General features: G+C 58.7%; 50 protein-coding genes (2 of these 50 cut by a window edge). 24 read left to right on the forward strand and 26 right to left on the reverse strand.

Annotation, left to right across the window (positions count from 1 at the left end):
• The 7 genes from J4D25_RS02735 to J4D25_RS02765 form a co-directional block, all read right to left on the reverse strand.
• Window positions 1-450, reverse strand: partial view of an amidohydrolase family protein gene (locus J4D25_RS02735; protein ID WP_057715120.1) — the 5' portion only. The gene continues 588 nt to the left of window position 1, outside the view; the window shows 450 of its 1,038 coding nt (coding positions 1-450); its start codon is at window positions 448-450; its stop codon lies off the left edge, out of view.
• Window positions 451-843: 393 nt separating this feature from the next.
• Window positions 844-2,205: a DUF1329 domain-containing protein gene (locus J4D25_RS02740; protein WP_057715121.1), complete on the reverse strand. Its 1,362-nt coding sequence runs from the start codon at window positions 2,203-2,205 to the stop codon at window positions 844-846.
• 27 nt (window positions 2,206-2,232) lie between these two features.
• Window positions 2,233-3,900, reverse strand: coding sequence for a DUF1302 domain-containing protein (locus J4D25_RS02745; RefSeq protein ID WP_057715122.1), 1,668 nt, complete (start codon window positions 3,898-3,900; stop codon window positions 2,233-2,235).
• Window positions 3,901-3,964: 64 nt separating this feature from the next.
• A complete protein-coding gene (locus J4D25_RS02750) occupies window positions 3,965-5,455 on the reverse strand; it encodes an aldehyde dehydrogenase family protein (RefSeq protein ID WP_057715123.1) in 1,491 nt (496 codons plus the stop codon).
• The gene (locus J4D25_RS02755; RefSeq protein WP_057715124.1) at window positions 5,452-7,071 is read right to left on the reverse strand and encodes a GMC family oxidoreductase; all 1,620 of its coding nucleotides are present in this window, start codon (window positions 7,069-7,071) and stop codon (window positions 5,452-5,454) included. The genes J4D25_RS02750 and J4D25_RS02755 overlap by 4 nt, the downstream gene beginning before the upstream one ends.
• A 60-nt stretch (window positions 7,072-7,131) precedes the next feature.
• Complete coding sequence (locus J4D25_RS02760) at window positions 7,132-7,341, reverse strand: ferredoxin (RefSeq protein ID WP_057715125.1); 210 nt, start codon at window positions 7,339-7,341, stop codon at window positions 7,132-7,134.
• Complete coding sequence (locus J4D25_RS02765; protein ID WP_057715126.1) at window positions 7,338-8,618, reverse strand: cytochrome P450; 1,281 nt, start codon at window positions 8,616-8,618, stop codon at window positions 7,338-7,340. The genes J4D25_RS02760 and J4D25_RS02765 overlap by 4 nt, the downstream gene beginning before the upstream one ends.
• A 241-nt stretch (window positions 8,619-8,859) precedes the next feature.
• On the opposite strand from J4D25_RS02765, the gene J4D25_RS02770 reads away from it, so the two are divergent.
• Window positions 8,860-9,483 (forward strand): TetR/AcrR family transcriptional regulator, encoded by a 624-nt coding sequence (locus J4D25_RS02770; protein WP_057715127.1) that lies wholly within the window; start codon window positions 8,860-8,862, stop codon window positions 9,481-9,483.
• 137 nt (window positions 9,484-9,620) lie between these two features.
• Window positions 9,621-10,070 carry a hypothetical protein gene (locus J4D25_RS02775; RefSeq protein WP_020798247.1) on the forward strand — a complete coding sequence of 150 codons (450 nt, stop codon included), beginning with the start codon at window positions 9,621-9,623 and terminating at the stop codon, window positions 10,068-10,070.
• A 167-nt stretch (window positions 10,071-10,237) separates the two neighbouring features.
• On the opposite strand, the gene J4D25_RS02780 is transcribed toward J4D25_RS02775, so the two are convergent.
• Window positions 10,238-11,149, reverse strand: a complete 912-nt coding sequence (locus J4D25_RS02780; RefSeq protein ID WP_057715128.1) for a LysR family transcriptional regulator — start codon at window positions 11,147-11,149, stop codon at window positions 10,238-10,240.
• Between the two features lie 142 nt (window positions 11,150-11,291).
• On the opposite strand from J4D25_RS02780, the gene J4D25_RS02785 reads away from it, so the two are divergent.
• The gene (locus J4D25_RS02785; protein WP_057715129.1) at window positions 11,292-12,197 is read left to right on the forward strand and encodes an AraC family transcriptional regulator; all 906 of its coding nucleotides are present in this window, start codon (window positions 11,292-11,294) and stop codon (window positions 12,195-12,197) included.
• A 39-nt stretch (window positions 12,198-12,236) separates the two neighbouring features.
• On the opposite strand, the gene J4D25_RS02790 is transcribed toward J4D25_RS02785, so the two are convergent.
• From J4D25_RS02790 to J4D25_RS02825, 8 genes are all read right to left on the reverse strand, one after another.
• Entirely contained in the window at window positions 12,237-13,163 is a 927-nt protein-coding gene (locus tag J4D25_RS02790; protein ID WP_057715130.1) for a zinc-binding dehydrogenase, read from the reverse strand.
• Between the two features lie 95 nt (window positions 13,164-13,258).
• The gene (locus tag J4D25_RS02795) at window positions 13,259-14,506 is read right to left on the reverse strand and encodes an MFS transporter (protein ID WP_057715131.1); all 1,248 of its coding nucleotides are present in this window, start codon (window positions 14,504-14,506) and stop codon (window positions 13,259-13,261) included.
• An 11-nt stretch (window positions 14,507-14,517) separates the two neighbouring features.
• A complete protein-coding gene (locus J4D25_RS02800; RefSeq protein ID WP_057715132.1) occupies window positions 14,518-15,339 on the reverse strand; it encodes an SDR family oxidoreductase in 822 nt (273 codons plus the stop codon).
• 59 nt (window positions 15,340-15,398) lie between these two features.
• A complete protein-coding gene (locus tag J4D25_RS02805) occupies window positions 15,399-16,760 on the reverse strand; it encodes a phosphotransferase family protein (RefSeq protein WP_057715133.1) in 1,362 nt (453 codons plus the stop codon).
• A 37-nt stretch (window positions 16,761-16,797) separates the two neighbouring features.
• Window positions 16,798-17,247, reverse strand: coding sequence for a nuclear transport factor 2 family protein (locus tag J4D25_RS02810; RefSeq protein WP_057715134.1), 450 nt, complete (start codon window positions 17,245-17,247; stop codon window positions 16,798-16,800).
• Window positions 17,248-17,280: 33 nt separating this feature from the next.
• Window positions 17,281-18,099 carry an SDR family NAD(P)-dependent oxidoreductase gene (locus tag J4D25_RS02815; protein WP_079246759.1) on the reverse strand — a complete coding sequence of 273 codons (819 nt, stop codon included), beginning with the start codon at window positions 18,097-18,099 and terminating at the stop codon, window positions 17,281-17,283.
• A gap of 66 nt (window positions 18,100-18,165) precedes the next feature.
• Entirely contained in the window at window positions 18,166-19,518 is a 1,353-nt protein-coding gene (locus tag J4D25_RS02820) for a DUF1329 domain-containing protein (protein ID WP_057715135.1), read from the reverse strand.
• A 66-nt stretch (window positions 19,519-19,584) separates the two neighbouring features.
• The gene (locus tag J4D25_RS02825) at window positions 19,585-21,255 is read right to left on the reverse strand and encodes a DUF1302 domain-containing protein (protein ID WP_020798258.1); all 1,671 of its coding nucleotides are present in this window, start codon (window positions 21,253-21,255) and stop codon (window positions 19,585-19,587) included.
• 322 nt (window positions 21,256-21,577) lie between these two features.
• On the opposite strand from J4D25_RS02825, the gene J4D25_RS02830 reads away from it, so the two are divergent.
• Window positions 21,578-25,141 (forward strand): indolepyruvate ferredoxin oxidoreductase family protein, encoded by a 3,564-nt coding sequence (locus tag J4D25_RS02830; RefSeq protein ID WP_057715136.1) that lies wholly within the window; start codon window positions 21,578-21,580, stop codon window positions 25,139-25,141.
• A gap of 61 nt (window positions 25,142-25,202) precedes the next feature.
• On the forward strand, window positions 25,203-25,760 hold the full coding sequence (gene folE, locus J4D25_RS02835) for a GTP cyclohydrolase I FolE (RefSeq protein ID WP_057715137.1): 558 nt from the start codon (window positions 25,203-25,205) through the stop codon (window positions 25,758-25,760).
• A gap of 39 nt (window positions 25,761-25,799) precedes the next feature.
• On the opposite strand, the gene J4D25_RS02840 is transcribed toward folE, so the two are convergent.
• Genes J4D25_RS02840 through J4D25_RS02860 form a run of 5 tightly spaced genes read right to left on the reverse strand, consistent with a single transcriptional unit; the run spans window position 25,800 to window position 31,975 of the window.
• The gene (locus J4D25_RS02840) at window positions 25,800-26,555 is read right to left on the reverse strand and encodes an SDR family NAD(P)-dependent oxidoreductase (RefSeq protein ID WP_057715138.1); all 756 of its coding nucleotides are present in this window, start codon (window positions 26,553-26,555) and stop codon (window positions 25,800-25,802) included.
• 25 nt (window positions 26,556-26,580) lie between these two features.
• Window positions 26,581-27,633: a phosphotransferase family protein gene (locus J4D25_RS02845; protein ID WP_057715139.1), complete on the reverse strand. Its 1,053-nt coding sequence runs from the start codon at window positions 27,631-27,633 to the stop codon at window positions 26,581-26,583.
• Entirely contained in the window at window positions 27,630-28,925 is a 1,296-nt protein-coding gene (locus J4D25_RS02850) for an acyl-CoA dehydrogenase family protein (protein ID WP_057715140.1), read from the reverse strand. Before J4D25_RS02850 ends, J4D25_RS02845 begins: the two co-directional genes overlap by 4 nt.
• Before the next feature lie 24 nt (window positions 28,926-28,949).
• The gene (locus J4D25_RS02855; RefSeq protein ID WP_057715141.1) at window positions 28,950-29,687 is read right to left on the reverse strand and encodes an SDR family NAD(P)-dependent oxidoreductase; all 738 of its coding nucleotides are present in this window, start codon (window positions 29,685-29,687) and stop codon (window positions 28,950-28,952) included.
• Between the two features lie 50 nt (window positions 29,688-29,737).
• Complete coding sequence (locus J4D25_RS02860; RefSeq protein ID WP_057715142.1) at window positions 29,738-31,975, reverse strand: CoA transferase; 2,238 nt, start codon at window positions 31,973-31,975, stop codon at window positions 29,738-29,740.
• Between the two features lie 201 nt (window positions 31,976-32,176).
• On the opposite strand from J4D25_RS02860, the gene J4D25_RS02865 reads away from it, so the two are divergent.
• Complete coding sequence (locus J4D25_RS02865) at window positions 32,177-32,572, forward strand: VOC family protein (protein WP_237749997.1); 396 nt, start codon at window positions 32,177-32,179, stop codon at window positions 32,570-32,572.
• On the opposite strand, the gene J4D25_RS02870 is transcribed toward J4D25_RS02865, so the two are convergent.
• The 3 genes from J4D25_RS02870 to J4D25_RS02880 are packed head-to-tail and all read right to left on the reverse strand — an operon-like array spanning window position 32,569 to window position 35,360.
• Window positions 32,569-33,348, reverse strand: coding sequence for an SDR family oxidoreductase (locus tag J4D25_RS02870; protein ID WP_057715143.1), 780 nt, complete (start codon window positions 33,346-33,348; stop codon window positions 32,569-32,571). The two genes, J4D25_RS02865 and J4D25_RS02870, sit on opposite strands and share 4 nt — an antisense overlap.
• Before the next feature lie 24 nt (window positions 33,349-33,372).
• A complete protein-coding gene (locus J4D25_RS02875; protein WP_020798268.1) occupies window positions 33,373-34,401 on the reverse strand; it encodes an aromatic ring-hydroxylating dioxygenase subunit alpha in 1,029 nt (342 codons plus the stop codon).
• A gap of 17 nt (window positions 34,402-34,418) precedes the next feature.
• Window positions 34,419-35,360 (reverse strand): Rieske 2Fe-2S domain-containing protein, encoded by a 942-nt coding sequence (locus tag J4D25_RS02880; RefSeq protein WP_057715144.1) that lies wholly within the window; start codon window positions 35,358-35,360, stop codon window positions 34,419-34,421.
• A 321-nt stretch (window positions 35,361-35,681) separates the two neighbouring features.
• Between J4D25_RS02880 and J4D25_RS02885 the strand changes: the two genes are divergently transcribed.
• From J4D25_RS02885 to J4D25_RS02895, 3 genes are read left to right on the forward strand one after another with little or no spacing between them, the layout of a single operon-like run.
• On the forward strand, window positions 35,682-36,161 hold the full coding sequence (locus J4D25_RS02885) for a MarR family winged helix-turn-helix transcriptional regulator (RefSeq protein WP_057715145.1): 480 nt from the start codon (window positions 35,682-35,684) through the stop codon (window positions 36,159-36,161).
• Window positions 36,154-37,335: an HlyD family secretion protein gene (locus J4D25_RS02890; protein WP_057715146.1), complete on the forward strand. Its 1,182-nt coding sequence runs from the start codon at window positions 36,154-36,156 to the stop codon at window positions 37,333-37,335. Before J4D25_RS02885 ends, J4D25_RS02890 begins: the two co-directional genes overlap by 8 nt.
• The gene (locus tag J4D25_RS02895) at window positions 37,328-38,854 is read left to right on the forward strand and encodes a DHA2 family efflux MFS transporter permease subunit (RefSeq protein WP_057715147.1); all 1,527 of its coding nucleotides are present in this window, start codon (window positions 37,328-37,330) and stop codon (window positions 38,852-38,854) included. Before J4D25_RS02890 ends, J4D25_RS02895 begins: the two co-directional genes overlap by 8 nt.
• On the opposite strand, the gene J4D25_RS02900 is transcribed toward J4D25_RS02895, so the two are convergent.
• Window positions 38,842-40,494 (reverse strand): methyl-accepting chemotaxis protein, encoded by a 1,653-nt coding sequence (locus J4D25_RS02900; RefSeq protein WP_057715148.1) that lies wholly within the window; start codon window positions 40,492-40,494, stop codon window positions 38,842-38,844. The genes J4D25_RS02895 and J4D25_RS02900 overlap by 13 nt on opposite strands.
• A gap of 157 nt (window positions 40,495-40,651) precedes the next feature.
• On the reverse strand, window positions 40,652-42,259 hold the full coding sequence (locus J4D25_RS02905) for an IclR family transcriptional regulator C-terminal domain-containing protein (protein ID WP_057715149.1): 1,608 nt from the start codon (window positions 42,257-42,259) through the stop codon (window positions 40,652-40,654).
• A 183-nt stretch (window positions 42,260-42,442) separates the two neighbouring features.
• On the opposite strand from J4D25_RS02905, the gene J4D25_RS02910 reads away from it, so the two are divergent.
• The 15 genes from J4D25_RS02910 to J4D25_RS02980 form a co-directional block, all read left to right on the forward strand.
• Window positions 42,443-43,255 (forward strand): demethylmenaquinone methyltransferase, encoded by an 813-nt coding sequence (locus tag J4D25_RS02910; protein ID WP_020798275.1) that lies wholly within the window; start codon window positions 42,443-42,445, stop codon window positions 43,253-43,255.
• Window positions 43,252-43,710, forward strand: a complete 459-nt coding sequence (locus J4D25_RS02915; RefSeq protein ID WP_020798276.1) for a nuclear transport factor 2 family protein — start codon at window positions 43,252-43,254, stop codon at window positions 43,708-43,710. The genes J4D25_RS02910 and J4D25_RS02915 overlap by 4 nt, the downstream gene beginning before the upstream one ends.
• The gene (locus J4D25_RS02920) at window positions 43,707-45,128 is read left to right on the forward strand and encodes an aldehyde dehydrogenase (NADP(+)) (RefSeq protein ID WP_057715150.1); all 1,422 of its coding nucleotides are present in this window, start codon (window positions 43,707-43,709) and stop codon (window positions 45,126-45,128) included. The genes J4D25_RS02915 and J4D25_RS02920 overlap by 4 nt, the downstream gene beginning before the upstream one ends.
• Window positions 45,125-45,436: a Dabb family protein gene (locus J4D25_RS02925; protein WP_057715151.1), complete on the forward strand. Its 312-nt coding sequence runs from the start codon at window positions 45,125-45,127 to the stop codon at window positions 45,434-45,436. The genes J4D25_RS02920 and J4D25_RS02925 overlap by 4 nt, the downstream gene beginning before the upstream one ends.
• A 74-nt stretch (window positions 45,437-45,510) precedes the next feature.
• On the forward strand, window positions 45,511-46,914 hold the full coding sequence (locus tag J4D25_RS02930; protein ID WP_079246760.1) for an MFS transporter: 1,404 nt from the start codon (window positions 45,511-45,513) through the stop codon (window positions 46,912-46,914).
• 47 nt (window positions 46,915-46,961) lie between these two features.
• Window positions 46,962-48,047 carry a mannonate dehydratase gene (locus J4D25_RS02935; protein ID WP_057715152.1) on the forward strand — a complete coding sequence of 362 codons (1,086 nt, stop codon included), beginning with the start codon at window positions 46,962-46,964 and terminating at the stop codon, window positions 48,045-48,047.
• A 151-nt stretch (window positions 48,048-48,198) separates the two neighbouring features.
• A complete protein-coding gene (locus tag J4D25_RS02940) occupies window positions 48,199-49,731 on the forward strand; it encodes a UxaA family hydrolase (RefSeq protein ID WP_020798281.1) in 1,533 nt (510 codons plus the stop codon).
• 187 nt (window positions 49,732-49,918) lie between these two features.
• Window positions 49,919-51,172 (forward strand): OprD family porin, encoded by a 1,254-nt coding sequence (locus tag J4D25_RS02945; protein WP_057715153.1) that lies wholly within the window; start codon window positions 49,919-49,921, stop codon window positions 51,170-51,172.
• 429 nt (window positions 51,173-51,601) lie between these two features.
• On the forward strand, window positions 51,602-52,078 hold the full coding sequence (locus tag J4D25_RS02950) for a hypothetical protein (RefSeq protein WP_057715154.1): 477 nt from the start codon (window positions 51,602-51,604) through the stop codon (window positions 52,076-52,078).
• Window positions 52,079-52,340: 262 nt separating this feature from the next.
• Window positions 52,341-53,030, forward strand: a complete 690-nt coding sequence (pycC, locus tag J4D25_RS02955; protein WP_057715155.1) for a Pycsar phage resistance system uridylate cyclase PycC — start codon at window positions 52,341-52,343, stop codon at window positions 53,028-53,030.
• Between the two features lie 402 nt (window positions 53,031-53,432).
• Window positions 53,433-54,353, forward strand: a complete 921-nt coding sequence (locus J4D25_RS02960; protein ID WP_057715157.1) for a TIR domain-containing protein — start codon at window positions 53,433-53,435, stop codon at window positions 54,351-54,353.
• Between the two features lie 73 nt (window positions 54,354-54,426).
• Window positions 54,427-55,977, forward strand: coding sequence for a Pycsar phage resistance system uridylate cyclase PycC (gene pycC / locus J4D25_RS02965; RefSeq protein ID WP_057715158.1), 1,551 nt, complete (start codon window positions 54,427-54,429; stop codon window positions 55,975-55,977).
• Window positions 55,974-56,753, forward strand: a complete 780-nt coding sequence (locus J4D25_RS02970; protein WP_131726871.1) for an E2 domain-associated cysteine-rich protein — start codon at window positions 55,974-55,976, stop codon at window positions 56,751-56,753. Before pycC (J4D25_RS02965) ends, J4D25_RS02970 begins: the two co-directional genes overlap by 4 nt.
• Before the next feature lie 240 nt (window positions 56,754-56,993).
• Window positions 56,994-57,557, forward strand: coding sequence for a TIR domain-containing protein (locus J4D25_RS02975; RefSeq protein ID WP_057715159.1), 564 nt, complete (start codon window positions 56,994-56,996; stop codon window positions 57,555-57,557).
• A 33-nt stretch (window positions 57,558-57,590) separates the two neighbouring features.
• Window positions 57,591-57,671, forward strand: partial view of a macro domain-containing protein gene (locus tag J4D25_RS02980; RefSeq protein ID WP_241781141.1) — the 5' end (the start) only. Its footprint extends 756 nt past the window's final position; the window shows 81 of its 837 coding nt (coding positions 1-81); it begins with the start codon at window positions 57,591-57,593; the stop codon falls past the right edge of the window.

Below are 57,671 nucleotides of genomic sequence, written 5' to 3' on the forward strand. Positions count from 1 at the left end.
GGCCCCGCCTACGCACACGCCCCTGGCCCCTAACTGAGTCACGGCGCGTTCGATTTCTTTGGCCGCGTTCAGTGGGTCCGCCAGGTTGGCGTGGCACCAGAAATCGAAGTGGTCGGGATCGGCCCGGCAAAATGCCGACAGTTCGTCGTTGCACAGGCGCGCGTATTCGTTGGCGAAATCACCTGCCCAATACATGAAACAGTGGGACGGTGTGGACATCACCAGCTTGTCGACACCCCGTTCGGCCATCAGCTTACGCCGGCTGGCGTGGGTCATGCGCGCGAGGAGGTTGGCCTGCGCCTCAGCGTCAGTAGCGGCTTTGGCCGGTTGCTTGGTACCGAGGGAAAAATGCCCCACGGTCAGCCCCTGCACCTTCATGAACGGCCCCCAGAACTCGTGGCGGTTCAGCATGCCCTCAGTCAGCAAGTGGGCGTGGACATCAATCAGCATGGCATTCTCCTTGTTGTAATAAGCCAGCAGGTCGAACGCCTCATTTGACAGGGCGTTCGGACCGGTTTGAGGGATAACTACACCGCCAATAATATAGACACTTTTTCTATATGTGTTCATTTATTATTGAAGTTAGAGAAGGTTTTTGGGGTGTGCCTTGTGTGGAACGGGCTTTTGCCGATTGGAAGAACCTGTAGGAGCGAACATGCTCGCGATGGAGGCCCAGACAACGCGTTCATCCAGACAGGGCGCGTTATCGTTGACGTCCATCGCGAGCAGGCTCGCTCCTACAGGGGTCGGCTGTCAGGCCGCCTCAAATGGATATGTACGCCAAAAGAATCCAGCAAAAAAAGCGGCCCTCTCAGGCCGCAAATGCGTGTCCATTCGATGCAATCAGCGTTGCGTTTCCTGGGAAACAATCGATTCAGGTTTCATGTCGCGCTCCGACAGCGGTGCGTCGTGTACCCGGTAGCCGCCCTTGAGGCCGTCGTTGAGCAACGACCACATGCCCTTGTTGAAGTCATAACTGACGTTTTTCACTGTGTACGGAAGGTTTTTGTCGTACAACTGAACGCCGCTCTGGAACAGCGCGCGGTACAGCACCCCGCCCTGGTCCCAGGCGTCATACAAACCGGCACCAAAGGTGTCTTCGTCAAGGTAATAGGTGCGCTTGCTGTAGACGTGGCGTTTGCCCGGTTTCAGTGTCGCTTCCACTACCCACACCCTGTGCAGCTCCCAGCGCTCGCAGGCCGGATTGGCGTGGTGTGGCTGGAATTGCTCTTCCTGACCGCAGCTGAAGTAGAACTTGTAGGCGTTGTAGGGAATGTACATTTCCTTGCGGCCGACCAGCTTGTAATCGAAGCGGTCCTGGCTTCCGGAGAACATCTGCAACTCGTCGAACAGATTCACCCCGCCCTGGTTGGGTACCGGCGTGTCATAGGAGAATTCCGGTGCCAGCTTGATGCGGCGCATGCCTGGGGTGTAGCTCCACGCGCGGCGCGGCTGGACTTGCGGGTCGAGGTAGTCGGCGAGGATGATCAGTTGCCCGGCGCTACGAGCCGGGTAGCTGTCCGCCGCCCAGGCGCGGTAGTACAACTGCGGATCTCGATCAGCCTGTTGGACCTGGTAGTACGGGGCCTCCTCCATGGTGGCGGACTCCGCGGTCTTGGTCACCGAACCCCGGGAATCCACCACCCAACTGTTGGACGACGCAGTGGTGGTGTACCCCGTGCCCTTGTAGCGCAGTACCTGGTTCCAGATGACCTCGTTGCCGTTCTGCGGTAGCGGGAACGGCAATCCACCACGGCATGCCGGGTCGACGGCCAGACTGTCCTTGGTGGTGTGGCAATTGCTCGCGTTGCGCGTGGAGGCGTCGAGTATCGCTTGCGGGTACGCCGCGGTGCGGTGGCTCGGGTAGACATCCAGGTAGTAGTCGGGGAATTTGTTGAGCAGCATTTTTTGCCCGCCGCTCAACCGGTCGGCGTATTGCTCCATGTTTTTGGCGTTGATACGCAACAGCGGTTTTTCATCCTTGAACGGGTCGGCCCAGAACCCGCTGTCTGGCTTGAAGTCGGGCGGGCTCTGTCTCAGGCCACCGGTGTATGGGGGAATGCTTCCATCAGCATTACCCGCGATAATCGCGCCAAACGGCGTCAGGGTTTTACCGATTTGCGCAACCTGGTCGGCTGGTGCCGCAGCCTGACTGCAGGTGGCGATGCTCAACAGCGCCACTGCCCATGCAAATTGTCCTTTCATAAACAGGTACTCCGATTCTTGGCGTATTTAGATGGAGGTTTTGAAGGTAAAGGCCAGCCAGCCTCGGTCAGTTCCGCCCACGGCGCCGTTACCACCGACGGTGTCACCGGGAATGTTTTTCGACTGGGCATCGGTGTCGGAGTAACGCAGGCCGAATTCGTAACGCTGCGCATAAGTCATTTGCACACCGGCAGACCAGGTCAGTGCGCCTTCGTTACCACCGCCGGCGCTGGCAGCGTTCCCTGACAAGCCATAATTGACGGTCAGCGGTACGGACATGTCCCAGGACGGGAATATCGACAGGTATTGCGGCGTGTAGTTGACGGCAATGGCGGCGTAATCGCGTGTCGAACAGCCGTCCTCCTTGTCCCCTGAACCGGGTGTGCCAACGCGTGGGTCAACGCAATTGTTGTTGTTTTCACCCAGGTAAAGCTCTTCGTGCTCGGTCACTTTGCGCAAATGGCTATAGGCGAACTCGCCCACCAGCGTGGCGTTCTTGGAGATAAAGTTTCGCGGCACGCCGTACACGGCGTTGACGACAAAGTGGTAGGTATCGCCACGTGGCCCTTCGTTGTCAGTGGGATCGACACCCACCGCGTTCAACGCACCGTTCTGACGATAAGAGATCTCGCTGCCTACCGACACGGTGTCGAGCACTGTGGAAAGACTCAGGCCGACGAGTTTGACGCCCCGTGGGTACACCAGCCGATAACTTGCGGTGGCGGCCGAGACTTCTGGCGCCAGCCAGGGTTGGTAATCATCGAACTGGCGATAGTACGCACCCAACGTCGATTGAATCGCCTCGACATCGTACTTGGCCATTACCCCCCAGTTGGCCGAGTCACGGCCGTATTTGGATCGCTCCCGGTTCAGGGAGAAACCTGGCGCTACCGGCAAGCGATCCGGCCCCTCGAAAAACGGGTCCGCCGCGCCGAAGTAGGTACCGCCGTAGGGAATGCGCGTGTAGTCCCACTCATAGAAATACTGCGCGGCCAGGGTCAGGTTGTCGGTAGCCTGGGCCTTGGCGGATATCTGCCCGATGGGCAAGAACACTTCCTTGGTTTCGATACCCGGACTGGTCACCGCCTTGGCACCATCGAGCGGCGCTTGCGAGTAGGAAATCGCATGGGCACCAAACAGCAAGCCCTCCCCCCAATAGTTGGTATGGCGGCCGACCTTGACGTTGACTGTGGCATCGCCCAGGCGCAGGTTCTTCCAGACAAAGGCGTCGAGTATTTCCCCCGACGGACCTTCGACGTAGCGTTTCACTTCCGAGCTGTAGCGGTCGTTGTAGTAGCTGGTCTGGAAGCCAGGGACGTTACTGTGCACATCATCGTTGTGATACGCCTGGTCATACCAGCCGGCGGCACTGAGTCGCGCGCCCCAATCCTTTTTGTAGGAAAAGTCGACTTCAGTCAGCAGGTCGAGACGGTTGGTGACGATGTCGTTCTTGTCGAACTTACCGTCCGATTCATCGTAGTTGGGGTTGTTCATGATGCGCCGGTCCTGCCCCTCCGTACGCATCCCCAGGGTGTAGCGCGCGGTATTATCCCAACGCAGATGAAAGTCCGGGTTGGTCAGTTCGATGGGCACCGCCATCGCCGTTCCACCGTAGCCGAACGCCAATTCCCCCACTGCCAGCAGTACCATCGCCCGCTGGGCTCGCATGCGCCCCTTTTTACTCATGTGTTTCATGCAAACCACCTTTTGTTTTTATTGTCAGTCGTTCCGTCTGCGTCCCGGTTGCAGGACGCTCTGGCTAGTGCCCGATGGGGTAGATGATGGATTTTTCCTGGGTGAACTCTTTGAGCCAGTTGGGTCCGAACTCGCGGCCCAGACCTGATCGCTTGAAGCCTCCGATCGGTGCATAAGGCAGGCTGCCGCTGCCGCCATTGAGGTACACGCTGCCCGCACGAATGCGCCGGGCTAGGGCGTAGGCCGTTGCGGCATCGGCCGAGGCCACGGCGCCGTTGAGGCCAAAGCGCGAATCGTTGGCGATGGCCACGGCCTCGTCGTCGCTGTCGAAGCCGATGACTACCCCCACCGGGCCGAAGATTTCCTCCTGGGCGATGAGCATGTCGTTGCGCACGTCATCAAACAGGGTGATGTCGCTAAAGAACCCTTGGCGCAGATGCGCAGGTCGCCCACCGCCACACACCAGCGTGGCCCCCGCATCGCGGCCACTGGCAATGAAATGCTCGACCTTGGCGCGCTGCGACGCTCGAATCAGCGGCCCCATCATCACGCTTGGGTCCGCTGGGTCGCCGACTTTCCATTGCCCTGCAATGGCTTTGGCGCACTGCACAAATTGCTCGCGTACCGAGTGGTGCACCACAAAACGCGTCAGCAACGCACAACCCTGTCCCGCATTGACCGCCAGACCGGCGACGGCACCCAGGGCGGTGGCCTGAATGTCGGCGTCGGCACGCACGATCAAGGCCGACTTTCCGCCCAGTTCAAGGTGCACGCGCTTCAGGGTCGGCGCCGCCTGGCTCATGATGCTGACCCCCACCGCTTCGGAACCTGTGAACGTGACCATGTCCACCCGTGGATCGCTGCTCAACAGGCTGCCGACATCAATACCGCCGGTGACAATGTTGAGCACGCCCTTGGGCAAGCCGACCTCTTCGGCGATCTTACCGAACAGCAATGCCGAGTACGGGGTAAATGGCGAAGGTTTGAGAACCAGGGTGTTGCCGGCCAGCAAGGCCGGAAATACCTTGGCGAGGTTCAGCAGAAACGGAAAGTTGTAGCCCGTGATACCGGCCACCACGCCAATGGCCTCACGTTCTACCGTGCCGCTGCCGAGAATCATCGGCCCCGTCGGGTTGAATGGATTGGGATTGGCCTGCACCGGAATCTGAACGCTGTCGCTGTGCAGCGACTGTTCGATAGCGGTCAGCACATGACCGAGTGGCATATCCACCTGCATGGCGTAGGTCACGCCTTGCGAGCAACCGACCTCAGCGATGATCAACGCAGCGATCTGCTCACGCTTTGCCACCAGCGCGGCATGCATGCGCCGCAGATAACCGGCACGCTCGGTCATGCTCAGCCACGGCCAGGGGCCGTTGTCAAAAGCGTTACGTGCAGCGGTAATGGCAGCATCGGCGCTGTGCAGATCACCTGTCGGCGCATGACCAATCACAGCTTCAGTGGCCGGGTTGAGCACGGCTTCGCGCGGGCCGTCGACACCCACCCACGCGCCATCGATGTACAGCTTGTCCAACTGGGTAAAGGGAACACTCATGGTGCTGGAGCTCCTGAGATCTTACCGGTGATAAGTTCAGCGGCGCGCATGGCAATGGCCATGGCCGGGGCGTTGGTGTTGCCGGAAACCAGGCACGGCATCACCGAGGTGTCGACCACTCGCAGGCCCTCGACGCCACGTACGCGCAGTTGAGGGTCGAGTACTGAGGCGCTATCGCCCCCCATGCGGCAGGTGCCGGAGACGTGGAAGGCGGTCTGGCCATACCGGCGGAACGCGGCAAGAATTTGCTCGTCACTTTCCACCTGCGGCCCCGGTGTCAGTTCACCGACGATGAACGGCTTGAGGACCGGCTGAGCGGCGAGACGGCGGAACCAGCGAAACAAGGCAATCGCCGAGGTGCGATCGATCTCGGCACTCAAGTAGTTGGCGTTGATCCGCGGCGGTACCGACGCATCCGTCGATTGAATACGCACCTCTCCCTGGCTCTGTGGGCGCAGGAAATAGCCGCCAATGGTCAGGCCGGGGTGCTTGTCGATTTCGACCTTGTTGCCATCGCCGTCCATGGAGTAAAGGCTGACGCCGATTTGCGCATCCGGACGATCCAGCTCCGGGCGGGTCTTGATAAAGCCGCCGGCCTCATGGGCAGCATGGGTCATCGGCCCTTTCTTGCGCAGAAAGTACTGCATCACCGCGCCCAGCAAACCCACCCCATGGAAGCAATGGTTGAAACTGCCACGGGTGACCCGATACTGCATGGCCATGTACACGTGCTCACGCAGGTTGCGGCCCACCTCGGGTGCGTCTTGCAATACCTTGATGCCCAGAGCGTTCAACAGCCCGGCCGGACCGATACCGGACAGTTGCAACAGCTTGGGCGACTCGATAGCTCCGGCGCACAACAACACCTCGCGACGCACCTGGAAGCGGGCCAGGCCCGCACGGCCACTGACGTTCACGGCACAGGCGCGGCGTTTGCTGAACTCGATGCGTTGCACGTCGGTGCCGGTCATTACCGTCAGGTTCGGTCGTGTGCGAACCGGGTCGAGGAAGGCTTTGGCTGCACTGAAACGCTGGCCCTTCCAGGTGGTTTGCGGTTGGTAGCCAAAGCCACCCTGGCTGACCGAGTCGACATGATTGGTGTCCTCTGCGCGCGCCACGCCAAGCTTGCCGGCAGCGCTGATGACCGCATCGCACAGAGCATCGCCAGAGGGGTGTACGGTGACCTTGAGTGGGCCACCGACACCGCGCCATTGGCTCTTGCCCAGTTGGTGGTCTTCCAGGGCAACGAACTGCCGGCCCATGTCTTTCCAGCCCCAACCCGTGCAGCCTTGTGCTTCCCAGTTGTCGTAGTCGGCTGGCGCCCCCCGCACATAGACCATGCCGTTAACCGAGCTGGAGCCGCCAATTGTCTTGCCCTTTAACCACTGCTCGTCGCTCATGCCCTCGCCGCGCTTGGCCTTGTAGCTCCACACATGGGGGTTGCCGGGGTTAAGCAGTTTGCCGATGCCACGGGGCATGGCGATCAATGCGCTGGTGTGATCCGGGCCGCTCTCGATCAGCAGTACTGAAACGGTCGAGTCTGCCGACAATCGATTGGCCAACACACAGCCCGATGACCCCGCACCAATGATGATGTAGTCGTAAGTTTTGCTCATTGTTGTTCTTCTTTTACTGGTGGCTGTAAACCTTCGAACGCCGCAGCCCCAAGGCAGCCTTTACCGGGATTCGGCGGATGTATCGCGGATCTCGATGTTCCGTTCCGGACAAGCCCGGGCACCCCGCTGAGCGAGGCTCTCCTGCCCTGCCGGCACGTTGAAGCCAGTGCTGGCGATGTATCCGTTGTCATCGAGTGGATAGAGCGCGGGCGCAACGTTGTTGCAGCGGGCATGACCCACGCAGCCGGGTTTGTTGATCAGCACCTTCATGCGCTGGCCGCCTGTTTGTTCGAGGTATTGGCCGTTGCAGCAGGCAGGTCCCACTGCAAGTGCAGGTCTTCCATGCCGAACACGCCGAAGGCGTTGAACCTGGGCGTGCTGTTGTCGGCGATACGAAAAGCTGGCAGCCGTTGCAGCCACAGCTCCATGGCGATACGCAATTCCCGGCGTGCCAGGTGCGAGCCGACGCAACGGTGCACGCCATAGGAAAACGCCATGTGCGGCGATGCACCGGCGCTACGCTGGAAGTCGACTTTGTCGGCCTCGTCGAACACTTCAGGATCAAGGTTGGCCAGTTCGGTGCTGATCAACACCATGTCGCCCTTCTTCATCATGACTTCGCCGATCTGCACGTCGCAGGTGACCGTGCGGCGCATGTTGACGATGGAGTACGAGCGCAGCAGTTCTTCTACCGCGTCGCCGATCAATTCAGGATTGGCCCGCAGTTGCGCCTGTTGCTCTGGGCTGCGCGCCAAATGGCGGAAAAACAGGCCCAGGCAGGAGGTCACGGTGTCCAGGCCGGCGATGAAGATCAGGAAGTTGATGCCGAGCATTTCATCGTCGGTCAGCGGCCGGCCATCGATCTCGCTGGTCAGCAAATAGCTGGTGAAGTCATCGCCGGGGTTGGCGCGACGCTCAGCGATGTGGTTGCGAATCCAGGTGGTAATGGCCCGCGCGTTGTCGGTGACCGTTTGCATGTCGAAGCTTTTGATCAGCGTCTGGGTCCAGTGCTGGAACAGCGGCCGGTCATCCAGCGGCCAGCCCATGAGGGTCAGGAAAATCAAGGTGGGAAAAGGTTTGGCGAACGCTTCGTTGAAATCGCAGCGGCCTTGGGCGACCACTTCGTCAATCAACTGATTGGCCAATAGGCGGATATCCTGCTCCAGCGCCTCGACCTTTTTCGGCGTGAACAGCGGGTTGAGCAGTGCGCGGTACTTGACGTGTTCGGGTGGGTCGATTTCCAGTGGCGCCAGGCGCCAGCTTTCACCGAGCAACATCGCATAGGGTGTTAGGCCGACGCTGCTGAAGGTTTGTGGGTCTTGCAGAATGCGTCGCAGGTCCTCGGCGCGCCGAGGTACCCAGGTTCCCGGCAAAAAGCCCAGGCGCGGAATCCAGAAAATCGGCGGGGTCGTCTGGTGCAGTGCGGCCGCCCAGGCATAGGCGTTTTCGCCTTGGGTGGTGAGCTCCGCCCACAGGTCAAAGTCACGTACCAGGTGCATGGGGATATGCGCGGGAACCGGCGTAGACGCTTCAGCGGGGTAGTTCATTATTGTTCTCCAGGGTCTCTGACGGACTGGAGAAACGGTAAGGCCGGAGGGCAAAAGCCACAACGAACAGAACCGCGAATCTGTTCGGCATACAGGGAATTCATTAACACTTTCGATGAAAATGTTCTAAAACTCATCTTGCCGGTATGAAAAACCCTCTGTCACTGTTGACCGATCACCGCCGGACAACCTCACGTCCGGCGCCAAGACACTAATAAAAAAAGCTCTGCCGAGGTACAGAATGTCTCACTTCGCTTGCGTGCAAACAGTCGATAAAAGCCACTCCGGACAACGCCACGCGTTGCGTTCTCAACGCACCCGGGAATTGCTGCTGGACCACATGTATCGCCTGGCCCTGGAAAAGGGCTATGACGGGGTCACTGTGCAGCAATTGCTGGACAGTACGGGGGTTGCCCGCTCCACCTTCTACGCGCACTTTCGCGACAAGGAAGACCTGATCGTTGCCGGGTATGAAGCCATTGGCATGCCCTCAACCAAGGTCACCGAGGTAGGTGGCGACCGTCGTGTCCTGCTGGACGTGTCAGCCTGGCTGTTCAGCGCTACCGAACGTCATGCGGCACTGACGACGTCATTTTTCAGCGGTCCCGGCCAGAGCGTGATTCTTGCCCATCTGGAAAATATCCTGATCATCCAGGTGCGGGAACACTACCGAAAACAGGGTTTGTACCAGGTGGAGCACATGCGTGGCGAAGCGGCGGTACGCTGTTTCGTGGGGGCCTTGATCGGGCTGTGGCTGTGGTGGGTACGCCACGACTATCCGAACTCGGCGCAAGAAATGACCGAGACCTTCGACAGCCTGATGAACAACGGTACCTGGCCGCCGGCCAACAACGCTCGGCAGTAGCGGCGTCACGATGCGGGTCGCCCCCCAATACACCCGGCAAAATGGCACCGCCCCTGTCTGCATCCCGCACAAGACAGTGCTCAATGAGCTATACCAAAATCTCCCGTACTACTTTTTCGGAGCACAGGAGATTTATCATGAATTTGAGAAATCAATCGGCGGCTCTGATGGCCACTGTGATGATGCTCGGCTGTACGCATTCATCAAACCAGACAGTGACCATTCCTTTGCTTGCTACGCCACAGAACACCGGCGAGATTGCCAATACGACATTGGCCAACCAAGGCAATGAGACCGCCTTTACCTTCATCATCGGCGGGGTTCCAAGCGGAACCCTCAGTCCCTTGAACCTCTATACGTCCATCCATAAAGGCAGCTGCAAACAACCCGGGCCCGTTGCCTACACAATGAATGACCGGATCAACACCAGCCGTATTTCAGATATCGGTGGCTGGACCTATTCACGAAGCGCGCCTGTCGCCATGTCAGAACTGTTTTCCACCGGGTACTCAGTGGTTGTGACAACCACGCCGGCCGATGGCAACGTCGATATTTTCTGCGGAGATATCAAGCAAGCAGCGAATTGAAATTGCGATACCACCCCTGAATTCTGTCCTCTGCGAAGACGCAAAAAAAACCACCTGTGTTGCAGTATCTGAATATCCAATACCACTGCACAGTTTTCGCGATTTACGATCCCCTCCTCACTCGACTCCGGCAAATAGCCAGTCAACGCTGCGCGCCAGCTTCAAAGCTACGAAGCGCAGGCCATGATCAAAAACTGCCGGAATGCCTGGGCCGATGCTGACAAACGGGTATCTGGCAGCCAGATAAGTCCGAGCTCCATGGGGGGAATCACGTCTACCAGCGGGCGGATCTCAATTTTCTTGCCCTCCAGGGACCAGGCCCGGTAGACCATGTCCGAGAGAATGGTCACGCCGAAACCATGACCCACCAACCCGCGCAATGCCTCCATGGATGAGGTGCGAAAAGCCACCTTGGGCGCCAGTCCACGGGATTCCCAGTAGCGCGAAGTCGAAGCCTCCCCCTCATCGACCGTGGCGAGGATATAGGGGTGCTCGGCGACGTCTTCGAGATTGATCGAGGTGGCGGACATCAAAGGGTGCTGACTGGCCAACCAGAGTTGGCGGCGAGAACGAATCAGCACCTGGTGAGCGAATCCCTGCAGGTTTGGTGTGTTGGAGACTATCGTCAGGCCCAGGTCGAGATCGCCATTGCTCAGGGCTTCCTCAATGCTGTGACGGTCCATGTCGATCAGGTCGATCTCAACCTGAGGGTAGCTACGTTTGAAGCGCGCCAGCAGCGCAGGCAAAAAATAGCCCAGCACCGTGTAAGAGGCGCCCACACGTACGGTGCCTTGCATGGCATGGCCTAGAAACAGCGGTTCACTGAGAGCGTCCTGCAGGGTGTCGAGGATGTGCCGCGCATGCTGGGAAAACTTGTTGCCTTCAGCGGTCAGTGACACGCCATGGGGCAGGCGGTCGAACAGGCTGACGCCCATGGACTGTTCCAGATGCAACACGGCCGCAGTGATCGCCGACTGCGATACATGTGCCTTCAGCGCCGCTTGGGAAAACTGTCCGGCGTCCGCGGCGGCGACAAAATAGCGCAGCTGGCGCATTGAAATATCTCTGCCCTTTGTCATCTGATTTTCTGATACCTACGGTCTGAATATATGAAACAGCCAGGTCCACAGCCTCGCTACACTCGAGACCGGGTAGCTGCTTTGCCGTAACGCCACCCTTCGAATTTCAGCACCAACAATAAAAATGGCTGAAGGTTGAAAAATGAACGCGATCCACTACAGCGAGTACGACTGTGAAGCGTCAGGCAATTTTCTGACCGAAGCTTCACTGGCCAAACAAGGCTTCGATCTGCGCGTTGAACAGGCGCAATGGTCGTGCTCCGGCACGGCCCTGATTGAAACCGGCAACAGTTGCCTGATACGCCTGATGCTGCCTGCCAGTGATCAGAGCAAGCCTAACTGCGGCAGTTTCCCCAGCCACGGCGCGCGTCAATTCCAGCCCTTGGGCAAACTGCTGTTCATTCCCCATGGCACCGAATTCCATCTACGCCACGATGCCTGCAAGCAAAAGGCCCTGGTGTGCCTGTTTGATCCCTCCGCCCTCGGCGCCCTGGGCAGTTATCGCTGGAACTGGAAGGAGAACGTCAGCGAAGCCATGCTTGACCTGCAGAGCGGCTACCTGCACGCGTCCCTGCAACGCCTGGCCGAAGAGGTGAGCAATCCCGGTTTCGCCAGCGAACTGCAAACCGAGTGCCTGCTAACCAGCATTGCCCTGGACCTGCGCCGTGAGTTTATCGACGCTCCCGTCGATGCCGTCGTTCCCTCACCCGACACTGAAAAACTCAGCCCTCGCCAATTCAACATCCTGCGTGAACTGCTCGATACCACGAGCGACGAAGGCCACTCGCTACGCCACTTGGCACAGGCCTGCGAGCTGCCGTTGCGAACGCTGTCCAGTCGCTGCAAAAACACGACGGGCATGACCTTGCGCCAATACGCAGCGCAACATCGCCTGCGAAAAGCCATGGCGCTGTTGGCCGACCCACGGTTACTGATAAAACAGGTTGCCTATCAGGCCGGCTTCAACAATGCCGCAGCCTTCAGTGCCGCATTCCGCAAAGAACTCGGCCTTACACCCGAAGAGTTTCGCCATCAGCGCCAGCGCTAAAAGGCACCCGGACAAGGGCACCTTTTAGCGACAGGGGTTTCAACGACGAATCGTGGCAGTGATTTTTGCGTGTGGCCCATCGACCTGCGCGGCCCAGGCTTCAGCTGCCTGATCCAGGGTGAAGTCAAGGTAATCCACCTGGATCTGCTGCTCTTTGGCGATCTTCAGCAGACGCAGCCAGATTTGCTCACGGTCTGCTGGCGGGCGCTGGCCGGTGCCGATGCACGACAGGTTGCGGAACAATAGATCGGCAATATCCAGATTGAGCTGGCGCCCGGCCCCCGTGCCAATGGTCACGATACGGGCGCCCCAATTGGTGGCTTTCAGAGACGTCAACATGGGTTGACCGCACACCAGGTCCAGCACCACGTCAAAGCCACCATCGGCCGCGTCCTTGAGTGCTGCGACATCATCGCTACCGCCTAGTGTCACCACCTCATCGGCAAGACCCCGCGACTTCAGACGGCCCAATGCTTCGCCCGAGCGCGCAGCACCGATCACCTTGCCCGCCCCCATACCGCGCGCCAGTTGCAAGGCGATCTGGCCGAGCGTCCCGGTCGCGCCCAAAATCAGGACTTTTTCACCCTTCTGGATCTCGGCTTTTTCCAGTGGAACGATGGCACCGGTAGCCGCAATGCCCATGCTGATTGCGGTTTTATCGTCGACATCGTCCGGCACATTCCACACTTCTGCTTGCGGCACCAGGGTGCGCTCTGCCCAGGCACCAAATGGCAGCACCGAGCGTTCCCCGAAATACACCCGACGGCCATCCGGCGCACGGCCTACGCCTTCGCCGCGAATGACACAGGGGTATTCCACACCGAGACGGTAGGCGCCGAGTACATCCCAGCCCCCCAGGCCAGCGGTATCGACATCGATCAGTACCGCGCCGTCTTGCGGCTTCGGCTCACGAAACTCCTCGACGACCGGCAGCGCATTGCGCTCGGAAATAATTGCTGCACGCATGGCATTCTCCTTGTCTGTTTTATTTTAAGGCTGCACTTAGAGCGGTAGTTGAACACAATTCAATTATTTGTCCATATGTTTAGCTTGAAATTCTGCTAGCGGGTCGCCAATGACTCGGCCTGATAACGCGGATACCCACCCAGCGTCAGGAGAAGCAAGGGGCCGACGACAAAGCAGATAAAACTGAACAACAGCATGGCCGAGTAGCCACCGGTCAGCTTGAACAGCCCCGCAAACAGCAATGGCGAGATCGCGGCACCGGCGGTAATCAGGCCCAGATGGGCACCGAACAAGCGACCGTAGTCGCGCATGCCGAAGTAGCGGGCGATCAGGAATGCCGCGATATCGAATTCGGCCCCCGCACCAACGCCCACCAGCAATGTGGCGAGGGTGTACAGGGCAATGCTGGAGTCGCCATATACAAAAATGCCGCAGGCAAATGCCGGCATCAGCAGCGCCAAAGAGGCGACACCGGGGGCCCACAACCGGTCAATCAGATATCCCACCAGCAACCGGCCGAGAATCAGAGATACGCCAAAGCTGCTGAAAACCTGGCTGGCCTGCAGGGCGCTCAGGCCTCGATCCTGCAACAATGGCACGATATTGGTGACCATGCCCACCACGCAGGACACCACCAATGTCATCGACAGGTTGCACACCCAGAACCGCCACGAACGCAGCGCCTCGCGCAACAGCAACCCGCCGGACCGTTCGCCGGTGACCGCAAGTGGTGCTGTGCTGTGGCTGACGACAGCGGTCGGCATTAACCAGCGCAATGCCAAAGGCAATGCCAGCAGCACCGGCAACACGCCCAATGCGATAAAACCCGCCTGCCAATTCCAGCGGCCGATCGCCCAGGCGGTGATCAGCGGCAGCATGATGGCCGCGAGCCCGGAGCCGCTGAGGATGATCGCCAACGCCAGGCCTCGGTTTTCCTCAAACCACAGGTTGACCAAGTGTGACCAGGTCACCTGCAACGTACCCAGCCCGGCCAGCGGCACCAGGAAAAAACCCAGGTAGAGAGTCCAGATCGAGCCACCGATACAGGTCAGGAGGAAGACGCTCACGGACAACGCCAACAGTGACAGCAACGTGATCAGGCGCAGGCCATATCGCAAATTGAGCCAGCCGGCCAATTGCGACGCGACAATGGTGCCCAGAGACAGTGCGGTGATCGCCGCTTGTAACTCCGCCCTGCCCCAGCCCATGGCCTGTTCCAGGGGAATTACCAGGGAGCTGAAGCTGTACAGCAGCAACGAACTGGAACTGGTGGCGACACCCACAAGTGCCAGAATCAGCACCCTCCAACCGCGTTTGAATTCTGCGTTATCAAAGCCTTTCATCGTGTTAGACCTCAGTCGTTGCCGATAAACACAGCCGCTTGCGTGCTCTGGCTCAACACCTGTGCACGGCGTGCCGGGCCAGGTGCATTGGCAAGCGGTTCGCGGGTGTCTTCGGGGTGTATCAGCGTCGGGCCATTGCCCAGTTCCTGAAGCGCCAATAGCGCCAGGTCTTCAGCCTTGGGCAGCGTCATTGTGAGGGCGTCGGGGATGTTCAGTTTGACCATGGCATCGCGCATGGTTGGGGTGTCCACGGTACCGATGACCAGGTTAAGCACATCCACACCACGATCTTTCCACTCCGCCCATAACGACTCGCCGAGGTTCAGCGCAAATCCTTTGGTGGCGGTGTACATCGCCAGTTTTCGAATCCCGCCCAACGCGGCTTGGGACCCCACCAGCAGCAATCCACCTCGCCCGCGTTCCAGCATTGCGGCACCGAAGGCATGGCTGCATTGCATCACAGTCAGGCAGTTGAGGCGCAGCAAGGCGCCCCAGTCGTCGACCGAAGTATCGAGAAAACGCGTGATGTAGGGGTCGCCCCCGGCGTTGTAGATAAACAGGCCGACTTGCCGCTTACCAACGGCCGCCAGCAATTGCTCACAGGCATCGGGATGGGACAGGTCCTGGATGAGCAGCAACACCTCAACGTCGTAACGTTGCTCCAGATCATTTTTCAACAGCGCCAGGGCTTCGCCACGGCGCGCCACCAGCACACAGTTAAGGCCACGCTCGGCGAGTGCATGGGCAAATGCGGCGCCCACCCCATGCGAGGCACCCGCGATCACTGCCCACGGGCCATACCGATGTTTGAAGGCGTTATTAGCAACAGACATAAACACTCCGAGAACAAAGGCCCGGCGGCCAGCCACCGGGCGAAGAAGGCTTCATCGCATCAGGCGACTGGCGGCAGGTCGATGTGGCTGGCGGAGGCGCCAATGGCGGTGCTGCCATAGACCAGGACGCGCCGCTCGATTTGCGCCATGAACAGGTGCAGCAAGGGTTCGTCGTATTCCGGCCCGGCGCTTTTGACAAAGGCTTCCAGCGCTGCATCGATCTCGCTGTAGTCACTGAAGGTGCGGTCCAGCAGCGCTTGCGCGTCCTGTTGCTCCAGCTTGCGCAAGTGCAACTCCATGGCATCGCCACGGCCCAGGTATTCCACAAGTTTGCTTACTGCGCGCAGTTTGGTTTTCTGGAAATCGCTGCCAACCTCAACTTGGGCCAAGGCATCGGTCAGCATGGTCAGCAGCTGTGCATTGGGTCCTGTGCCGACAATGTCCAGATTCGGTTTTTGCAGGGGAACACCCATGGCCTCGGCCAGCGCATGCACCACCACCCGGCGCAGGGCGATATCAAATTCGGTGTAGGTGTCATGCGGGTCACCCGGTTGTGGCGTGGCCACCGACGCCGAGAACTGCATGGTGCTGACCGTGGCGAAGAGCGCGGTGTGGTAACGCACCACATCAGGCTCCGCCGGTTCACCGGTCACTTGTTGATAGTAGCGATACAAGGCCGCAAAACTGTCTCCGAGCGGTTCGTAGTTGTCGCGCATGCGCGCCGAAGCCAGGTCGGCCAGAGGATCACCGATCATGGCGAACTCAAAATCGTAGAGGCCATGTACCTGTCCGTTCTCGAACAGAAACTGCCCCGAATCGTACTGAACGAAAGCAGGACGGGTTCGGTGCTGTGGCACATTGCGCCGCAGCCAACCGAGGGCGAATTCGGCCAGAGGCTGAGGCTTGGTTTTATTACGCGCATACAACGGGTAATAGGCTTCCAGACCTGCCAGTGTAATTTCCTCGGCACTTTTGGGCAGGCTGATACCCTGATCGATAAAGGGTTGCAACGGCAATTGGTGCATACGCGCCATGGCATCGACCCATTGGCGTGCAACCCCGTGACGTTCGGCATCGCTCTTCGCCGTACTGACGTCACGGCTACCCGGCACCAACTGCATCAGGATGGCTTGCGGGTCTTCGCAAAAGCCGTAGATATGCGGTACGGGCACGCCTTGCTGACCGAGCAGGGAGAGAATATCCGCCTCCCGACGCAGATCCGGGAATGGACTGACATCCCCACCGCGCTCGCCCCGAATATGCAACTGAAGGGTTTCGCCATCGCGTTGCAGCTCAAGGTTCCAGGCCGGGCGCCAGCGCAGCAGACGCTGCATGGCCGTGACCTTCCCACCCAGCAGCCCTTCGACAAAGGCCCGCAGTTTTTCTTCGACCGGATCACAGGTCGCACTTGTTGTTGGCATAGGTGTCTCCTCCAGGCGCTGATGTCCAGCGCTGCTATCAATGGCTGCTGACAACACCAGCGTTCGGCCCGCCCACAAGCTCCAGCGGCACGCCCTTTTTCTTCGCCAGGTCGGCGGTGTCCAGATATTCGCGCCAGGCACAGATAAGGCCATGCTCGTCCAGCTCATAGACCGCCACCATCGAGTGCGGCATGGGCACACCGTTGTTTACGCAGTAATCCTCACGTTCGGTCATTACCACTCGCTCGGAAGAGACGATGTGGCGCGTGTTGCAGTGGTTATGCGTGACATAACTCATCTGCCGCTCTATCTCCTTGCGCAGCGCGTCACGACCACGGATCACCGGACCACCGGGGACCCAAAGTTGCCAGACAGCGTCGTCGGCAAAAGTGGCCATGATGCGTTCGATATCCGGGCGCCTGCCGTCGCTGCCATCGCCCCAGGCGGCCAGCATGTCGAGGATGAAGCGTTCCTGTTCGAGTGCCATGAAACGGGCTCCAGTGCAGTGAATTGATCGGGATCAGATCGAGGCTTGGGGCAGCAGGAAATTGCGCACCACCGGCACCATCGGCGTACCACAACTCATACCGCCGTCTACGCGCATCAAAGTGCCGTTGACATAGGCGGCGTCGTCGCTGGCAAGAAATGCGGCCATGGCGGCGATGTCTTCCGGCTCGCCCAGCTGCGGTACGTTTTGCAGGTCGAGAAAAGCGCTTTTCATGGCCTCGTTGGCCCAGCTTTCCATGGCCGGTGTGCGAATCACCCCCGGCAAAATGCCGTTGCAACGAATGCCGCGTTTACCAAAGGTCGCGGCAATGGTTTGCACGTACCAATTGAGCGCGGCCTTGGAGGCGCCGTAGCTGAACTGGGAGATTTCGCCAGCAATCGAGCTGGTGGACGAGGTGAACAGAATCGAGCCGCTGCCCTGGGCGAGCATGTGCGGCAAGGCGTATTTGCACGCCAACACTCCGCCCAACACATTGACCCGCATGCAGTTGTGGAACAGCTCGGTGTTGAAGTTGATGAAGTCGATATCGCGGGTGGTGGCCGGGTTGCGGTACACCGCATTATTGAACAGCACGTCGATACGGCCGAAGGTCCGGACGGTCTGTTCAACCATCTCCCGCAGGGCGTCTTCCTGGCCGACATCCACTTGCAATACCAGGGCATTGACGCCGATCTCGGCCGCCACGGCCTGCGCCGATTCGGCGAAAAGATCGGTAACCACCACGGTGGCGCCTTCCCTGGCAAAACGCAGTGCCGAAGCGCGGCCAATGCCGCTGCCCGCGCCAGTGATCACGCAGACTTTGCCGTCCAGGCGTTTCAGAATCTCGCTCATAAACAGGTCTCGGGAACGAAGAAAAAAATCGGCGTCCGAGGTGAACGCCGAAAAGGGCGCACGATGTCAGCGGGTTTGACCACCAGCGATGGTCTGCGGGTTGGCTTCACGCTCGGCGACCGGCTCCTGGCGGTAGCGTGTAGGGCCATTACCGAACATGCCGTACTGATCACGGGTAAAGTCGTACAGCGAGTAGGAGTCCTGTTGCGGATTGTTGGGGATGCCGTAGGCCTCGATGTTGTACTGCGAGCCGGTACGGAACAGCGCGCCACTGTCGTCCCAGGCGTCGTAGACAGCCGCGCCGAAGGTGTCTTCGTCGATGTAGTAGCGGCGTTTTTTCTGCGCGTGGCGCACGCCGTCCTTGCGCGTGGCTTCTACCACCCAGACACGGTGCAGCTCCCAGCGTTCACAGGCCGGATTGATGTGGTTGGGCATGAGTTTTTTCTCCATGTCACAACCCCATTTCAGCGTGTAGTTGCTGTAGGGAATCAGCATTTCCTTCTTGCCCACCAACTTCCAGTCAAAGCGGTCCATCTTCCCGGAGAACAGGAAGATTTCGTCGTAGAACGCTACCCCGCCGAACGCCGAGTTAGGTGTGTCGTAGTTGAACTCCGGAGCCTTGCGTACACGCCGCTGGCCGGTGCTGTAGCTCCAGGCGTAGCGGGAGTCGGTGACCGGGTCGAGGTAATCCCAATACCCGGATGCCTGCCCGGCCGTACGGGCCGGCGCGACGACGTGCGACCAGATACGCTGGGCGATTTTCGGATCACGCCCTGGCACATCCATTTGATAGAAAGGTTTTTCGCCGGTGGAACGGTTGGTGTTGGTCAGCGTGATGTGGCCCTCATTGACCACATAGGCACTGTGGTTCCAGTCCCAGCCATTCACGCCCTGATAGTTGAGGATGTAGTTCCACATCACCTCGCGGCCATCGCGCGGCAGCGGGAAAGGCAGGCCGCCACGGCACGCTTCGCTGATCGACAGGCCATCGTTCTCGGTTTTGCAGTCTTTGCGGGTGGCGTTGCGCTGGGTAGCTGCCAGGAAGTTTGCTGGAAAGGTAGCGGTCCGGTGGGTGGGGTACACCTCAAGGTAATAAGTGTCGGGGTACTTTTTGAGCAACTTCATCTGCCCGGCCGTCATCTGCTCAGCGTACTGGTCCGCGTTGCTTGCGGTAATGCGCAAGCGTGGCTTTTCATTGGCAAACGGGTTCGGCCAGGTCCCATCGCCAGGCACCATACCGGCAGGGACTTTCAGACCACCGTCGTAAGCCGGAATAGTGCCCGCCGCGTTGCCATCGACAATCGAACCAAACGCCGTGAGCTTGCCGCCCAGGTCGGCTGTGGTAAAGCTCTCATCAGCCACCGCCGACCCCGCCAAAGCGATGGCTACGAGGCCTATCGCACAAGAATTAATCTTCATGACCTTCTCCATTCAGATGGGTGATCACCGAGCCCGGTGATCACTGCATTGCATTTCAGGGGCGGTTTAGAACGCTGTGCTGACGGTCAGGGAGACCCAGTTACGGTCGGACAGTCCAACGTCGCCGGAACCGCCGACGACGGTTTTTCCTACGCCATTGACATCGGCGTAATGGCGTTCGCTGCCGTAGCCGATATAAGACAGCGTCACGTCCATGCGCTCGTCGTAGGTGCCCTTCACGCCGGCCTTCCAGGTGTATTTGCCTTCGTTGCCTCCCCCTGTGGCGGCATTGCCGCTGACACCGTAATCCACGCTCATCGGGGTAGAAATATTCCAACCGGGGAACACCCCCAGCCACTGCGGCGCAAAGCTAACGGCAAGGCCGACATAGTTGTCGGTGGCGCAGCCGAAGTGTTTGTCCTGCCCCGCCGGGCAGCCGCGGTAGCCTTCGCCCTTGAACAGCTCTTCATGCTCTGTCACCTTTTCCACGTGACTGAACGCCATTTCGGTGATCAGGCTGCCGGTGTCGAAGTAATTGGTACGCGGCAGCAACCAAAGGCTGTTGACCACCAGGTGCCAGGTATCACCTCGGGCGCCCTCGTTGTCGACGGTGCTGATGTTGCTGGAGATCAGGGAAGTGTTCTGGCGATACGACAGGTCTACCCCCACGGAGCCGCCACCCAGTACCGGTCCTGCGGAGTAACCCAGGCCATAAAGCTTGACGTTGTTGGCGTAAACGTAGCGGGCGAAAGTCGGCGCCACTTGCAGGCCCCACGGGTTGTAATCATCGAACTCGCGGTAGTACAGGCTGACTTCCGAGTGCAGATAGTCGAAGCTGTAGGTACCCATCACGCCCCAGTTGCCCTCGTCCTTGGGCTTGAGCGGATCGATCAATGGCCGTGTGAAACCACTGAACAACGGCAAGCGGTCCGGGCCTTCCAGTGCGATGTCGGCGGAGGCCAGGTAAGTGCCGCCCTCAGGCGCACGAGTAGTGTCCCATTCGAAGAAATATTGCGCCGCCAGCGACAACTTGTCGGTGACCTGCGCCTGGGTGGAAATCTGCGTCAACGGCAGGAAGATTTCGCGCGTCTCGGTGCCGGGGTTACTCACGGCCTTGCGCCCATCCAGCGGTGCTTGTGAGTAGGAAATGGCATGCCCGGCAATCAACAGGCCATTGCCCCAATACACGGTGTGCCGGCCGGCACGCACGCTGACCGGGATGTCGCCAAGGTCGAAGCGGGTAAACGCAAAGGCGTCCAGCAATTCGCCGCTGGGTCCGCGGTGGTAGCGCTTGGTAAAGTTGGAGTAATGGCCGTTGGTATAGCTCGGCGTACTCTTACCCGGAAATGCGCCGGGGTAGAAGACGTTGCCATCGCTGGTTTCGACATCGGTGTCTTCGTACGCCTGGTCGTACCAGGCAGCGCCGCTGATGCGAAAGCCGTTGTACTTCTTGTAGGCCACCTCCATTTCGCTCATCAGGTCGACGCGATTGGTCACCACATCGCCTTTATCAAACTTGGAATCAGACTCGTCGTAGGTGGCGTTGTTGGCCAAGGCATTGTCACGCCCCTCAGCTCGCACGCCGACGTTGTAGCGAACGGTGTTGTCCCAGCGCGCGGTGAGGTCCGGATTGCCGGTATCGAACTCGGCAGCCCGACTGTTGCCAACGGACAAGACACACCCGATCACACTGAGCCAGATGGCCAGGCTTAACGGCTTTGGTTTTGCGTCGATCATCAACACTCCCTTCCCATTCTTTTTGTTATTGGCAGCCGAAGTGCCGGGCCGTTTCAACCGCGCCGAAGAGCGCTGGCCTGAGGGCTTCGGTATGGCTGAAGTAAACGGGACAGGGAGGTTTGGGCACAACGATTGGGAGCATTGCTGAAATGCATTTGATATTGATCAAATGCCAAAGAACATTCCGGTATTCAAATATCCAATACCACCCCGCTGTTTTTGTGATTTTACGATCCACACCCCCCCTCCCTAGACTCCGGCCAATAACTAGGCAACGCCGCTCTCCTGGCGCCGCCATGACAATAAAGCCTGGAGGATGAGCATGAGTGCGTCCCCGTCTCTGGATGACAAATACATCCAGCACAGCGGAAAAGTTTTACTCACCGGGATTCAGGCGCTGGTGCGCCTGCCTCTGATGCAGCGCCAGCGCGATCTGGCCAATGGTCTGAATACCGCCGGGTTTATTTCCGGCTACCGTGGCTCGCCGCTGGGTGGTTTTGATCAGGCTTTGTGGAAGGCCCGCGACTATCTCAAGGAACACCACACGGTGTTCCATCCGGGCATGAACGAAGATCTCGCCGCCACCTCGATCTGGGGTACCCAGCAGGTCAATATCTTCGAAGGCGCGACCTACGACGGCGTGTTCGGCATGTGGTACGGCAAGGGCCCGGGCGTGGACCGCTGCGGCGATGTGTTCCGTCACGCCAACGCTGCCGGCACCTCACAATTCGGCGGTGTGCTGGCGATTGCCGGTGATGACCACGGCGCCCGTTCCTCCTCCCTGCCGCATCAGACCGAGCACATTTTCAAAGCGGTCATGATGCCGGTGCTGGCGCCATCGGGCGTGCAGGAATACCTCGACTACGGCATGCACGGCTGGGCCATGTCGAGGTACTCCGGTTGCTGGGTTGCGCTCAAGGCGGTGGCCGATACCGTGGAAAGCGCGGCCGTGGTCGACATCGACATTCATCGCGTACAACCGATCATTCCGGATATCCCGTTGCCCGAAGGCGGCTTGAATATCCGTTGGCCTGACCCGCCCCTGGCGCAGGAACAACGCCTGCTGGAACACAAGCTGTATGCCGCCCTCGCCTACGCCCGGGTCAACCGTCTCGACCGTATCGTGATGGACTCACCGAAAGCGCGCATCGGCATCATCACTTCCGGAAAATCGTACCTCGACGTGTGCCAGGCGCTGAAAATCCTTGGTATCGATGAAACCCTCGCACAGCAGATCGGCCTGCGCGTGTACAAGGTCGGTATGGTCTGGCCGCTGGAAGCCGAAGGCGTGCGCCAGTTTGCCGAGGGCCTGGAAGAAATCGTGGTGGTCGAAGAAAAACGCCACATGATCGAGTACCAGCTCAAGGAAGAACTCTACAACTGGCGCGAAGACGTACGCCCGCGCATCGTCGGCAAGTTTGACGATAAAGGCGAATGGAGCCTGCCGCACACCGGCTGGTTGCTGCCGGCGACCAATGACCTGACCCCGGCAATGATCGCCCGTGCGTTGGCCAAGCGTATTTTGCACCTGCATCAGAATGGTCCGCTGCAAGTGAGCCTGGCGGTACTGGACGCACAACTGGCCAGCAAAGGCCAGTTCAGCAACCTGATGGAACGCGTGCCCCACTACTGTTCCGGTTGCCCGCACAACACCTCGACCAAGGTCCCGCAGGGTAGTCGTGCGCTGGCCGGTATCGGTTGCCACTACATGGCGGCATGGATCTACCCGCAGACCCAGACGTTCAGCCAGATGGGCGGCGAAGGCGTGGCATGGATCGGCCAGGCACCTTTCACCAAGACCCGGCATGTCTTCGCCAACCTGGGCGACGGCACCTATTTCCACTCCGGCATTCTCGCGATTCGGGCCGCCATCGCGGCCAAGGTGCAAATCACCTACAAGATTCTCTACAACGATGCCGTGGCCATGACCGGCGGACAGCCTGTGGACGGCAGCCTCAGCGTTGCGCAGATCAGCCGACAGCTCGCGGCCGAGGGCGTGCAACGTATTGTGGTCGTCAGTGACGATGTCGAGAAATATCAGCACATCCGTGATCTGGCAGACGGCGTGCCGGTGCTGCGTCGCGACAAAATGGACGAAGTGCAGGAACAGTTGCGCCAGTTCCAGGGGGTGTCGGCAATCATCTATGACCAGACCTGTGCCGCGGAAAAACGTCGGCGGCGTAAACGCGGCAAATTCCCGGACCCTGCACGTCGAGTCGTGATCAACGAAGCAGTATGTGAAGGCTGTGGCGATTGCAGCAGCAAGTCCAACTGCATGTCGGTGGTGGCGGTGGAAACCGAGTACGGCCGCAAGCGTGAAATTGACCAGTCTTCCTGCAACAAAGACTTCACCTGCCTCAACGGCTTTTGCCCGAGTTTTGTCACGGTCGAAGGTGGCACCTTGCGCAAACCCAAAGCCCTGGCCTCCGCGAAGAATGACGTGTGGGATTTGCCGACGCCCGCGACCGTAGCGCTGGAAGAACCATATAGCATCCTGGTCACTGGCGTGGGCGGTACGGGCGTGGTGACCATCGGCGCCCTGCTGGGAATGGCGGCGTTCATCGAAGGCAAAGGCACGCTCAATCTGGACATGGCCGGCATGGCACAAAAAGGCGGTGCGGTGTGGTCGCACATTCGCATTGCCGCGCACCAGGAACAGTTGTTTGCACCGCGGATTGCCGAAGGTGAAACCGCCCTTCTACTCGGTTGCGACCTGGTGGTCAGCGCCAACACCGAAACCCTATCCAAACTGCGTCATGGCGTGACCCATGCCTTGATCAACAGCGAAGAAACCATCACCAGCGCCTTTGTGCGTACCTTCGCCCAGCAGGCGGAAACTGGTGATTTGCTGAAACACCCGGACCCGACCTTCCAGACCGGCAACATGTCGGAGCAAATCGCCGAAGCGGTGGGCACTGAGCATGCGGATTTTATCGACGCAAGCAAAATCGCCACGGCCCTGATGGGTGATTCGATTGCGACCAACACGTTCATGCTCGGCTATGCCTACCAGAAGGGCTGGTTGCCGGTGGGTAAAGCGGCGCTACTACAGGCCATCGAACTGAACGGCACGGCGGTGCCCTTTAATCTCTCGGCCTTTGACTGGGGTCGGCGCAGCGCCCATGACCTGCCACGGGTATTACGCAAACTGGAAGCCGGCAAGGTGCAAAGCCCGGACCGCTTACTGTCGCAAAGCCTGGAAGAAACGCTGGCACGGCGCATGGAGTTTCTCACTGCGTACCAGAACTACGCCTATGCCCAACGCTACCGCTATCGTGTCGAGCAATTCATCAAGGCAGAAACCGCACTGCTCGGGCAACCCGGCAAGCTGTCGGCAAGCGTCGCCCGTTACTACTTCAAAGTGCTGGCCATCAAGGATGAATATGAAGTAGCCCGTCTGTTTACCGACGGCCAATTCCTGGAAAAAATCCAGGCTGGCTTCGAAGGCGACTATCGCCTGCGCTTCCACCTCGCTCCGCCGCTGCTGAACGATAACGGCTCCGGCCGTGAACCGAAAAAACGCAGCTTCGGCCCCTGGATGCTGCAAGGCTTCAAACTGCTGGCCAGGCTCAAGTTCCTGCGTAATACCTGGCTTGATCCATTCGGTCGTACCCATGAGCGCAAGGTGGAACGCAATTGGCTGGCCAACTACGAACAGATCCTCGACGAAGTGCTGGCGGGCTTGACCACCCAAAAACTGGGCCTGGCCCAGGATCTGGTGGAATTGCCTGAAAGCGTTCGCGGCTATGGTCCGGTCAAAGAGCGATTCCTCGGCCATGCGCAACAACGCCAGGCGCAATTGCTAGAGCAGTGGCGCAATGGCAACACCGCCCAATTCCATGATGCCAGCCAGAGCAACAGCAAAATCGCCGTCACTCAACTGTAAGCCTTGCCCGGGCTGAACATTGTGCAGCCCGGGATGTTGGTTCATTCAACAAGGTCAAACCATGAACGAAGAACTGGCCAGAAATTACCGTGAGATTCTCCACGGCGTAGGTGAAAATCCAGAACGTGAAGGCTTGTTGGACACGCCAAAGCGCGCAGCAAAAGCCATGCAGTACCTCTGTCATGGCTACCAGCAAAGCCTCGAACAAATCGTCAATGGCGCACTGTTTGAATCGGACAACGATGAGATGGTCATCGTCCGGGACGTCGAACTTTACTCCCTGTGCGAACATCATTTACTGCCGTTTATTGGCAAAGCCCATGTCGCCTATATACCGACAGGCAAGGTGCTGGGGCTGTCGAAAATCGCGCGTATTGTCGACATGTTCGCCCGGCGTTTGCAGATTCAGGAAAACCTGACACGCCAGATTGCCGACGCCATTGCCCAGGTGACCGATGCCGCCGGGGTGGCGGTGGTGATCGAGGCAAAACACATGTGCATGATGATGCGCGGTGTTGAGAAACAAAACTCGGTGATGAGCACCTCGGTGATGCTCGGCGCCTTCCGCGAGTCGTACAACACCCGCCAGGAGTTTTTGCAGCTGATCCGCGGTCGCTAGGCACGTGTGCCGGGCTCACCCAGGCACACTGCTTGCCACTCAACTGAGCATCATCATCCCGCCGTCAATCACCAGCGTCTGACCGGTGACAAACCGCGAGCCATCGCCGGCAAGAAACACCAGCACAGGGGCCAGGTCCCGGGCCGGTTCGCCCAGCTTGCCGCCGATTGGTACTTGGCCGGCCATGTACGCATCGTGTTGCTGCAATTGCTCGGCGCTCATGCTCGCGCGGGTGGCGTCGTACATCGGCGTCCACATCGCCGGAGCAATCGCGTTGACGGTAATGCCCAAGGGCCCCCACTCCCGCGCCACCGTGCGCGTCCACGCCAGTACGGCGCCCTTACTGGCGGCGTAATGGGCTTTGCCCGGCTGTCCGAGTACGCCTGCGGCAGAGGCGAAATTTATGATGCGCCCGCCGCTGCCCTTGAGCAGCTCATAGGCCGCTCGGTTGGTCAGGAAAGTGCCACGGGTATTGACCGCAAAGACCTTTTCCCACTCGTCCAGCGTGATGCTGTCGGCGCTGGCATTCGGCGCGATGCCCGCGGCATGCACCAGCACATCCAGACCGTTGAGCTGTTCGCTGGCCCAGGCAAAGGCCGCGTCCACCGATTGGCTGTCAGCGATGTCACAGACTCGCGAGTGCGCCCAACCACCACCGTCACCCGTTATCGAGGCTGCCTCGCCCAGGTCGAGACTGACGACATGGGCACCCTCTTCCACAAACGCCTTGACCACTGCCGCGCCAATGCCGCGGGCGCCCCCCGTGACGATGATCCGCTTACCGGCCAGTTGCATGGGCTGTTCCTCTTGTCTGGATATATCAGGATAGTTGCTCGATACGTTGCAACGCCGTAGCGATCAGGCGCAGCGCCGAGGCGTGGTGTTTTTCACCGGTGACCCTGCAGGCTTTACCTGCACAGGCACGTGCGTGGCTGACTTCGAGAAAAATGCCGAGCTTGAACCCAGCCAACACCAGGTACCAGGTCAAGTCCGCCAACGAGCGTGAGCTGCCGGCGCGGTAATGGGCGACCAATTCATCGCTGCTGCAAAAGCCATCCCAGGGATGCACTTCGATGGTGCCGGCGCCACGACCCTCGGCATCGGGCCAGGTCACCACCAGCCAGGCGAGATCGAGCAACGGATCACCGACGGTGGCTAGCTCCCAATCGACTACCGCGGCGAGCTCTGCGTCGTCGTGCCGGAACATGACATTGGACAGGTGAAAGTCACCGTGCTGGATACCGGCCTGGAACTGCTGCGGACAATGCTCGCTTAACCATTGGGCCAAGCGTTCGAGCCCCGGCAGACCCTTGGCGCCGGGCCAACCGGGATAGTCTTTGACACTGTCCATCTGCGCCAGCCAGCGTGAGACCTGACGCTGGTGAAAACCCTCAGGCCGGCCAAAATCCGCCAGCCCCACCGCCTGGTAGTCAATTTCGCCCAGGCGCAACAGCGCATCGACCATGGCCAGCCCCATGCGCCGGCGCATTTCAGACTGCTGCGCATGAGGCGCCGGCAAACCGGTCGCGCAGTTGGGATTGAAACCCTCTATTGGTTCCATCAAGTAGAAACTGGCGCCCAAAACGCCTGGGTCAGCACAATCGGCAATCAAACCGGCATGGGGCACTTGCGACCCCGCCAATGCCTTGAGCAAACGCGCTTCACGGGCAATCGTCTTGCCGCCGACTTCGCGCAGTTCCCTGGAAGGCCGACGCAGGACGAATTCACGCGAACCGCGCCGAAAGCGCAGCAGCAGGTTTTGCGTGCCTCCGGTCAAACGTATCGGGGCCTCGATGGGGCCGCGCTCCAGGCCTTGACTATCCATCCAGTCGGCCAGGCGCTCGAGGTCGACCAGATCCTGCCAGTCGTTCATGGATTGCGCTCGCCAAGGCTGGCCAATACGTCGGCGTATTTTTCCCGGGCACGGGCCTCGGCGGTGGGTCGATGGTAATCGGGGAACAATTCGTCGCAGGGCTGATAGTCGCGCAGCAGCTGTTTGGCAACCGTGACTTTGTGCACCTCGGTTGGCCCATCGGCCAGTCCCATCTGGAAGGAGCGCACGATGTAGCCGGTAAAGGGCATTTCTTCACTGACGCCCAGCGAACCATGCACATGCAGGGCGCGGGCGGCGATGTCATGCAACACCTTGGGCATAACAGCCTTCACTGCGGCGATGTCCTGGCGCACTCGCTTGTAGTCCTGGTACTGATCGATGCGCCACGCCGTGCGCATCACCAGCAAGCGAAATTGCTCCAGCTCGATCCATGAATCGGCAATTTTTTCCTGGATCATTTGCTTATCCGCCAAACGGCTGCCCTGGGTACTGCGCGACAGGGACCGCTCACAGAGTGCATCAAGGGCTTTTTGCGCCTGACCAATCACCCGCATGGCGTGGTGCACGCGGCCACCACCGAGCCGAACCTGAGCCACGACAAATGCCTGGCCGGGCGCACCGAGCATGTCGCCCGCGGGCACTCGCACCCTGTCGAATGACAGATAAGCATGGGTGGCGGCTGGGTCATCGGCGATACCGACGTTACGGATAATGCTAACCCCGGGCGCGTCAGCGGCGACGATGAACATAGACATGCCTTCATACACCGATACGCTTTTATCGGTGACCGCCATCACGATATAGAACGCTGCGTAGCGGGCATTGGAGGCAAACCATTTTTCGCCGCTCAGCAGCCAGTCATCGCCATCGCGCACCGCTTCGGTGGTGAACACGGCGGGATCCGCGCCACCTTGCGGCTCGGTCATGGCGAAGCAGGACACGATATCGCCATCGAGCAGCGGTTGCAGGTAGCGCTGCTTCTGCGCCGGGGTGCCGTAATGGGCGAGGATTTCCCCGTTGCCGGAATCTGGGGCCTGGCAGCCAAACACAATCGGGCCAAACAGCGAACGACCGAGAATTTCATTGATTAACGCCAGGCGCACCTGGCCATACCCTGCCCCACCCAGCTCCGGTCCCAGGTGACAGGCCCACAATTTGCGTGCCTTCACCTGCGCTTGCAGCGGCTTGACCAGCTGCTTGAACAACGGATCGTGGATATTCCACGGGCTGCCCAGCACATGATCGAGGGGCTCGACTTCCTCACGTACAAACTGCTCGATCCAATCCAGTTCCGCCTGTATCTCGGGGTCGGTCTGAAAGTCCCAGGCCATGGTGTGTCTCCTAGTAAATAACGATCAGGCCAGCAGCATGCCGCCGTCGACCAACAGGGTTTGGCCGAGCACATAGCTGGCCAGCGGCGAGGCAAGAAACAGCGCCACGTTGGCCATGTCCTGGGGCGTGCCCAGGCGCCCTTGAGGAATGGCCCGCAACGCGCCTTCGAGGCGCTTGGGGTTGCTGGTGGTTACCCGTGTCAGCTTGGTTTCCACCAGCCCGGGGGCAATGCCGTTGACCCGGATGCCGTCACGAGCCCAGGCTTCGGCCAGGGTGCGAGTGAGTCCAAAAGCACCGGTTTTCGAAGCGTTGTAGGCCGGATTGCCACGCGTGGAGTGGAAGGCGGCAGCGGAACTGACGGTGATCATCGAGCCCTTGGCCTGCATCAACAGCGGGTGAAACTTCTGTGCGCACACCATCAGGCTGATGAGGTTGACGTCGAGTACGCGCTTGAAACCCTCGGTCAGAAATTCCTGACGGTCGTAGAGCACCGTGCCTTGTGCTTGCACCAGCACATCCAGGCGGGTGAAGGGCACGCTGGCGACTTCAATCAACGCCGCGTCCGCAACGTCGACCTGGGCGTAGTGCAGGCCTTCGAGATTAGAGTCGGGTGAATCTCGATAGGCCGCTGCCGAGGCTCGTGTGCCCCAGACATGCACTTCGGCACCGCGCTGGCGAAAGTTCTGTGCAATGCCATTGCCAATGCCACTGGAACCGCCGATCACCAGCACGGTTTTACCGCTGAAATCCAACTCGTACATGGGTGTTCCTTGTGCTTGTCGATGAATGCTGTCGAGCAATAGCCACGCTTTTACAGCGCCACCAGACCCGCCGAGGCCATGCGCTCAATTTCACTGCGGGTGTAGCCGAGCTCTGCCATGACTTGCCGGGTATGTTGGCCGAGGGCCGGTGGCGGGCGATTCAGCGACAACGGCAAATTGCCGAAATCCCAGAACGCGCCAATCTGTTGCAGGTCCCCGTACACCGCATGGGGATAATGGGCATGCAGGCCCGCGGCAGCGTGTTCGGGGCTGTCGAGAAACGCATCCATCTGCGCCTCCAGCACGGCCTGCGCAGGAACCTGCACGCCAGTCAGTGCTGCCAGTGCCGCCTGCCGGGTGAGGCCTGCGAAATAATCCTCGGGACGACTGCCCACCAGTGCGGTGAAGCGCTGAATTTCATCAGGCTGCAGCGCTGCCACCGCCAGCCAGGCATCGCTGCACAGATACAGACGGTGTGCGTCATTCAGCCCCGTCTGTTGCGCGTCCATATGGGCGACAGGCGTGAGACTGCCATCCTCCAGCACCACCGCTTCGCTCATCGACAGCAACGTGGCGCCCAACAATGAGGAACTGACCATTTGCCCGGCGCCGCTGCGGTTGCGCTCGTACAACCCCAGTAGCAAGCCATAAAGCGAGGATAAACCGGCAAAAAAATCACCCACGCCAAAACGCAGCCACATCGGCGCTTGTCCTTCGCCGCCCTGCTCGACCTCCCAGCCGCAGGAGGCCTGCATCAGTTGGTCAAAGCCTGGCCAATCCGCACGCGGGCCGTTCGGCCCGTAGGCGCTGACATGGCAATAGACCAACTGCGGGTTAAGTGCTTTGAGACGCTCGTAGTCAACCTTGAGTTTGCGTGCGGCCGGCAGCCGCATGTTGTGGTGCACCACATCGGCCCAGCGTGCCAGCGTCTCGACGACGGGCTCGGTTTGCGGATCACCCAGTTGCAGCGCGACCCCCAATTTGCCCCGCTGGGTACCACTGAAAATTCGCTCCAGACGGCGCATGGCGTCACCCTTAGGGGCTTCGATTTTAATGACCTCGGCGCCCAGGTCCGCCAGCAGCATGCAGGCAAACGGCCCGGCCAGGTAGGCGCCCAGATCCAAGACTTTCAAGCCATGCAGCGGTGGCAATGGAGCGGGACTCCACTTGTGCCCTTGCACTGGGAGCAATGCATCAGCGCCCGGCAGTACTGCGTTCCCTTCACCAACCAGTGGTGCACTGCCGCCGACTCGCGCAGGTGGCTGCACCTGCCAGGCCGGACCCGGTTGCAGGGTCTTGCCCAGTTGTACATCGTCAACTTCAACCACATAGCCATTGAGGCGCGCCTGCTCGTCGAAGTAGATATCGCCAAAGGCGCCGGCGATTTGCGCGGCCACATCGTGCTGCCAGAAATGCTCGACCCAATCCTGCGCCGGTCGTGTGGCGATAATCGCCTTGTTGGCGCCGAAGTTGGGCGCCACATGGCTGGGTGGCCATAACGCATTCAGGCGAGTCACTTCGGTTTCGCCCAGTTCGCTGAGCGCTGCGGCCATCCACGGCGATTTGTCCGGCGAGTAATGCACATGCAGCCAGCGGCCATCGGCGCACTGGTGCAATGGAATCGGAATGTATTTATCCAGGCCCTTGGCGAAGGCTGGGGTTGGCGTTTGCGCCCGGTTCCAATGCATGGTCATGGGCACCAGGGCCGCCTGTGCCAGACTCGTATGGGCGATGCCGCCACAGCCGTCACGGTCCCGCGCCAGCAACCGCGCCATTACCCCGACCACACACAGCCAGCAGGCCAGCCAGTTGGCGAATGGCATGCGCACAAACACCGGGCCGGGGCGATGTGCGGGCTGCTCATCCAACAGGCCCAGGCGCGCCAGGATCAGTGTTTCCCGTGGTATGGCATTCGCCAGCGCGTGCCGTTGCGGCCAGCCGCTGATCGCAGAGACAACCAATCGGGGGAAGTCTGCGACGAGCAGCGCGTCTGCCAGACCATGGGCCTGCGCCTCTGCCGGGGTGAAATCGTGCAGCAGCACATCGGCGCTGGCCAGTAGCAACCGCAACTGCTGGCGATCGGCAGGGTTCTCCAGGTCAAGGGTGACACTGCGCTTGCCACGATTGAGCACCGCGAACAGCACCTGGTGGTCTCTAGCCGCGTTGCCAGGTGATTCAACCATGACCACTTCGGCACCTGCTTCACACAGTTGCAGGCCCGCGGCTGAACCGGCAATGCCGGAACACAGGCTGATGACGCGAATGCCTTCAAGGATTGCCTGGCTCATACAGCACCTTTCAGTGGCTTGTTCTGCTCAAAGCGTTCTGCAGCAAAGCTGCAGAACGAATCCATGGCGTCACCCTAAGCCATCGAAAATTAATTTCATATATAGATTAGTATTCCGAATATAGAATCATAAGCGCGGATATGAACAATAGTTAATAATCAGTTCAATAACACAATCAAGGGCCTCGACATGATCCTGCGCATGGACCACTTCACTATTGTCTCTGACCAACTGCAGGCGACACGGGATTTCTATGTTGAGGTGCTGGGTTTGGTTGAGGGGCCACGCCCGCCCTTCCCGGTTCCCGGGTTCTGGCTTTACACCCGGAACCAGCCAGTGCTGCATGTCGTGGGCGTAGCGCAAATGCCGGAACCGCGACGTGGCGTGCTCGACCATATGGCCTTTCATGCCAGTGGCTTGCAGACGATGTGCACGCGTCTAATCGAGCATGGCGTGCGCTTCAAAATCATCCGTGCGCCAGGCTCGCAACGCACCTGGCAGCTGTTCATGCAGGACCCCAACGGGGTTGAAGTCGAACTCGACTTTGACGCCAGCGAAGAGCCGCCAGCCGATTGGAAAGAACGCCGGGCCGGCTAGATCAACCCGGAGTAACTGCCGCCGTCGACCTGTAGGTTTTGCCCGGTGATGTAGCCGGCCTGAGCCGAACAAAGAAACGCACAGGCCGCTGCAAATTCACTCGGCTGGCCAAATCGGCGCGCGGCTATTGGCTTGAGCATTTCCACCCGCGCCTGCTCGACGCTGAGTCGGCGATGCTTGGCCAACTGCTCGGTCATGAAGCGCAGGCGCTCGGTTTCAATACGTTCGGGCAGCAGATTGTTAATGGTCACGTTGTCGCGCGCGACTTCGACTGACAGGGCTTTGCAGAAAGCCGTGAGCCCTGCACGCGCCGCCGTGGACAATCCCAGGGGCAAGCGTGGCGACTTGACCATCGCCGAGGTGATATTGACGATGCGGCCAAACCCCCGCTCGCGCATCCCGCCGACCACTGCCTGAATCAGCAGAATGCCTGAAAGCATATTGGCCTCAATGGCCGCCAACCAGGCGGCATGGTCCCAGTCCTCCAGACGGCCCGGTTCCGGGCCTCCGTTGTTGGTCACCAGTATATCCACCACCGGACACGCGGCCAGCAGCGCCTGTCGACCGGCTGCGGTGGACAGGTTGGCCACCACGGTGCGTGGCAGTCGACCCGTGCTGCGTAAAATATCTTGCGCGGTGTGGGCCAGGCTCTCGGCATCGCGGCCATTGATCAGCACCTCGCAGCCCTCCTGCGCCAATGCCAGCGCACAGGCTTTGCCAAGCCCTCGAGAGGATGCACACACCACCGCAATACGCCCACCAATACCCAGATCCATTGCAGTACTCCTCGTGCGTGGGTGTCAGTCGTTCATGCCGAGCAAGGCTGTGATATCCCGCCCGGGTTCAGCGTCGCTGCCGTAGGCGAACTGGCCGGCACGCTGACGTTCGACCAACTGTTCCATCTGGTAGCGATAACGGGTACCCGGCGTATCGAAGCGAGAGTGCAAGTCACGACGTTCGTCGACCTCGAAATAACGTTGGTTCTGCGGGCGCACCACCGAGTTGTCCTGGGGCTGGATGATGTAGTTGATGCGCGGCATCACATAGCGAAAAGGCGCGGGTGCAGCGGTGGTGTTGAAGGTGACGTCACACCGCGATCTATGCTTGCCCACCGGCAGGAACGGTTGCAGGTTGGGCACGTCATACCCGGGGCGAAAGCGCGGATAGGAGATGCACACGTTGCTGCGCAAGTGAATGTGCAGCACGGCGCGAAAGTCCTGGTATTTGGCGCGCACACCGCCGACCCAGCGCATGATGGGCGCCACTGACTTTTGCGCCACGGTACGAGTGCGGGTCACGGTCTCGGAGGTCCATTGCACCTCCACCACGTCCGACTCACTGATACCGTCGCCAATGGTATTGGCATGCAGGAAATCGGCATGGGTCAGGTCAATCAGGTTTTCCACCGACAGCGCCGAGGTCGCATCAAACCGCACAGTACGCTGGGTGTAACCGGGAAGACTGCCGTCCTGCGGTAGAAACGGAATATGCGGGAGCAACTGCATGTCGGCAGCGTCCGGATTGCCGTACCAGACCCAGATGTAGCCGTAACGCTCAACCAGCGGATAAAAGCCCCGTCCCCCGGTAAACGCTGTGAGTATCAGCTCTTTCTGGGGGAAATGCGGATGAAACTCGGCAGCCACCGCGCGCCCGTTGTCCCGCCACAGGTAATAGGGCTGGGCATGAATGATCCGGCGAATGGGCCGCGCACTCAGGTCGCGGCTATGGGACACCGGGAACCAGGTGTCACGCAGGTCGTAGTTGATCGGCGTCCAGTCACCCCGCACTTTGCCAGGGATCGTATCGGTGGAGGAAGGCACGGCATGCATGGTGGGAACTCCTGTGCTCAGACGACTGCGCTGACGGGAATCAGGCGCGGTTGGCGCAACCCACGCAGTTCACGGGATGAGGCTTGCAACAAGGCCGCGACGGCTGCGCCATCAATCAGGCTTTTCACCTGGAATGGGGCTTGTTTACGCAGGCGTGCTGCTCGCCAGCGCAACGGTGCCCTGGCCGGCACCTGCTCATGCACGTAGCCACGCCAACACAGGCTGGTGGTGCCACGACGATTGGCACCGGTCGCGATCATCAGCGTCACTAGCGGCAATTCATCTTCGCTCAGCAAATCCACCCGAACAGTACCGCCGTTCAATGGGACGGCGGTGCGCACAATCAAGGGGTAATCCACCACAAACTGCGAAGGCAGGATTTGTGTGCTCCATACCGCACCTCGTTCCAGAACCACACGCCCCTGCTCGCTGCGCAGATCGCCAAGGAAAAAATCGGTAAGGCGCACATGGGGAAACCCGAGCAAGCATTCCGGACCGTCGAGCATCGCATCCAGGTACTGGTCGTGACTCATGTTGACGATAGTGGAACCGGTAAATTCGCGTCCGCTGGGTTGGTAATCGCTGCTGGGCAATGCCCCTTGCGGTGCCCCCTCACCCAACCACACATGGACAAAACCATTTTCCTCGCGCACCGCAAAGGCACGCGCGGCATAACGTGCAGGTACGCGCTCATCGGCATGCAGATTGGGGATCTGCGTGCAGCCACCACTGGCGCCATCAAAGGTCCAGCCGTGATAACCGCATTGCAGGCCGGACTCGACGACTCGCCCCAGAGCCAGCGGCACCCGCCGATGTGGGCAACGGTCTTCCAAGGCAAAGGCTTGGCCGGCCGCGTTTCGGAACAGCACCAACTCCTCGCCGGCAAAGGCCACGGCCAATGGCGTTTGATCATTCACGGCCTCGCAAAGCGCCATGGCCCACCAGCCTGGGGTCATCATCGGGCTGCCTCTTTGTTATTGGTCTTGGGCAATTGCGTTGAACGCAGTCAGCGCTAACGGTAGTGCTTAGTGGTGGATAGAGCAAACATAATTCGACAGTTTTTTATTTTCTGTCGATATTTTTTTAACCCAGCATAAAAAGGCAAAATTCAGGCATCAAGCCGAAACATTTCGGCTTAAAGAGCACATTTCAGCTTGATAAGCGACCTCCAAATGGACATTTTTTCTTTATCTGATCATGTTTTAATGAAAAATAGCTAGCGAGCAATCCATAAGCCTGATTACCATTAGCTTGCTCATTGACTCCAAGGTGCGCTGACGATGACCCAATCCACCCTCGGCTTTGTCCTCCATGACGTTGCCCGCTTGATGCGTAAGCGCTTTGAACAATGGGCTCGCGCAGCCGGTCTCACGCGCTCGCAATGGCAAGTCCTGGCCAAGCTGTCGATTCATGAGGGCATCCACCAGAAAGGCCTGGCAGACCTGTTGGAAATCGAGTCGGTCACCCTGGTGCGCTTGCTGGACAAGATGCAGGAGCGCGGATTGATCGAACGCCGTAACCACCCCACCGACCGCCGATACTCCTTGCTGTTTCTCACCCCGGCTGCCCATCCGCTACTGCAGTTCATGCGCACCATCGGCGAACAAACCCGACAAGAAACCATGGCGGATTTCTCCATTCAGGAGCACGACCAATTGCTGCAGTACCTCGAACGTATGCGTGAACACTTGCTGACAGCCTGCGGCCAGCCCGTGGATGAGCTCACAGGCTGTGCAGCAAGCGAGGTGAAGCATGGCTGAGCCGACATTGCAGCGCCCTGCCGTGCACGCTGAAGCCCGACCGCTCGAGCCAGCTGAAAAACCCCAGATGCAGGCGACCGAGGCTTCGGCCCTTGATGGCCATGCTGAAGAACCGTCTGACACGGCACGCCAACGCTGGCGCATCGGCCTGTTTTTGCTGGCACCTATCAGTGTCGTGGCCTGTGCTGCCTGGTATGTGTTGGGTGGCCAGATCGTAAGCACCGACAATGCTTATATCCAGGCCGAGCGTGTAGGGGTTTCCACCGATGTCGCCGGAATCGTCGCGGCTATTGAAGTCAGTGACAACCAAAGCGTGAGCAAAGGCCAAGTGTTGTTCCGTCTCAAGCCCGAGCCCTTTGAAATCGCCGTGGCCAGTGCCAAGGCGCAACTGGAAAACGCGCGCAATCAGATCCTTTACCTCAAGGCCAGCTACAACCAATCGCTGGCCGAGATCGCCCAGGCTGAAGCCAAATTGCCCTTTTACCAGACCAATCTGCAACGGCTGGAAAAGCTGGTCAGCGTTGCCGCCGTATCCAGGACTCTCTACGACGACGCCCACCAGGACCTCGACAATACCCGTCAGCAGGTGGCGGTCGCCAAGGCCCAGGCCGCGGCGGCGCTGGCTCAACTGGGTGGGCGTCTGGACAGACCTCTGGAGTTGCATCCGTCCTACTTGCAAGCGCTGGCGGCACTGAATGAAGCCGAACGCAACCTGCGAAACTCCGTGGTCATCGCCCCATTCGACGGCGTCGTCACCAACGTTGACTCGCTGCAAGTGGGTGCGTATCTGCAACCACCCCAATCGGGCTTTAGCCTGGTGTCCAGCGAGCAGCTGTGGGTGGCTGCGTCACCGAAAGAGACCGAGCTGACCAACGCTCACATCGGCCAGGGCGTAACCATTGAGGTAGACACTTATCCGGGTGTCACCTGGCATGGCACCGTGGAAAGCATCAGCCCAGCATCCAGTTCGAGCTTCTCCCTGTTGCCGGCCCAGAACACCACGGGCAACTGGGTGAAGGTTGTGCAGCGCATTCCGGTGCGGATCCATATCGACGATGCTGCCGGCAAACCCGCGCTGCGCCATGGCATGAGCGCCGTGGTCGATATCGATACCGGCACGGCACGTGGCCTGCCGAAGCCGCTGGCAAACCTGTTCGCACGCCATCATGAGTGAAGTATCCGGACCACTTCCGCCATCGCCGTTGCGGGTACTGATCACCTTGTGTGTGGTGCTGGCGGTGGTCATGCAGGCGCTGGACACCACCATCGCCAACGTCGCCCTGCCCTATATGCAGGGCAGCGTATCGGCCAGCGCCGATCAGATTAACTGGGTGCTGACCTCGTACATCGTCGCCACCGCCATCATGACGCCGCCCTCGGCTTTCCTGGCCCGGCGCTTCGGTCGCAAACGCGTGTTGCTGTGGTCGATCCTGGGTTTTGTATTGGCGTCGGTGCTCTGTGGCATTGCCCGCTCCCTGGAAGAAATCATCCTGTTTCGCCTGCTGCAAGGGGTGGCCGGGGCGGCGTTGGTGCCATTATCGCAAGGCATCCTGCTGGATATTTACCCGCAGAAAGAACGAGGGTCGGCAGTGGCGCTGTTCGGGGTATCGGTCATGGTCGGCCCGGTATTGGGGCCGATGCTCGGCGGCTGGCTGACGGAACACCTCAGTTGGCGCTGGGTGTTCTTCATCAACCTGCCTATCGGGTTGCTGGCCTTCATCGGCATGACCCGCTTCATTCGTGAAACCCCGGCCGACAGGACCGCACGCCTGGACTGGCTGGGCTTTAGCTCCCTCAGCGTGGCCATCATGTCGATTCAACTGTTCCTCGACCGCGGCGAACAACTGGGCTGGTTCGACTCTGGGGAAATCATCCTGGAAGCGCTGGTGGCCGCCATCGCTTCGTACATTTTCATCGTCCACACCTTCACCCACGACAAGCCCTTTATCAGCCTGAAGTTGTTCAAGGATCGCAATTACTCGGTGGCGGTGGTGTTTATCTTCATCATCGGCATCACCTACCTGGCCTCGCTGGCACTGATGACACCCTACCTGCAAACCCTGATGGGCTACCCGGTTCTCACCGCCGGCATGGTCATGGGGCCGCGCGGCCTGGGGACGATGCTGAGCATGTTCCTTGCCGGGAAGATCATCGGCAAAGTCGATATTCGCTGGATACTGTTTTGCGGCCTGGTGTTGTCCGCCTGGTCGATGTACATGATGACCGGCTGGACACCGGCCGTGTCCATCCACACCATCGTCTACGTTGGCTTTATCCAGGGCGCGAGCCTGGGCCTGTTGTTCGTCCCGCTGACCACCATCGCCTTTACCACCCTGCCCCCGCATTTGCGGGGCGAAGCCACGGGTCTGTACAACCTGTCACGCAATGTCGGTTCGAGCGTTGGCATCTCGATCGTTACGGTGCTGCTGGCGCAAAACACCCAGATCAATCATGCCGAAATCGGCGCCTACGTGACGCCGTTCAACCGCCTGTTCGATGCCTGGCCTGTCAACAACCAGCTCAATCCACTGACCGCCAGCGGGCGTGCAGCCCTGGATGGCTTGATCACTGTGCAAGCCAGCTGGGTGGCTTACCTGGATGACTTCAAGCTGCTGATGTGGTTATCCATTGGCGTCATACCGCTGCTGCTGATATTCAGGACACCGAAGTCTCAAGCCAATCAGGCCTCGTAGCGAAAACGTCCCACCGCTACGTTCAGCTCATCGGACAGTTCGCGCAAGGACACCACGGCTCCGGATACCTGATGGGTGATCGCATCACCCTCTCCGGCCATGCGCGCGATGTGCTCGACGTTGGCCACGATGCCCCGCCCACCCTCGCTCTGCACGCTCACCGCATCGGCAATCCGGTCCACCCCGCGCGTGGAGTCTCCGACCAGTTCCGTCGCCTGCTGCAGGGTACTTTCCAACTCACCCAGCAGTCGGCCACTGTCCTCCAGTGCCACGGTGCCCGCACTCAATGCCTGGTCGACGATCCCGGACTGGTTCTCCAGCTTCAACGTCAACTGGTTGATCGAGTTGGCAGCCAGCGCCGAGCGTTGCGCCAAGTTACGCACTTCGTCGGCCACCACGCTGAAACCGCGCCCGCTTTCTCCGGCACGCGCCGCCTCGATGGCCGCATTGAGCGCCAGCATGCTGGTCTGCGCGGAGAGGTCCTTGACCTGACCGATGCTGGCGGTGATCGCTGTCGTGCTTTCGACAAAATCGCCCACCGAGCCGCGGATGGCGGAGAAGGCATGGCGCACGCTGTCGATTTTCTCGAGCAGTCGCGACAAGGCCAGGTGCCCGTCTTGCGCACCGCGCAAACTTGCTTCGGCGCAGCTGCGCAGGCTTTCAGCATGACTGGAGATTGCCGCAATGCCGTCGCTCATCTGCTCGATGGTCATCGACACCGCACCCACCGCACCGGCCTGCGCCGTGGAGCTTTGCGCCACGCGCGCCGAAGTACCCACCAGTTCCTCCGCCGACGCGCCGACCGATGCCGCAACACCGGCAACCTGGCGCATGGCCTGCTGAAAGCTATCAATGAGTTCGTTGAATGCCTGGGCCGTGTGGGCCACCTCATCTCGGCCCATGACCCGCACGCGTCGGGTCAGGTCGCCATCGCGCAACTCGATCGATGCCTGTTCGATTTCCCGGATGGGCCTGAGGATCTGGGCACGCAACAAAAGACTGACGATGACGGCGAGTACGCTGGCGCCGAGTAATACCGCAACCAACATCCGTGACACCTGGCGTTGCATAGTGCCGGCCTCGGCAAAGGCGCCAGAGGTCAGTTGCGCCTGCAGTCCCAGCAAACGATTGAATTGACCTTGCAGACCATTGTTGTCGGCGCGCACCCTGCCCAGCAGCGATGCCGCCTGTATTTGGTCACTCAAGGCCGCGCGCTTGAAATCGGCAAGGCCTTCGCCGACCACGGCGGCCTGTTCTTGCACGGCGCGGTAGAGTTCTTTCTCCTCCTCACCCAGACGCGTCTCGCGAGCCACCTTGTCCAACCCGGCTCGCATGTCGTCGACACTGGCCTGCATGTCTTCCAGATAGGATTCCAGCTCCTCGGCAGAAGCCTGCCCATTGGATTCAAGGATGCGTGCGCCTATGGCATAGGCCCCGACCATTGCCGCCTGCGACGCAGACGCGGTTTCCAGTACCTGGCGATACTGCTGGAAACGCAACTGGTCGATTTCCTCGATCACCGCCTGTTGCCTGGCCAGCCCATGATAGGCAAGGCCCGAAACAACCAATAAAGCGATAACAAATAATGCGGGCAGCACAAAGAGCTTGGCGCCGATTGAATAGCCTTTGAGAAATGACATTCTGATTACCGTTTTTGTTTTTATAGGAAATGACAGGCCAACATCAGCTCCATCATATTCTCTATACGGTATCTCATTCTACTATCAGAATGTTAGATGATACCTCAAATGGTTATCAGCACCTTCACGTTGGATAAACTAAAGCAATACAGGACCATCAAACTGTCCACTCCGTGATATTGGCCAAGGCTCCCCCGTGCTCCACGTAGATACTGAACAAATGCCCTGATCCTGGAGCGTTGTTCAGCATTTCCATCGGAATGTCGTGACGTGCGCTGGTGATGTACAAGGTGTCACGGTCTTCACCACCGAAAGCCAGGTCCGTCGGCCCTGGAATCGGCAAACCAATCATTCGATCAATGCTGCCGTCTTCGGCAAATCGAACCAGGCTCCAACCGTCGCGCAATGTGGTCCAAACACCCCCCTCTCGATCAAGGGCCAGTCCGCTCAGCCGCCCCGACCCTTTGGGCAACGTGGCCAAGCGCCGAACATTCACACTGCCTGCCTGCACGACGTAGACCGACCCGGTTTCCGGCCCGATTGCGTAAAACGCCTGCCCACGCTCATCCCAGCACATTGACGTGATGTTTTCCTGAAACTCCCAGGACAAGCGCAGATCACCATGCCGGTTCAACTCTCCCACCTTGCAGCCGGTGTGGCTCGCCAGGCACGCCCAGACACTGCCGTCAGGTCGACTACAAAGCCCCAAGAGGCTCTTGCCGGGCCAGTCGGGCAAGGGATGTTCGCAACCTTCAAAGTCAATCAGCGACCAACCCTGGGTATGGGCGACCAGCAATCCCTGGCTATGCAGCTCCATCGCCACGACCGGGGATTCGAGGCGGGCGAAAATACGCTCGCCATCGCCATCCAGCATGCGAATGGCCGGCGCCAGGGTATCCGCCCAAAACAGGCAACGAAGCTTGCTCGACCAACGCGGGAAAGCGCCATTGAACGCCCACGGACTATCGACCAGTTTGACGTCGGTGTCGCCGATTTGAATGCGCGGCTCGCTCAACTGAGCCCCCACGCGTCTTGCCGCTTCGCTTATCTCAGGGCCCAACAGCTCCAGACGCTCAAGGGTCAAGCGATAAGCCGGCCCTGCCACACTCAAGGCGCCGCGCACATTTCCCGCGTTATCCCGGATCGCCGCAGCCACGCAACGCACGCCCATCACAATCTCCTCATCGTCGATGGCATAGCCCCTGGCCCGGGTGATCTGCAACTCGGTATGCAGGCGTCGACGATCGGTGATGGTCAGTTCGGTCAGCGGTGTCAGCACCAGCCCCTTGATGATTGCCTCACGAGCGGCTTCATCCATCGCCGCAAGAATTGCCTTGCCCTGACCCGTGCAATACACCGGCTTGCTCTGGCCAAGCGCCGCCGCCGAACGCGTGGTGTGCGCGCCGTCGCAACGCTCGAGAGATCTGACTTGATTGCCATCGAGCACCGCCAGATAGGACGTCTCGCCGGTCAGATCGCGCAAGGCCCGCAACTCGAAACTCGCGGCCGCTACCAGGTCCGGCATCAGATAGGCATTGCGCACCAGTTCCAGATAACGGAACCCCAACCGGTAGACCTTGTGCACCGGATCGCGGCGAATCATGCCGCGCTCCACCAGGCTGGCGATGATTCGATACAGCGTGGTTTTGGGTAACTCCAGCTGCCCTGCCAATTCGGCCTGACTGACGCCCCGAGGCGCGGAACCAACGGCCTCCAACACATCCAGCGCCTTCTCCAGTGCACCCGTGCCCTCTCCTGCTTTCATGACTTATTCCCACCATATGGAACAACGAATGAACTGGATCATACGACGGGTATTGCACACGTCAACAAACCTCTAGGATCTGACGATATCAGGTCATCACAAACATTCTTTGTCCCAAATTACGGGAATAACCAATGACTTGGTGCACCTACACGCCATGCGTAAGAGCACAGGAGAACAACAATGACGCAGATCCACCAATACGCCGACACACTGGAAGAAACCGACGAGCGCCAGGTTCATGTCAGCGATGAAGTGCTGGCACGCCTAGCCCGTTGCAGCAGCGGTTCGCTGACCACCCAACTGTTCAAATTGGGTTTTCGTCAGCCAGCCCTGGTCGGCCTTCGCGCCATGAACAAAGACATCAAGCCGTTCGCTGGCCGCGCTTTCACCATGCGCTTCATACCGGCCCGCGAGGACATCGACACCTACGGCACCATGACCACCAAACCCAACCACAACAATCTGCAATGGCAGGGTGTGGAACAGATCCAGCCGGGCGACGTGCTGGTCATCGACAGCCAGAACGACCCGCGTGCGGCGTCGGCGGGCAATATCCTGGTGACCCGTCTGCTGGCCCGTGGCGCCCGGGCTATCGTTACCGACGGCGCCCTGCGCGACGGCAGTGAAATTGCCGCTTTGCCGCTGCCTGCCTTTGCCCGCGAAGTCACTGCAACCACGCGCATCTCCTATCACCACGTGGCTGACTTGCAGGTACCGATCGGCTGTGCCGGTGTGGCGGTGTATCCAGGGGACATCATCGTCGGCGACGGCGACGGTTTGACGGTGATTCCTGCGCATCTGGCAGAAGAGCTGGCCGATTACTGCACCGTGCAGGACGACCTGGAAGGCTATCTGGCGATGCGCATCGCCGCCGGCGAAGCACTCTGGGGCGTCTATCCACCAGGTCCAACCGCCATCTCTGACTACCACGCATGGGTAGCCTCAGGTCGTCCTGCCATCCCGAGCATCATCAACAAGGGGGATGAACAATGAGCAAACAAGCCGAATACGCCGCACTGATCCGTCGCTACTTTGCTGCTTGCAACGCGGGCGATCACGCCGAATTGGTGTCGTGCTTCACTCCGGATGCCGTGCACTACTTCCCAGCCGGATTGCCAGAAATTCCTTGGCGCACTGCCGAGACCATCGCGTCCAAATGGGTGTGGTGCGTCGAGAACCTCGGCTCGCAATGGACCATCGAGAAGATTCTCGTCAGCCATGACAGCCCTGAAGCGGTGATCGAGTGGACGCACTGGAAGGGTAAACTGGGTACCGCGCTGCGTGGTGACGAGTGGTACATCTTTGACGAGCATACTGGTCTGATCAAAGAGATCCGCGCTTACTACGCCTCACCTGCCGACAAGGAAGTGGCCATCAACGAAATCGTCGACTTCGATTACGCGGGTCGTGGTTACCACCTGGAACCGGCCACAGGAGGTGAACAATGAGCACCACCGAGTTTCAATTGATCGATGCAGCTGTCGAGGCTGCCGGTGCCGTCGCCGGGTTCTGGGCGGCCTCCGCGCCCTCCGTTCGCAGCGGCTTGCTACGTGGACTGGCCAGCGGTCTTGAACAGCACCAAGCCGCTCTTGTGGCACTGGCCGACGAAGAAACCGGCCTGGGTGCCGGGCGACTCAACGGTGAAGTGGCGCGAACGGCCTTTCAACTGCGTGGTTTCGCCGACGAGGTAGAGGCCGGTGTGCCATACCAGACAATCGACGATCAGGCCGTGGCTGGCGCGCCGCCCGTAGGTCGCCCACGCCTGACACGCACCCACGAACCGCTGGGGCCGGTGGCGATGTTTTCAGCCAGCAACTTCCCGTTCGCTTTTTCGGTCCTGGGCGGCGACACCGCTTCGGCATTGGCGGCCGGTTGCCCTGTGGTAGTCAAGACTCATTCCGGGCACCCACGGCTGTCGCGCGCAGTACATGAGGTGGCTCAGGGCGTACTTGACGGCATGAACTTGCCTGGCGGGCTGCTTGGCCTGGTCGATGGCGCCTCCCGCGCAGCGGGCCTGCACCTGGTAGCGCATCCGCAGATTGCCGCCGTTGCATTTACCGGTTCCTATCAAGGCGGGACCGCGCTTTGGAAAGCCGCTAACGAACGCCGTCGCCCTGTTCCGTTTTTCGGTGAGTTGGGCTCCATCAATCCATTGATCGCCCTGCCCGGTATTCTAGAGCGTGACAGCGAGGCCCTGGCGAACACCCTTGCTGCTTCGATCACCCAAGGCACCGGACAATTCTGCACCAGCCCGGGGGTGATCGTTTTACTCGACCATCCGGCCAGTGACCGTTTTGTCGCGCAATTGAGCGCGGCACTGCAACCGATCAAGACCCATCGCATGCTGACTCCCGGTATGCGAAACGGATTTGATGCAGGAGTCGCCCATCTGCTGGCATCCGATGCAGCGAGCCAAGTATTCGAGCCACTGGCCGATAGCGAAGGCCCGGCTCCGCGTCTGTTCAAGGTCGACGCCAAGGCCTTTATTGAAGACGCCAATCTTCGCGAAGAAATGTTCGGCCCCGCCGCCGTGGTACTGACAGTCGAGTCCATCGAACAGGCGACCGCTGTGTTGCACGCCATTGGAGGCAGCTTGACGGCGACGCTTTGGGGCTTCGAAGACGCCACCGACGACACCCGTGCGCTGCTTCGCGCCGCTCGCCAGATCGCCGGTCGAGTGTTGTTCTCGGGCGTGCCAACAGGCGTTGCCGTCACGCACGCACAGCAACATGGCGGCCCCTGGCCTGCGTCGACTCAACCACAAAGCACTTCGGTGGGCTACGCCGCGCTGCAGCGCTACCTGCGCCCGGTGGCGTTGCAGGATGCTCCTGCATGGGCACTCGCCCAGCAAGGAGCCCAGCCATGATGAAACACATCGTGATGTTCCGGCGCCTGCCTGCGGTGGAGAAAAACCCACAGCTGGAAAGCCATCTCGTGCAGTGGATGAGCGACCTCGCCAAGGACATTGAGTTTGCCCGCAGCTGGAAGGTGTCGGCCAATGAACTGGACCGACCGATCTGCTGGGACTACGTGCTGGAGACGACGTTCGACGATGCTGAAGCGGTCAACCGTTACCTGCCTCACCCGGCGCACGTTGCCCTGGTCACTGAACTGAAAAAGTACTTCGAATGGGTCGCTGTGGACTACACGGAGGCAGACACCCAGGCCGCTTGATCCCGGTACAGGTATTGGCTCCCAAGGGTCGCCAATGCCTGGGCACTCTACAAAAATAATTAGACGAGGCACACATGAACAACAACGAGCGCTACGCGCTGGAAGGCAACACGCCAGTTGCCGCGGTCTCGGCCCAATCGAAGGGCCACCAGGACGCGGCGGCGACCACGAAAAAGAGCAGCTATCGCTTTCTGATTCTGGCGTTGATCACCATCGTTCTCGCCCTGAGTACGGGGGATCGTGCTGCACTGTCGGTCGCAGGGACCGACATGAGCAAGGAGCTCGGTATCAGTTCTGTGGAAATGGGATACCTGTTCTCGGCATTCAGCTGGGCGTACGTAATCTTCCTGATCCCCTCCGGGTGGCTGACCGACCGTATCGGCTCGAAGCTTTCAATGATGCTGGCCGTGGTGATCTGGTCTTGCTTCACGGTGATGATGGGTATGGTGCATTTCATTGGCATGGTGGTACCACTGCTACTGGCCCTGCGCTTTTTGCTCGGTGCTGCTGAGTCTCCGGTCGGACCAGCCTCGGGCCGCATCATTGCCGCATGGTTCCCCTCCTCCGAACGCGGTATTGCCGGCGCCATCTTCAACAGCGCGCAATACCTGTCGCTGGCTGTCTTCACCCCAGTCATGGGATGGCTCTGCTACACCTACGGCTGGGAGTACGTATTCATCATCATGGGCGCCATCGGCCTGGTGATTGGTGCCATCTGGTGGAAATTCTACTACCTGCCCATTGACCATCCGAAGATGAACAGCGAGGAACTGGAATACATCCGCGCTGGCGACGGCCTTGTTGATCTGGAGAGTTTGAAATCCAAAGCGGCAAATACCGGCAAGGGCATGAAGCTCGGCGAGATCGGACAGTTGTTTCGCAGTCGCATGCTGGTCGGGATTTTTCTGGCCCAATACTGCATCACTTCGATCACCTGGTTCTTCATGACCTGGTTTCCGATTTATCTGGTCAAGGAACGTGGATTTGACATCCTTCAGGCCGGGTTTATCGCAGCAATTCCAGCGTTGTGTGGCTTGGTGGGCGGCGTGTCCAGCGGTTTTATCTCCGACCTGATCCTGAAGAAAACGGGCTCTTTGAGCATTGCTCGTAAAACCCCGATCACCATTGGCCTGTTGCTCAGCGCCAGCATCATTCTCTGTAACTATGCCGAAAGCGCTGCCGTGGTCGTTGTGCTGATGAGCCTGGCGTTCTTCGGTAAGGGTTTCGGCTCGATGGGCTGGACAGTGGTCGCCGACACCGCGCCCAAAGAGCTTATCGGGACTACCGGTGGCGTATTTAATGCCTTCGGCAACACCGCTGGAATCGTAACCCCGGTGGTCATCGGCTACATCCTTCAAACCACAGGTTCCTTCGATGGCGCACTGCTCTACGTCGGCGCTCACGGATTGGTAGCGGTCGCCAGTTACTGGCTGATCGTCGGCAAGATCCAACGCTTCAAGCTTCATCCGAAAACTTGAATTCGGTTTCCAACTGACTCCAATTAAAGATATGCGAGGCACCAAAAATGAAGATGATTTTTCGTTGGCACGGTCCGAAAGATCCAATCAATTTGCAGTACATCAATCAGATTCCCGGGTTGTACGGCATTGTTTCATCACTTTACGACACCCCGCTTGGAGAAGTCTGGCCGGTGGACCGTATCACCAGTCTGCGAGACGCAGCGGCGGCTTATGGTTTGAAAATGGACGTCGTCGACAGCTTCCGCGTGCACGAAGACATCAAACTGGGAAAGCCCAATCGTGAAGCGCTTATTCCGCAGTACATTGAAACGCTGAAGAATCTTGCCGCCAGCGGTATCAAGATCGTCTGCTACAACTTCATGCCTGTATTCGACTGGACTCGTACACAGATGGAGTACCAACTGCCCGATGGCTCCAATACATTGTCTTTCGAGGCCTCGTTGGTTGATCGACTGGACGTATCTAAAGGTGTGATTCCCCTACCCGGCATCGGTACAAAATACCCTGCAGAGAAGCTCCAGGCACTGCTTGAAGAATACAAGGATGTCAGCACCGAACAGATGTGGAAAAACCTTGAGTGGTTCCTGGGCAAGTTGGTGCCGGTTGCCGAGCAGCTTGGCCTGAAACTGGCCCTACACGCAGACGATCCGCCTCGTTCGGTGTTTGGCCTTCCTCGAATTATCAAAAACATCGAGGATCATCGCCGCGTACTGAGCATCATTGACTCGCCTGCGAACGGCCTGACGTTATGCAGCGGCACCATCGGCTCGGACCTCAACAACGATGTGCCGTCGTTCATCAACGAATTCGCCGCTCGCCAGCGTGTGCATTACGTTCACCTGCGTAACGTCAAGGTGTTCGACAACGGTGACTTTTATGAAAGCGCCCACCCGACGCAATGTGGTTCGCTGGATATGGCGGAAATCCTGAAGGCCCTGCATGACGCCAACTTCACCGGCTACGCCCGTCCAGACCATGGCCGCATGATTTGGGGAGAGACAGGCGTACCAGGATACGGCTTGTACGATCGTGCACTGGGCACCATGTACTTGCAGGGTTTGTGGGAAGGCATCGGCAAGGAAAAAACCAAGGCAGTGCTGCAAAAACAAGGGCCCGCCGCAGTAGCGTGATCGAGTCTTCCACCGAAGCACTGCCAATCTATTGCCGCGTACGCAGTCGAATGTGTGCTTTACGCGAGGACTGTCTCGCGGCAATTAGACGCTTCGGTCATGCCAGGCAAAGTCAGCAGCATCGACCTTATAAGAAAAGCAGGACTTAATTATGACCTCCCGTGAAATCAGCCCCGTGATCCGCCTGGACCCTGCCGACAACGTAGTGGTCGCACGCGTGGAAATCCCCACAGGCACTGCCATTACTAACGAATCATTGACTACGCTGCAGGACGTCCCGCTGGGGCACAAGATTGCTGCACGCATGATCGAAAAAGGCCAACCGGTGCTCAAGTACAACACCGTGATTGGCTATGCCAGCGAAGACTTGCCACCAGGTACCTGGATGCACAGCCACAACATTGAGTTCGGCGAAACCGCTCGCGATTATCGCTACGGCCTGGATTACGTGCCCACCGACCTGTTGCCAGCCGATAAGCGCGCGACGTTCCAGGGCATCATTCGCGAAGATGGCCGGGTGGCCACGCGCAACTACCTCGGCATTTTTGTCGTCGGCAATTGCGGCGCCACCGTGGCACGCAAAATTGCCAATCACTTTGACGAAGAGCGCCTGGCCGCCTTCCCGAACATCGACGGCGTCGTGCCCTTCGTGCATGAAATCGGTTGCGGCATGGAAATGACCGGCGAACCGATGAACCTGCTGCGCCGTACCATCGGCGGCCACATCAAGCACGCCAACACCGCCGGCGGCCTGCTGATTGCCCTGGGCTGCGAGCGCAACAATATCTATGGTTTCATCGAGCAGGAGCAACTTGTACTGGGAGACATGCTCAAGTCGCTGGTGATCCAGGACGTCGGCGGCGTTAAAACCGCGGTAGACCAAGGCATCAAGATGATTCAAGCGATGCTGCCCCAAGCCAACGCCGTGCAACGCGAAACCGTGTCGGCCGAACACCTGATCATCGGCATGCAATGCGGTGGCTCTGACGGCTTCTCCGGCCTCTCGGCCAACCCGGCGCTAGGCGCTGCGGTTGACATTCTGGTGCGCCACGGCGGGACCGCGATTCTCTCCGAGACCTCGGAAATTTTCGGCGTCGAACACACCTTGACCGCCCGAGCCGCCACCCCCGAAGTCGGTCGCAAACTGATTGACCGCATCGACTGGTGGCTGGAATACAACAAGGGCCGCGACACCCAGATCAATGGTCGCGTCAGCCCCGGCAACAACGCCGGTGGCCTGGCCAACGTGCTGGAAAAATCCTTGGGCGGTGCCAAGAAAGGCGGCAACGCACCACTGATGGATGTGTATGAATACGCCTACCCGGTGACGACCCATGGCCTAGTGTTCATGGACACCCCCGGCTATGACCCGGTGTCCGCGACCGGCCAGATCGCCGGTGGCGCCAACATGATCGCGTTTACCACCGGGCGTGGTTCGTGCTTCGGTTCGGTTCCTGCACCGACCTTCAAACTGGCGAGCAATTCGCCCATGTTCAATCGCATGAGCGATGACATGGACATCAACTGCGGCCAGATCATCGACGGCGACAAGACCATCCAGCAAATGGGCCAGGAAATCTTCGAGCGCCTGCTGACTCACGCCTCGGGAGACAAAACCAAGAGTGAACTCAACGGCCTGGGCGAAGACGAATTCTGCCCATGGCAGATCGGCGTGCTTGCATGACACCGGTGCCGTTGTCGCTATACGTTGCCCCTGCCGCATGGCCTTGCGGCAGGTCGCTCGACAGGATGCTCGGCTGACTCGTCACGTATGAGTCACCGTGTGCACTGAGTTCTCCTTCAAATAACAACAACGATTCCGCCGAAAAGGCGGTTGGCGCGGCCATGCCTGCGATTCAACGGGAGCCACCATGCAACACAACAACAAAGTGCTCATCTGCTCGACTTTGCTACCAATGGGACTGTTCAGCAGTGCCGGCCACGCAGCAGGTTTCCTCGAAGACAGCCACGCCACACTGCAGACCAGTAATTTCTACTTGAACCGAGACTTTCGCGAAGACCCGGGTATCTCCAAACGTGAAGAATGGGCACAGGGTTTCGTCCTCGACTACAAGTCCGGCTACACCGCAGGCACCCTCGGCTTCGGGCTCGATGCCATTGGCATGCTGGGGATCAAGCTAGACTCGGCCCCCGATCGCAGTGGCACCGGTTTGTTGCCGGTCGGCGAAGATGGTCGGGCCCCTGACGAGTACAGCAAGTTCGGCGCGGCAGCCAAGATCAAGGTGTCGAAAACCGAGCTGAAGGTCGGTACGCAGATTCTCAAGTATCCGGTCATATCTTCCAGCACCGGACGTATCCTGCCCCAGACCTTCCAGGGCGGCATCCTCACCGCCAAGGAACTGGACAACTTCACACTGACCCTGGGCGACATCAACCGCACCACGCTGCGTGACTACTCCCATAACCAGCCTCTGACCCTGGTCAACAAGAACAAGCGCTTCAAAGCCACTCCCGACGCCGACGACTTCAAAATGGCCGGCGCTGACTACGCTCTAAGCAAGAATCTGACCTTGAGTTATCAGTACGGTGAGCTGGAAAACATCTATCGTCAGCAGTATCTGGGCTTGGTGCATTCCCTACCATTGGGTAGCGGTACTCTAAAGACAGATGTGCGGTATTACCTCAGCAGTGATGTCGGTAATGCCGGTGCCGGCAAGGTCGACAACCGTACCCTTAACGCACTGGTCGCCTACAGCTTGGGTGGCCATGGCGTCGGGCTCGGTTATCAGGGGTTGAGCGGATCAACTGCAATGCCTTACATCGTTGGTACCGATGCGTACTTGACTAACTACATGATGGCAAACGACTTCATGGAGCGCGACGAACGCTCCTGGCAACTGCGCTACACCTACGATTTCGCCGTCTTCGGTGTGCCAGGCCTAACCTTCTCCACGCGCTACACAAAGGCCGATCATGCCAACCCGGCGACCGTGGCGGGTGAAGGCAGGGAATGGGAGCGTGACACCGATATTGGCTATGCGATTCAAAGCGGGACATTGAAAAATGTCGCGGTACTTTGGCGCTATGCAACGCTGCGCTCGAACTACTTGCGTGATATCGATGAAAACAGAATGATCATCAGCTATAACCTGCCACTGTTCTGACCATCAAAACCGTGAGGGAAGGATCGCGGATTTTCAGCTGGGCCGAACGCAGGCACGATCACCATCGGAGAACCTACTCACCACATTGAGTGGTTTGTCGGCTCTTCGTTGACCTTTGCTCCTCTGTTATTGGGTTAGTTTGAGGTTTTTTGCTTCGTGCAGGCGCACCTATCCCTTGGCAGGTGGCCCTTGAGATGTAAATTCATCAGTCGCGCCACGCTTTTCCCTTACCGCCGCCAGAGAACACTTTCTTTTTGACCTGGGACAAGGCAGCCCTGCACAACCCACGCGTGAGCTTCATGCGCGAGCACATGAGTCGACTTATCGAACAGGGCATTTTCACGTTGAGCTGCTGACTTTGGCCTTATTGGGCAGAACGGCGCGCGTCTGCCATTATCCTTTGCCACCCCTTCCTGTGTGCTTATCAACATGATCCAGTTGCAAGACTACTTTCGCAGCCGCGTTTCACAGGCAGCCTATGATCTGTTCGCGGTTTTTTCCCGCTTTGAATACGCGATGAAAAAGGGAGGTTTTCGGCGGCGTGACAGCGCTGATGCGGCATGGACCAAATTCGCTAACGATCTTCCAGCGGATATTTTTCCCCGCTTGCGCGCGGCACCCGAGGTGGCCATTTATTTCGACGCGCCGCCGGATCGATTGGTGGCCGACACTGGTGAAGGCGTCCAATGGTCCGGCACACCCACCACGCCGTCCACATTGCGAGAGTTGCTTGATTGCATAAAAATCGCCCGGAACAATCTATTCCACGGTGATAAACGGCATGACAACCGGAGGGACACTGAACTCATGGCTGCGGCACTGTTCGTGCTCAACCATATTTATGAATCCATTGAGCACGAGCCAAAATTTGATGCCTTCATCTCAGAAATGGAATATGGCCTGTGACCCTGAAGCAATTGATCTCAGACCTCAATCAACGGCATTTACCATTTTTGTCGGTACCTGACGATGTACTTCATCTAAACAACGAAGGCTTTTGCAGCTCGTTTCATTGACGATGCCTTGGCTTACCAAGTGGATACCGCCAACACTACAATGATCCGTTAGCGGTGCTCATTCGGTCGCAAGCGACCGCTGCGAGAGGCGTTACCTGCAGCCAGTGCCGCAATCTTGTTTTTTTACCGTGCTAACCAACAAGGAAGAGAAAATGGCATTAGCTGAAGACCTGAAAAAATGGGTCGACGAAACCTTCACAGCCGCCTGGGAGGTTCAAGAGACGACTGGGGTTCCTAACCCAGCAGATCTGCGGCTGAACTCAAACCATGCAAAAGATCTGGACTCAGCGACCGTGTTGTATGCAGATCTGGACGGGTCTACAGACATGGTGAACACCAAGAAATGGGAGTTCAGCACCGAAATCTATAAAACCTTCCTCAAATGTGCTTCAGACATAATCAAAAATGAGGGTGGTGTCATCACCGCGTACGATGGCGATCGCGTGATGGGAATCTTCACGGGTGATTATAAAAACACTTCCGCGGCCAAATGCGCTTTAAAGATCAATTTCGCCGTTCAAGACATTATTCAACCCGCCATCTCAAAGGGATGGGCTACAGATTTTGTCTTAAAGCATGTTGTAGGCATCGACACCAGTCAGTTGAAAACAGCACGAATTGGAGTGCGAGGTGACAACGACTTGGTTTGGGTGGGCCGTGCAGCAAATTATGCCGCAAAACTCACTAATCTGGCCAACAAGCCGAGTCGTATTACCGAGGACGTCTATGAAAGGTTGGCATCAGACTTGAAACAAACCAATGGTACGGACATGTGGGTTCGCGAGTATTGGACGGAAATGGGCATTTGGACGTATTCCTCCACCTGGAAATGGAGGGTGTAGATTTATCATCACGCCTGAAGGGCGGAACATGACTTAACAAGCACTACAAAATCGTCTGCCGCCCGCGCCGCGACCATCAACACGACGTTACATTTGTCGCTAAGCCTCAGGTCCCCAGCACCACCCGTCTTGGACTGGTCATCAACCCCTTCATCTTTTCGGCAAAAGGTCGCACGCCCTCCACGCTCGATTCGGTCAGGAATGTACGCCAGAAAGTTTCTGAGCTGAAGAACGCCCCGCCAGCCCACAGACGGCACATTCGACAGCGTGTTGGATCAGAAAAACTCCTGCTCCGCTACCCGCACCCTCGACGGCATTTATCTTTTTTGGATCCCATTGAACTTTTTCGGCACGCCCCCATTTGCTGGAGAGACCCTTAACCCCCGCGGGGCTTGTCGATAAATGTCTACGGAAAAAATGATTGAGCGCTTTGAAGGCGCTGCGGGCCGGCCAGCCCTTGAAGAGGTTTTGCTAGAGCAGAAATTGGTCCTCGGCAATGAAGTGCTGGCCAAACTTCTGGCTGAGGCTGGCTCCTTGATGGAGCTAAAGCAAGATCAGGTTCTCATAGAGCAGGGAGGCCACGATACCGACGTTTTTTTTATCATCACGGGGCAACTCAAAATCAAAGTCCACGATCGGGAAGTGGCAATCCGCGGGCAAGGAGAGCACGTCGGGGAAATGTCGGCATTGGTGGTGACGGCGAAACGTTCAGCGACCGTCGTCGCGACAGAATCTTCGGTCGTATTGAAGGTTTCAGCACCCGACTTTAAAGCCGCAGCAAACGCTTTCCCCCGCATTTGGCAACACGTCACCCGTGAACTGGTTGAACGGCTGCATCAACGCAACGCTTTGGTGCGACCCTCCCACAAATCAGCCCGCGTGTTCATCATCTCGTCCAAAGAGGCGTTGCCGATTGCACGCGAAATCGAACGTCAGCTCGAGCATGACGCGTTCTTTGTCAAAATCTGGACCGAAGGTACGTTTCGCGCGTCGAAGTACACCATTGAAAGTCTGGAAGAACAGCTGGACGAAAGCGATTTTGCGATCGCAATCGCCCAGCCGGATGATGAAGTGACAAGCCGTGGCCAATCGCAGGGCGCGCCACGTGACAATGTGATTTTTGAACTCGGCATGTTCGTCGGTCGACTTGGCCGCATGCGCTCGATTCTGGTGGAGCCCAGGGGCGACGAAGTTCGCCTTCCTTCAGATCTGAAAGGTCTCACCACCATCACCTACCGCCCCGCCGCAGACAAAGAACCAGCCAAGCTGGGGCCTGTCTGCACCTCTTTGCGGGAAATTTTCAACGACCTAGGTCCGCGATAAAACCAATTCATCATCAGCAAATTACTGCCTTGCACCATGCCAGGTTATGCGTCCCTCAGGATAGGAGAGTTCAGTGAGCAAGAGTTGGAGCCACAACCGCGCAGTCGAACATATCGATAAGAAAATTGCTGATGTGAAAGACATCACCGTCAAAGACTACGTCCGCGACATGTCCTTGGAGTCGATCCCGACGAACGTGGCCTACCGGGTCGACGGTGTCCACATGTACGCGGATATCCAGAACCTAGAGGACATGCTCAACATCACGCATGTCGAAGGCACTGACTGCCATAAACGCACGCTACGATTCCTCGATCAGCATTACCGAGCAGTCAAGCGCATTCTCGATCGGGTTGACGCTCGACGGGTAGACTTCCACAGCCAACGGCTACATTCGTTGTTCACCAAACCTTACAACAGCGATACCGATGCCGAACTGAAGCGTGTGCAGCGGGCGGTCGCGACGGCCAAGCTCATGATCGATGTGCTTGCCCAGACAGGTGACGATGATGAGCAAATTCCTGCCGCGAAGCTGCGAATCGGCATTGATACCGGCCTCGCCCTGGCAGTTAATAACGGCCGCAAGGGGAATCGTGAACCGCTATTCCTAGGCGACCCGGCTAATCACGCAGCAAAACTGGCCAGCAACAACAGCGCCAAAGGCATCTACCTTACCAATGCTGCCCGTATGGCAATCGGCTTGACTGAGAAAGACGCGCCCGAAAAAGCTGCGTTGACGAATGAAGAAATCAAGGATTGCCAGGACGCCGCCAAATTGGACGTCACTGCCGACGAAATCGTCGAGGAATGGCGCGAGGACCTGAAGAACAATCCCATTGGCGGCTACCAGTTTACCCGCCAGACACCGCCACTGTGCGACATGGACATCAGCACGCTGACACCCGCCAACTCTAAACGCCAAGAAATGGTGAGCCTTTATGCCGATATCGACGGCTTCACGGCCTATGTCGCGGAACATATCGACGACAACGCCGAGGACGTCGTCCGTACGCTGCATGTAATACGCGCAGAACTCGAGCGTGTGGTTACGTCTGACTTTCAGGGGCGGCGAGTCCGCTTCATTGGTGACTGTGTGCAGGCGCTGTCGTGTGATGGTACTGCCCACACCACGGACGAACAAACAACGATCTCCGAATCAACCCGCTTAGCCGGCGCACTACGCAGCAGCTTCAACCTGGCAATCGAGCGTTTGAATGCAAAGGATTATGAAACGGGTGAACTGGGTCTCGCGATAGGCTTTGACATCGGCCCCATTTCGGTAACCCGCCTGGGCAGGCAAGGAGACCGCGTTCGCTGCGCGATAGGGCGTAAAGTGATCGAATCTGAAAATCGCCAGTGTGCCTGTTCTGGTGTCGAGACGGCGATTGGGCAAGCGGCTTATGACGCCGCGACTGACGCCGTGAAAGATCTGTTTGGCAAGACTCGCAAGATTGCCAACCTGGATTATAACGAGGCCACTGAGGCGCTGGCCGACAAGGGTGATGAGTCAGCCAAACAGGCACGTACGGAAGCGTATGCTGGTGCTCCGGCGATCATTCTCGCGGATAACCGTGAAGTTCGTCCTTACGCGATCACCACTGCCGGCGAGTCAGGTAACTCTTGATCACCGCACTTAATCTGATTGCACAATTCGCCCCCGATTTCGGGGGCGTTTGCACAGTTCACTCAGACTCTTCGGCGCTTCTGGAATTGCCGATCCGCTTGGTCGACGGCAGGGTTTTGCAGTACAAATTGCGCCTTCAACGGAGCGATGAATCGGTTTACGTTCAAGAGGAACAGCCCACTCATCTACCGTCCTTTTGCCCTGAACGCCACATCAACTATGACGGCACGTTCTGTCTGTATTACCCAGCGGCCAGTCGCTTGACCGTGACTGACGAAGTATCGGCTGTGGCTTGGCTGGAAACACTCTACAGATTCCTCAAGCTTCAAGAACGGGCCCGGGTTCAGCGCAAATGGCCCAACAACGAGGTCTGGGCCCATGGGAACGCCGCCCATCACCAGATTCGCGCATCGACGGCTGCTAAAGCCCTAGATGGTGAATTTTCGGCAGCGCTTGAACAGAATCAGATTGCACTGCAACGTCGACGATCGAAAGGTCGGGCCATCCTGGAGATCAGGGTTCGCGGCGTTCACGTCTATAGCGTGTGGGAGTCTTACAGGCGAGTAATCAATCTGAAGCAGCGCTGCTTTTGCGGGACCGCTGGGCTTAGGCGTCCGAAGACATTACGTCGGTGCGGACCGCACGCCAAACAAGCCGTTGAACTGGCTTTTGCGCTACGTGATTGGCAGAGCGAAGAGGATCGCTATTGGCAAAGCATGCAGGATCGGAGCTGCTGTGGCTCCTGCGATAACTGCCCTCTTTTACCAACACCTTGACGAGGTGCTGAAGAGCTTCCAGGTCGGCTATACCCAGAAATCGTGTACTGGGGGTGCTGGTTGGCAACATGGGCGGCCTTCTCCGCAGGGTAACAAACGTATGACTATATTAATGAAAGGAACCACGCTAAATGGCCCCACCGCCAGAGCCGATTTGCCTTTCCAACCCTGATAATGGCAATGTGCCGATGTCCCGACTAAGCGCGATCCCTGCACGAGCCAATACCTCAAGGAGCAACGATGGCATACCGAAATGGTAACTATTGCGCGTTCTATGTGGCTGAGCCCTTCCACGAAAGTTCACTGGCTGCCCATGCCACCAAAGACTTCGTTTACTACAACATGCTGAGGGCTTGGAAGGCCAAAGATCCATCCTTTCCTTTCATCGATTCCCACGCGAAAACCTATAGCGTGAGGGACGGCAGTGATTGGGAAAGAACGTTAAAACCAAGATTGCGCGAACGCCTGCAGTCCTCAAAAAATATTGTATTGTTTTTAAGCAGCGCTACTTTTAGTTCAGTTGCTCTGAATGAGGAAATTGAATACGGGATCGAAAACCAAGGCCTCCCCGTCATTGTTGTTTACCCAGAATTTAAAACAAAAGGGTCTTTACTGCTGAATGGCGTCTTATCTGAGGATGTTAAAAAATTGTGGAACAGGCTTCCGACTTTTAGAAGACTGATGTCCAAGGTGCCGACTTTACACATACCGCTCAACCAAGAAACCATAGTAAGCGCACTGACCAACTCAGACTTTTCGCTTGCTTCCAAGACCCAACCGGATGTCTACCGCTATTCCGCATAACCAATGACACACCCATACAACAAGGAGAATAGCTTGCGCAAGGTTCGTTTTTTTGACAGTCAGTTGATGAAAAACTTTAAGGAACGGATTTCCACCACCAGCACCGTATTGTCC

It is taken from the genome of Pseudomonas sp. GW456-L13 (assembly GCF_017350115.1).
Lineage (GTDB): Bacteria > Pseudomonadota > Gammaproteobacteria > Pseudomonadales > Pseudomonadaceae > Aquipseudomonas > Aquipseudomonas jessenii.

Coding starts and splice junctions, on each gene's coding strand:
- J4D25_RS02875 (WP_020798268.1), bottom strand. CDS start 34,401: ATGCATGCCGTGCCTTCCTCCACCGATACGATCCCTGGCAAAGTGCGG.
- J4D25_RS02790 (WP_057715130.1), bottom strand. CDS start 13,163: ATGCGTGCAGCAATTATTTCCGAGCGCAATGCGCTGCCGGTCGTCGAG.
- J4D25_RS02795 (WP_057715131.1), bottom strand. CDS start 14,506: ATGAAAGGCTTTGATAACGCAGAATTCAAACGCGGTTGGAGGGTGCTG.
- J4D25_RS02910 (WP_020798275.1), top strand. CDS start 42,443: ATGACGCAGATCCACCAATACGCCGACACACTGGAAGAAACCGACGAG.
- J4D25_RS02895 (WP_057715147.1), top strand. CDS start 37,328: ATGAGTGAAGTATCCGGACCACTTCCGCCATCGCCGTTGCGGGTACTG.
- J4D25_RS02905 (WP_057715149.1), bottom strand. CDS start 42,259: ATGAAAGCAGGAGAGGGCACGGGTGCACTGGAGAAGGCGCTGGATGTG.
- J4D25_RS02810 (WP_057715134.1), bottom strand. CDS start 17,247: ATGGCACTCGAACAGGAACGCTTCATCCTCGACATGCTGGCCGCCTGG.
- J4D25_RS02950 (WP_057715154.1), top strand. CDS start 51,602: ATGATCCAGTTGCAAGACTACTTTCGCAGCCGCGTTTCACAGGCAGCC.
- J4D25_RS02800 (WP_057715132.1), bottom strand. CDS start 15,339: ATGTCTGTTGCTAATAACGCCTTCAAACATCGGTATGGCCCGTGGGCA.
- J4D25_RS02885 (WP_057715145.1), top strand. CDS start 35,682: ATGACCCAATCCACCCTCGGCTTTGTCCTCCATGACGTTGCCCGCTTG.
- J4D25_RS02765 (WP_057715126.1), bottom strand. CDS start 8,618: ATGAACTACCCCGCTGAAGCGTCTACGCCGGTTCCCGCGCATATCCCC.
- J4D25_RS02900 (WP_057715148.1), bottom strand. CDS start 40,494: ATGTCATTTCTCAAAGGCTATTCAATCGGCGCCAAGCTCTTTGTGCTG.
- J4D25_RS02805 (WP_057715133.1), bottom strand. CDS start 16,760: ATGCCAACAACAAGTGCGACCTGTGATCCGGTCGAAGAAAAACTGCGG.
- J4D25_RS02780 (WP_057715128.1), bottom strand. CDS start 11,149: ATGACAAAGGGCAGAGATATTTCAATGCGCCAGCTGCGCTATTTTGTC.
- J4D25_RS02850 (WP_057715140.1), bottom strand. CDS start 28,925: ATGGCCTGGGACTTTCAGACCGACCCCGAGATACAGGCGGAACTGGAT.
- J4D25_RS02745 (WP_057715122.1), bottom strand. CDS start 3,900: ATGAAACACATGAGTAAAAAGGGGCGCATGCGAGCCCAGCGGGCGATG.
- J4D25_RS02890 (WP_057715146.1), top strand. CDS start 36,154: ATGGCTGAGCCGACATTGCAGCGCCCTGCCGTGCACGCTGAAGCCCGA.
- J4D25_RS02920 (WP_057715150.1), top strand. CDS start 43,707: ATGAGCACCACCGAGTTTCAATTGATCGATGCAGCTGTCGAGGCTGCC.
- J4D25_RS02940 (WP_020798281.1), top strand. CDS start 48,199: ATGACCTCCCGTGAAATCAGCCCCGTGATCCGCCTGGACCCTGCCGAC.
- J4D25_RS02830 (WP_057715136.1), top strand. CDS start 21,578: ATGAGTGCGTCCCCGTCTCTGGATGACAAATACATCCAGCACAGCGGA.
- J4D25_RS02750 (WP_057715123.1), bottom strand. CDS start 5,455: ATGAGTGTTCCCTTTACCCAGTTGGACAAGCTGTACATCGATGGCGCG.
- J4D25_RS02740 (WP_057715121.1), bottom strand. CDS start 2,205: ATGAAAGGACAATTTGCATGGGCAGTGGCGCTGTTGAGCATCGCCACC.
- pycC (WP_057715155.1), top strand. CDS start 52,341: ATGGCATTAGCTGAAGACCTGAAAAAATGGGTCGACGAAACCTTCACA.
- J4D25_RS02930 (WP_079246760.1), top strand. CDS start 45,511: ATGAACAACAACGAGCGCTACGCGCTGGAAGGCAACACGCCAGTTGCC.
- J4D25_RS02865 (WP_237749997.1), top strand. CDS start 32,177: ATGGACCACTTCACTATTGTCTCTGACCAACTGCAGGCGACACGGGAT.
- J4D25_RS02840 (WP_057715138.1), bottom strand. CDS start 26,555: ATGCAACTGGCCGGTAAGCGGATCATCGTCACGGGGGGCGCCCGCGGC.
- J4D25_RS02935 (WP_057715152.1), top strand. CDS start 46,962: ATGAAGATGATTTTTCGTTGGCACGGTCCGAAAGATCCAATCAATTTG.
- J4D25_RS02855 (WP_057715141.1), bottom strand. CDS start 29,687: ATGTACGAGTTGGATTTCAGCGGTAAAACCGTGCTGGTGATCGGCGGT.
- J4D25_RS02945 (WP_057715153.1), top strand. CDS start 49,919: ATGCAACACAACAACAAAGTGCTCATCTGCTCGACTTTGCTACCAATG.
- J4D25_RS02815 (WP_079246759.1), bottom strand. CDS start 18,099: ATGAGCGAGATTCTGAAACGCCTGGACGGCAAAGTCTGCGTGATCACT.
- J4D25_RS02770 (WP_057715127.1), top strand. CDS start 8,860: ATGTCTCACTTCGCTTGCGTGCAAACAGTCGATAAAAGCCACTCCGGA.
- J4D25_RS02960 (WP_057715157.1), top strand. CDS start 53,433: ATGTCTACGGAAAAAATGATTGAGCGCTTTGAAGGCGCTGCGGGCCGG.
- J4D25_RS02755 (WP_057715124.1), bottom strand. CDS start 7,071: ATGAGCAAAACTTACGACTACATCATCATTGGTGCGGGGTCATCGGGC.
- J4D25_RS02880 (WP_057715144.1), bottom strand. CDS start 35,360: ATGATGACCCCAGGCTGGTGGGCCATGGCGCTTTGCGAGGCCGTGAAT.
- J4D25_RS02860 (WP_057715142.1), bottom strand. CDS start 31,975: ATGAGCCAGGCAATCCTTGAAGGCATTCGCGTCATCAGCCTGTGTTCC.
- J4D25_RS02925 (WP_057715151.1), top strand. CDS start 45,125: ATGATGAAACACATCGTGATGTTCCGGCGCCTGCCTGCGGTGGAGAAA.
- J4D25_RS02845 (WP_057715139.1), bottom strand. CDS start 27,633: ATGAACGACTGGCAGGATCTGGTCGACCTCGAGCGCCTGGCCGACTGG.
- J4D25_RS02915 (WP_020798276.1), top strand. CDS start 43,252: ATGAGCAAACAAGCCGAATACGCCGCACTGATCCGTCGCTACTTTGCT.
- J4D25_RS02760 (WP_057715125.1), bottom strand. CDS start 7,341: ATGAAGGTGCTGATCAACAAACCCGGCTGCGTGGGTCATGCCCGCTGC.
- J4D25_RS02870 (WP_057715143.1), bottom strand. CDS start 33,348: ATGGATCTGGGTATTGGTGGGCGTATTGCGGTGGTGTGTGCATCCTCT.
- J4D25_RS02775 (WP_020798247.1), top strand. CDS start 9,621: ATGAATTTGAGAAATCAATCGGCGGCTCTGATGGCCACTGTGATGATG.
- J4D25_RS02975 (WP_057715159.1), top strand. CDS start 56,994: ATGGCATACCGAAATGGTAACTATTGCGCGTTCTATGTGGCTGAGCCC.
- J4D25_RS02785 (WP_057715129.1), top strand. CDS start 11,292: ATGAACGCGATCCACTACAGCGAGTACGACTGTGAAGCGTCAGGCAAT.
- folE (WP_057715137.1), top strand. CDS start 25,203: ATGAACGAAGAACTGGCCAGAAATTACCGTGAGATTCTCCACGGCGTA.
- J4D25_RS02820 (WP_057715135.1), bottom strand. CDS start 19,518: ATGAAGATTAATTCTTGTGCGATAGGCCTCGTAGCCATCGCTTTGGCG.
- J4D25_RS02825 (WP_020798258.1), bottom strand. CDS start 21,255: ATGATCGACGCAAAACCAAAGCCGTTAAGCCTGGCCATCTGGCTCAGT.